This window comes from Euryarchaeota archaeon (assembly GCA_016207515.1).
Taxonomy (GTDB): Archaea; Thermoplasmatota; SW-10-69-26; order JACQPN01; family JACQPN01; genus JACQPN01.
Window position 1 is genome coordinate 57,672 of record JACQPN010000021.1, and the last position, 57,671, is coordinate 115,342.

General features: G+C 62.6%; 48 protein-coding genes (2 of these 48 cut by a window edge). 29 read left to right on the forward strand and 19 right to left on the reverse strand.

Features of this window, described 5'->3' with window-relative positions; translation table 11 throughout:
- Positions 1-405 carry the final stretch of a glycosyltransferase family 4 protein gene (locus HY556_08795; GenBank protein ID MBI4393875.1) on the forward strand. Its footprint begins 744 nt before the window's first position, so only the last 405 of its 1,149 coding nucleotides appear in the window; the start codon falls outside the window, past its left edge; its stop codon occupies positions 403-405.
- 70 nt (positions 406-475) lie between these two features.
- Here the strand turns inward: HY556_08795 and HY556_08800 are convergent, their stop codons facing one another.
- Both HY556_08800 and HY556_08805 read right to left on the reverse strand, forming a co-directional pair.
- A complete protein-coding gene (locus HY556_08800; protein ID MBI4393876.1) occupies positions 476-1,210 on the reverse strand; it encodes an ABC transporter ATP-binding protein in 735 nt (244 codons plus the stop codon).
- 2 nt (positions 1,211-1,212) lie between these two features.
- Positions 1,213-1,977: an ABC transporter permease gene (locus tag HY556_08805; protein MBI4393877.1), complete on the reverse strand. Its 765-nt coding sequence runs from the start codon at positions 1,975-1,977 to the stop codon at positions 1,213-1,215.
- Positions 1,978-2,056: 79 nt separating this feature from the next.
- Between HY556_08805 and HY556_08810 the strand changes: the two genes are divergently transcribed.
- Both HY556_08810 and HY556_08815 read left to right on the forward strand, forming a co-directional pair.
- Complete coding sequence (locus HY556_08810) at positions 2,057-3,028, forward strand: flippase-like domain-containing protein (GenBank protein MBI4393878.1); 972 nt, start codon at positions 2,057-2,059, stop codon at positions 3,026-3,028.
- 213 nt (positions 3,029-3,241) lie between these two features.
- Positions 3,242-4,579 carry a class I SAM-dependent methyltransferase gene (locus HY556_08815; GenBank protein ID MBI4393879.1) on the forward strand — a complete coding sequence of 446 codons (1,338 nt, stop codon included), beginning with the start codon at positions 3,242-3,244 and terminating at the stop codon, positions 4,577-4,579.
- Here HY556_08815 and HY556_08820 read toward each other — a convergent pair.
- Positions 4,576-5,742 carry an acyltransferase gene (locus tag HY556_08820; GenBank protein MBI4393880.1) on the reverse strand — a complete coding sequence of 389 codons (1,167 nt, stop codon included), beginning with the start codon at positions 5,740-5,742 and terminating at the stop codon, positions 4,576-4,578. The genes HY556_08815 and HY556_08820 overlap by 4 nt on opposite strands.
- A 107-nt stretch (positions 5,743-5,849) precedes the next feature.
- Between HY556_08820 and HY556_08825 the strand changes: the two genes are divergently transcribed.
- Positions 5,850-6,893, forward strand: a complete 1,044-nt coding sequence (locus HY556_08825; protein MBI4393881.1) for a class I SAM-dependent methyltransferase — start codon at positions 5,850-5,852, stop codon at positions 6,891-6,893.
- 62 nt (positions 6,894-6,955) lie between these two features.
- On the opposite strand, the gene HY556_08830 is transcribed toward HY556_08825, so the two are convergent.
- Entirely contained in the window at positions 6,956-7,348 is a 393-nt protein-coding gene (locus tag HY556_08830; GenBank protein ID MBI4393882.1) for a helix-turn-helix transcriptional regulator, read from the reverse strand.
- A 353-nt stretch (positions 7,349-7,701) separates the two neighbouring features.
- Between HY556_08830 and HY556_08835 the strand changes: the two genes are divergently transcribed.
- Positions 7,702-8,265: a hypothetical protein gene (locus HY556_08835; protein ID MBI4393883.1), complete on the forward strand. Its 564-nt coding sequence runs from the start codon at positions 7,702-7,704 to the stop codon at positions 8,263-8,265.
- Here HY556_08835 and HY556_08840 read toward each other — a convergent pair whose 3' ends face one another.
- Both HY556_08840 and HY556_08845 read right to left on the reverse strand, forming a co-directional pair.
- Positions 8,266-10,716 carry a PKD domain-containing protein gene (locus HY556_08840; protein ID MBI4393884.1) on the reverse strand — a complete coding sequence of 817 codons (2,451 nt, stop codon included), beginning with the start codon at positions 10,714-10,716 and terminating at the stop codon, positions 8,266-8,268. It abuts the gene before it with no gap.
- Between the two features lie 94 nt (positions 10,717-10,810).
- Positions 10,811-12,079 (reverse strand): cysteine desulfurase, encoded by a 1,269-nt coding sequence (locus HY556_08845; protein ID MBI4393885.1) that lies wholly within the window; start codon positions 12,077-12,079, stop codon positions 10,811-10,813.
- Between the two features lie 57 nt (positions 12,080-12,136).
- On the opposite strand from HY556_08845, the gene HY556_08850 reads away from it, so the two are divergent.
- Complete coding sequence (locus tag HY556_08850; GenBank protein MBI4393886.1) at positions 12,137-12,388, forward strand: hypothetical protein; 252 nt, start codon at positions 12,137-12,139, stop codon at positions 12,386-12,388.
- A 35-nt stretch (positions 12,389-12,423) separates the two neighbouring features.
- On the opposite strand, the gene HY556_08855 is transcribed toward HY556_08850, so the two are convergent.
- Complete coding sequence (locus HY556_08855; GenBank protein MBI4393887.1) at positions 12,424-13,818, reverse strand: hypothetical protein; 1,395 nt, start codon at positions 13,816-13,818, stop codon at positions 12,424-12,426.
- Between the two features lie 141 nt (positions 13,819-13,959).
- On the opposite strand from HY556_08855, the gene HY556_08860 reads away from it, so the two are divergent.
- The 7 genes from HY556_08860 (at position 13,960) to HY556_08890 (ending at position 21,346) form a co-directional block, all read left to right on the forward strand.
- A complete protein-coding gene (locus tag HY556_08860) occupies positions 13,960-14,127 on the forward strand; it encodes a DUF1610 domain-containing protein (GenBank protein MBI4393888.1) in 168 nt (55 codons plus the stop codon).
- 4 nt (positions 14,128-14,131) lie between these two features.
- Positions 14,132-14,401, forward strand: a complete 270-nt coding sequence (locus HY556_08865) for an elongation factor 1-beta (GenBank protein MBI4393889.1) — start codon at positions 14,132-14,134, stop codon at positions 14,399-14,401.
- Between the two features lie 130 nt (positions 14,402-14,531).
- Positions 14,532-16,058, forward strand: coding sequence for a hypothetical protein (locus HY556_08870; GenBank protein ID MBI4393890.1), 1,527 nt, complete (start codon positions 14,532-14,534; stop codon positions 16,056-16,058).
- Positions 16,059-16,162: 104 nt separating this feature from the next.
- Positions 16,163-16,438, forward strand: a complete 276-nt coding sequence (locus tag HY556_08875) for a MoaD/ThiS family protein (protein MBI4393891.1) — start codon at positions 16,163-16,165, stop codon at positions 16,436-16,438.
- Between the two features lie 107 nt (positions 16,439-16,545).
- Positions 16,546-17,535: an EamA family transporter gene (locus HY556_08880; protein MBI4393892.1), complete on the forward strand. Its 990-nt coding sequence runs from the start codon at positions 16,546-16,548 to the stop codon at positions 17,533-17,535.
- Positions 17,536-17,680: 145 nt separating this feature from the next.
- Entirely contained in the window at positions 17,681-19,885 is a 2,205-nt protein-coding gene (locus HY556_08885) for a hypothetical protein (GenBank protein ID MBI4393893.1), read from the forward strand.
- A 3-nt stretch (positions 19,886-19,888) separates the two neighbouring features.
- A complete protein-coding gene (locus HY556_08890; protein MBI4393894.1) occupies positions 19,889-21,346 on the forward strand; it encodes a succinylglutamate desuccinylase/aspartoacylase family protein in 1,458 nt (485 codons plus the stop codon).
- 33 nt (positions 21,347-21,379) lie between these two features.
- Here the strand turns inward: HY556_08890 and HY556_08895 are convergent, their stop codons facing one another.
- The 4 genes from HY556_08895 to HY556_08910 form a co-directional block, all read right to left on the reverse strand.
- Positions 21,380-21,619 carry a hypothetical protein gene (locus HY556_08895; GenBank protein ID MBI4393895.1) on the reverse strand — a complete coding sequence of 80 codons (240 nt, stop codon included), beginning with the start codon at positions 21,617-21,619 and terminating at the stop codon, positions 21,380-21,382.
- Complete coding sequence (locus HY556_08900; GenBank protein MBI4393896.1) at positions 21,619-22,236, reverse strand: 4Fe-4S dicluster domain-containing protein; 618 nt, start codon at positions 22,234-22,236, stop codon at positions 21,619-21,621. The genes HY556_08895 and HY556_08900 overlap by 1 nt, the downstream gene beginning before the upstream one ends.
- 111 nt (positions 22,237-22,347) lie before the next feature.
- Positions 22,348-27,894, reverse strand: a complete 5,547-nt coding sequence (locus HY556_08905; GenBank protein ID MBI4393897.1) for a hypothetical protein — start codon at positions 27,892-27,894, stop codon at positions 22,348-22,350.
- A 132-nt stretch (positions 27,895-28,026) separates the two neighbouring features.
- Positions 28,027-29,901: an aldehyde ferredoxin oxidoreductase family protein gene (locus HY556_08910; GenBank protein ID MBI4393898.1), complete on the reverse strand. Its 1,875-nt coding sequence runs from the start codon at positions 29,899-29,901 to the stop codon at positions 28,027-28,029.
- Between the two features lie 99 nt (positions 29,902-30,000).
- Here HY556_08910 and HY556_08915 point away from each other — a divergent pair, with 99 nt between their 5' ends.
- Entirely contained in the window at positions 30,001-31,110 is a 1,110-nt protein-coding gene (locus tag HY556_08915; GenBank protein ID MBI4393899.1) for an acyl-CoA dehydrogenase family protein, read from the forward strand.
- Positions 31,111-32,420: 1,310 nt separating this feature from the next.
- Here the strand turns inward: HY556_08915 and HY556_08920 are convergent.
- Positions 32,421-32,624: a hypothetical protein gene (locus HY556_08920; protein MBI4393900.1), complete on the reverse strand. Its 204-nt coding sequence runs from the start codon at positions 32,622-32,624 to the stop codon at positions 32,421-32,423.
- Positions 32,625-32,780: 156 nt separating this feature from the next.
- Between HY556_08920 and HY556_08925 the strand changes: the two genes are divergently transcribed.
- Together HY556_08925 and HY556_08930 are read left to right on the forward strand one after the other, a co-directional pair.
- Entirely contained in the window at positions 32,781-33,266 is a 486-nt protein-coding gene (locus tag HY556_08925; protein MBI4393901.1) for a hypothetical protein, read from the forward strand.
- A gap of 92 nt (positions 33,267-33,358) precedes the next feature.
- On the forward strand, positions 33,359-34,876 hold the full coding sequence (locus HY556_08930) for a hypothetical protein (GenBank protein MBI4393902.1): 1,518 nt from the start codon (positions 33,359-33,361) through the stop codon (positions 34,874-34,876).
- A 146-nt stretch (positions 34,877-35,022) separates the two neighbouring features.
- On the opposite strand, the gene HY556_08935 is transcribed toward HY556_08930, so the two are convergent.
- Positions 35,023-35,739 (reverse strand): hypothetical protein, encoded by a 717-nt coding sequence (locus HY556_08935; protein ID MBI4393903.1) that lies wholly within the window; start codon positions 35,737-35,739, stop codon positions 35,023-35,025.
- A 131-nt stretch (positions 35,740-35,870) separates the two neighbouring features.
- Here HY556_08935 and HY556_08940 point away from each other — a divergent pair, with 131 nt between their 5' ends.
- From HY556_08940 to HY556_08955, 4 genes are all read left to right on the forward strand, one after another.
- Entirely contained in the window at positions 35,871-36,299 is a 429-nt protein-coding gene (locus tag HY556_08940; protein ID MBI4393904.1) for a 30S ribosomal protein S12, read from the forward strand.
- Between the two features lie 4 nt (positions 36,300-36,303).
- On the forward strand, positions 36,304-36,957 hold the full coding sequence (locus HY556_08945; protein ID MBI4393905.1) for a 30S ribosomal protein S7: 654 nt from the start codon (positions 36,304-36,306) through the stop codon (positions 36,955-36,957).
- A gap of 59 nt (positions 36,958-37,016) precedes the next feature.
- On the forward strand, positions 37,017-39,212 hold the full coding sequence (locus HY556_08950) for an elongation factor EF-2 (GenBank protein MBI4393906.1): 2,196 nt from the start codon (positions 37,017-37,019) through the stop codon (positions 39,210-39,212).
- A 214-nt stretch (positions 39,213-39,426) separates the two neighbouring features.
- Positions 39,427-41,229, forward strand: a complete 1,803-nt coding sequence (locus HY556_08955; protein ID MBI4393907.1) for a thioredoxin domain-containing protein — start codon at positions 39,427-39,429, stop codon at positions 41,227-41,229.
- 265 nt (positions 41,230-41,494) lie between these two features.
- Here the strand turns inward: HY556_08955 and HY556_08960 are convergent, their stop codons facing one another.
- A complete protein-coding gene (locus tag HY556_08960; protein MBI4393908.1) occupies positions 41,495-42,142 on the reverse strand; it encodes a glutathione S-transferase family protein in 648 nt (215 codons plus the stop codon).
- Between the two features lie 202 nt (positions 42,143-42,344).
- Between HY556_08960 and HY556_08965 the strand changes: the two genes are divergently transcribed.
- From HY556_08965 to HY556_08980, 4 genes are all read left to right on the forward strand, one after another.
- On the forward strand, positions 42,345-43,688 hold the full coding sequence (locus HY556_08965) for a hypothetical protein (GenBank protein MBI4393909.1): 1,344 nt from the start codon (positions 42,345-42,347) through the stop codon (positions 43,686-43,688).
- 100 nt (positions 43,689-43,788) lie between these two features.
- Positions 43,789-45,063, forward strand: a complete 1,275-nt coding sequence (gene tuf / locus HY556_08970) for a translation elongation factor EF-1 subunit alpha (GenBank protein MBI4393910.1) — start codon at positions 43,789-43,791, stop codon at positions 45,061-45,063.
- 310 nt (positions 45,064-45,373) lie between these two features.
- Positions 45,374-46,669, forward strand: a complete 1,296-nt coding sequence (locus tag HY556_08975) for a hypothetical protein (GenBank protein ID MBI4393911.1) — start codon at positions 45,374-45,376, stop codon at positions 46,667-46,669.
- Between the two features lie 319 nt (positions 46,670-46,988).
- Positions 46,989-47,300, forward strand: coding sequence for a 30S ribosomal protein S10 (locus HY556_08980; protein MBI4393912.1), 312 nt, complete (start codon positions 46,989-46,991; stop codon positions 47,298-47,300).
- Positions 47,301-47,335: 35 nt separating this feature from the next.
- Here the strand turns inward: HY556_08980 and HY556_08985 are convergent, their stop codons facing one another.
- Positions 47,336-48,544, reverse strand: coding sequence for a hypothetical protein (locus HY556_08985; protein ID MBI4393913.1), 1,209 nt, complete (start codon positions 48,542-48,544; stop codon positions 47,336-47,338).
- A gap of 108 nt (positions 48,545-48,652) precedes the next feature.
- A complete protein-coding gene (locus HY556_08990) occupies positions 48,653-49,894 on the reverse strand; it encodes an MFS transporter (protein ID MBI4393914.1) in 1,242 nt (413 codons plus the stop codon).
- Positions 49,895-50,068: 174 nt separating this feature from the next.
- Here HY556_08990 and HY556_08995 point away from each other — a divergent pair, with 174 nt between their 5' ends.
- From HY556_08995 to HY556_09015, 5 genes are all read left to right on the forward strand, one after another.
- Positions 50,069-50,812 (forward strand): hypothetical protein, encoded by a 744-nt coding sequence (locus tag HY556_08995; protein ID MBI4393915.1) that lies wholly within the window; start codon positions 50,069-50,071, stop codon positions 50,810-50,812.
- Positions 50,813-52,102, forward strand: coding sequence for an amidohydrolase (locus HY556_09000; GenBank protein ID MBI4393916.1), 1,290 nt, complete (start codon positions 50,813-50,815; stop codon positions 52,100-52,102).
- A gap of 553 nt (positions 52,103-52,655) precedes the next feature.
- A complete protein-coding gene (locus HY556_09005; GenBank protein MBI4393917.1) occupies positions 52,656-52,964 on the forward strand; it encodes a transposase in 309 nt (102 codons plus the stop codon).
- Positions 52,961-53,803: an IS3 family transposase gene (locus HY556_09010; GenBank protein ID MBI4393918.1), complete on the forward strand. Its 843-nt coding sequence runs from the start codon at positions 52,961-52,963 to the stop codon at positions 53,801-53,803. The genes HY556_09005 and HY556_09010 overlap by 4 nt, the downstream gene beginning before the upstream one ends.
- A gap of 6 nt (positions 53,804-53,809) precedes the next feature.
- Entirely contained in the window at positions 53,810-54,766 is a 957-nt protein-coding gene (locus tag HY556_09015) for a hypothetical protein (GenBank protein ID MBI4393919.1), read from the forward strand.
- A 184-nt stretch (positions 54,767-54,950) separates the two neighbouring features.
- On the opposite strand, the gene HY556_09020 is transcribed toward HY556_09015, so the two are convergent.
- From HY556_09020 to HY556_09030, 3 genes are all read right to left on the reverse strand, one after another.
- Entirely contained in the window at positions 54,951-55,832 is an 882-nt protein-coding gene (locus HY556_09020; protein MBI4393920.1) for a sugar kinase, read from the reverse strand.
- Positions 55,833-56,008: 176 nt separating this feature from the next.
- Positions 56,009-56,737, reverse strand: coding sequence for a hypothetical protein (locus tag HY556_09025; protein ID MBI4393921.1), 729 nt, complete (start codon positions 56,735-56,737; stop codon positions 56,009-56,011).
- 100 nt (positions 56,738-56,837) lie between these two features.
- Positions 56,838-57,671: the 3' portion of an ABC transporter permease gene (locus HY556_09030; protein MBI4393922.1), read on the reverse strand. 420 nt of this gene lie beyond the right edge of the window; the window shows 834 of its 1,254 coding nt (coding positions 421-1,254); the start codon falls outside the window, past its right edge; the stop codon is at positions 56,838-56,840.

Below are 57,671 nucleotides of genomic sequence, written 5' to 3' on the forward strand. Positions count from 1 at the left end.
AAGTCGCTCGGCCTCATGGAGGACAAGAAGCCGCGCGTGAGCTTCCTCACGAACGTGAACAACCTCACGATGCCGAAGATATACCAATTGGGCGACATCTTCGTCTCGGGCTCGAAATGGGAGGGCTTCGGGATGCCGATGCTCGAAGCACAAGCATGCGGCCTGCCCGCCCTTGGCTACGACATCTGTTCGCACTCGGAAGTCGTCGCGGACACGTCGTGGCTCGCCCCGGAACTCGACGTCAACGGTCTTGCCGACAGGTGCATCGAACTCCTTGAGCAACGGGGCCGGTACGAGAAAGCGTCGCTCATCTCCCGCGAATTCGCCGAGGAGTATTCGTGGAAGAAGGTCGTGAAGAAGTACCTAAAGACGCTAGAATCGAACCTCGGCTACGCGCCGCAATGACGGGGGCGTCCGTTTCTTTCCCCGCGGCGTCCGCTCGTCGGGCGCGCGTGTCGCACCGACTCCTGATCTTTCAAGGCGCGATGTCAGTTATCGCGTACTGGCGTAATACCGTCGTGGCGTCGCCAAGCGCCACCGGGGCGCCGTCGCGTAGGTAGAGCGCCTTGTTGCAGTACTTCTCGACCGCCTGCCAATCGTGGGAGACGAAGACCATGGTCCCGCCGCCCGCCCTGAACTCGTCGAAGAACTGGAGGCACTTCTCCCGGAACTGGGCATCGCCCACGGCCAGGACCTCGTCGACGAGTATTATCTCGTTCCTGCTCTGCGCCGCGACGGCGAACGCCAGGCGCATCGTCATCCCGGCGCTAAGGTTCTTGAGCTTCGCCCGCCTGAAGCGGTGCAACTCCGCGAAATCGAAGATGTCGTCCAGGTGGTCTTTGACCTCGCGCCGACGAAGCCCGATTATCGTGCCGTAGAGTATCGCGTTGTCCTCCGCCGTGAGATCGGGCTGGAACCCGACGCCGAGCGCGAGAAGCGGCGTCATCCGGCCCTCCACTTTGATGCGCCCCGATGTCGGGCGGAGTATCCCCGCGATGAGGCGAAGGAGTGTCGACTTCCCGCCACCGTTACGCCCCACGACACCCAACGAGTCGCCAGATCGGAGGTCGAACGAGACGTCGCGTAACGCCCACACCTGGTCGGCGGTCGCATCGCCCTTGCGCTGCGCCAACGACTCGAAGAACGTCGTCTTCTTCTCACGAGGGATAAGGAAACGCTTCGAGACGTTCTCGGCGACGATTCGTGCCATCTTCACACCTCCTCCGCCATGCGCGGCTCGAATTCCCTGAATAGCGCGTAACCGATCACGAGCGTACCGATTGCGATGAACATCATAAGAGCGACCTCCAACACCGCCGGCACCGTGCCATGAAGGATCACGTCCCGTAGCGCCGTGAAGAGATGGGTCAGGGGATTGAGCTCCAAGACCCACCGGACGGACACGGGCACGAATTCGAGGGGGTACAGAATGGGGGTCGCAAAGAACCCTGCTTGCAAGACGACGCGCCAGATATGCTGGATGTCGCGGAAATAGACGTTCAACGCCGCGACCATCAGGCTCACGCCGAGCGTGAACGCGAAGAGGAACAAGACGAACAAAGGCGCAAGAGCGCTCACGAGTCCCCCGGCCCCGAGAGCGAACACGAACACGAAGAGTATCCCGAGTTCCAGAAGCGCCGTCACGAGGGCGGAAAGGCAGGTCGCCGCCACGATGTACTGGCGGGGGACGTAGACGTGCTGCACGAGCCACGGCCTACCGGTGAGGCTCACGACCGAAAGCGATGTCCCGATCTCGAAGAGTCGCCAAAGGATGATCCCGAGGAGAAGATAGAGTTGGTAGAAGCGCTCGGTCTCCTCGAGGCCCCGCATTATCTGGCTGAAGACCACGTACAGTATCGTGAAGACCAACAAGGGCTCGAGAAGCGACCAGACGAACCCCAACGCCGAGTTCTTGTACCTTATCCGAAGCTCTGCCATGGTGAGCTCGTAGATGAGGTCCAAGTGCTGCCCGTTCACGGCGGGAAATCCCCTCTCCCCTTCTTGAGCGTAATGGAATAGAAGTTATAGGCAGAGCCCATAGTGCAAACGAAGGCGTGTGAAAAGGAAGCTCGCGATCGCCCTCCTCATTGCAGTCGTCGTCTATTCGTTCGCGGTCGCGCTCTCCGGAGTGCCCTCGGCCGGGCTTCCGACCCCGCGCCCGGAGACGATCGGCCTTTGCATCGCCATCGTCGCGATCTCCTACGAGGCGCGGGCCCTTCGCTGGGCGGCGCTACTACGCATCCTGGGAGTCCAGGTGTCCATGCTCGCGGCCCATCGCTCGTACCTTGCCGGCCTCTCGATGGCCGTGACGCCGGGAAAGGCCGGTGAACTCCTGAAACCGCATCTACTCGCCGAGAAGGAAGGCGTCAGGATCGAGAAGAGCCTCGCGTGCCTTCTCCTTGAAAGATCCACGGATCTCTTGTCGGCCTTCGTGATCCTTGCATTGGTTGCGACGACGTTCAACCTAGGCCTATCGGCCATCGCGGCCCTGGCCGCCACCTTCACGTTCGTCCTTTTCACGAGCTCGGGGAAGTTGCGTATGCTCTTCGGGTTTACTTCGCGCGTCAAGGCGCTTCGAACAGTCTCGGAGGCCGCCTCATCGTCGCTTTCGGAGTTCGAGATCCTGTGCCGCCCCCGCCCATTCATCCTAGCGCTGCTCATAGCCTCCGTGTCGTGGCTCCTTGAAGCGTCCGTGCTCTACGTATTGCTCCGTGAATTAGGCGCGGCCCCGACGCTTGCGATCGCGGTCGCCGCCTATTGCCTAGGCTCCATCGCCGGCGCCGTGGCGTTCCTCCCAGGCGGCATAGGACTAGCGGAAGGCGGGATAGCAGGCACTCTCGTGGTACTCGGCGTCGGCGCGGCCCCAGCGGTTGCCGGCGTCATCCTCGTCCGGCTGTTCACGCTGTGGCTGCCGTTGGCCGTGGGGACGTTTGCATTGATGCATTGGGTACGACGGGACATCTATGGAAAACTGGGCCTCCGGCGGGATTCAGCGACGCCACGTCCTGAAGAACAGGTCGACAAGTGACCTGTGACGCCTCACCCGTTTCGCGCCAAGAATCTATAAATACGCGTCGTCGGGTCGAGTAGGGTCAAGATGCGCCGGCCCACTTCCAAGGAGATAAGCGGTTTCTACAACGAGCTCTACTCGCACCTTGACAACGCGCACGGCGACCCGACGCTTTCCGATCGCGAGTTCGACGAGGCGCTGGCATCGAAGACAAACTATGCGCTTCTCAAGATGACGTGGTGGGAGAAGAAGGCCGTGCGTCGCATCCTCAAGCGGATAGGCGCCAAAGACAAGCGGGTGGTAGACGCGGGCTGCGGTCCCGGGATTTTGTGGCGGCGTTTCATCAAGGACGCCCGCCCCCGTGAACTTTTCGGCCTCGACATCTCCTTGACTTCGATGAAGGCGTTCGGGGCGGCCGGAGGCCAAGGCGTCGCCGGCGACATCCAAGCGCCGCCCTTCAAGCCCGCATCCTTCGACGTCGTCATGTGCCTTGACATCGTCGAGCACGTCGTCGGGAACCGCGCGAAATCAAAGATCCTCCTCGAGATGGGAAGACTCGTTCGCCCGGGCGGAGTGCTCATGGTCTCGGTGCCGCACATCATGCCCATGCCGAGGGCCTTCCGGTTCCTTCGACGAAAAAGCGGCCCCATCCGCGAAGAGTTCGCGAACCGGCTCCGTTCGCGCGGGCATCGCTTCGACGCCTTGTTTGCCCCGCTCTTGACCCGCGTGTTCTGCGTCACCGACGACCTGCAGCGGTTGGGGCTCGTGAAGGCGCGCACGGCATTCTTCGACGACGTCGGCAAAGAAATCGAGATGAGATGGCGCATCCCCATCCACGACGAGCTCGAACACGACCAGTGGATCTCGCTCTTCGAGGAAGCGGGGTTTCGCACGCGTGCAGTGGAACCTGCGGGCCTGCTCGTCCCCGACATCGAAGCCGTGGAAGGATCGCGATGGACGATGTACATCTGGCAGATCGCGCATGCCGTGTTCTCGACGCTCTCGCGCGACGCCCGCTACTCGTTCCAACTCATCGCACTGCTCGAACCGACGCCCGCGTTGAGAGAGGTCGAAGACGCGGTCGTCCCGTTCCCCCGCGAGCCGACGCTTCAATCCAGGACGGACTTCGAACTCCTTTCTGGGTTTCCGACCGAAGACCACGCGTGGGTGAGCGCCTACGACGCGGCCGTGGCGGCCGGCGCGCAGATCGAAGTGGTCGCCGCGCCTTCGGAGTTCAAGGCGTTGCTCCGTTGGGCGGTGGAGCCAAGTGCGCTTGAGATAGGAGGAACGGCGCTTCTTGACAAGAAGAGCCGGGCACGCGTCACGATGGCGATCATCCACAAGGGACGCCTTCCTGACTACCCGGGCCCCGTTCTTGACGAGATACGACGCTCCTTCCGCCTGGTATATGCAAACGAGGTCTTCGCGATCCTCTCGGCCGACCCCACCGCCCCGACGTTCACGCCAGCGGAGAGCGATCACGCGCGTTCCTTCGAGATCTTGGCGCAGCGGTCGATGGACGCCGCGACGGGAACGCAGAAAGCGGTCGCGCCGGTCGCCCAAGTCTAGCTGAGCGCGGGCCGCGCCGCACGTAGTCCGACCCTTAGCCTGTTCACGGGCGACTCTACGAACGTATAGAAAACGGCCGAGACGCTTGCGCTCGCCAGGAACTGGACCAAGAGGAACCCCAGTAGCCCGAAGGCGGTCGCGCCGGGGACCGAGTGCACGAGGAACAGGCCCATCGGGAAATGGAGCAGGTACGTCCCATAACTCGTCTTGCCGGCCGCTGTCGCAAGCCTTGATCCCAAATGGGGCCCGACGTGTCTTTCGCCGACGGCCAGGGCAAGGACGGTCCCCGAGAAGAACAAGGCCAGAAGCGGCCTCAAGAACGGATCCGCCTCGAGCCCTTCCGTCCAAACCGGTGAGAGCGTCGAGCGCGAATCGATGAACAGGAGCGTCGCGGCCGCGCCCGCAAGGCTGCCAAGGAAAAGCCTCGTCGGGGAGAGACCGAATGGCGTGCGTGACTCGTGCGCGAGCCGGGCCGCCGCCGCACCCAACGCGAAATGGGCGAGAAAGCCGGGCACCGTGCCCGCGAGGACGAACGAACGCACCGGATCCAAGGGATCGTTGGTCGCCGCCCTCCAGCCCACCGTCGAGACGACGCCCGCCAAGACGAAGATCACCCAACTTTTTTTCCTCACCTGCGCCACGATGAAAGGCAGGATCAAACACGCTTGGAACTCGACGGCAAGGGTCCAGTACACTGGATTGACGGAGAAGAATGTGGCCGCGTCGAGGTTATGGATGAAAAGCAGGTGAAGAAGGAGGTCGGTGGCCGGGACCCAGGCTCCGGATACACTGGGGGCGAGTATCAGGGCAAGGGGGATGGAAAGTGCGAAGGCGGGGAATATGCGAAGCCACCGGCTGACCATGAAACGACCCAATAGCCCCCGGCCGCCTGTGCGCTGCCCTTCGTAGAGCAACGCACTGCCCAGCAGGAATGCGCTTAGGACGAAGAACAGGTCCACGCCGATCCAGCCTCGCGCCAAAATTCCCTCTAGAAACCCCGGTCGCCAACTCGGATCCGTGAGGGAGAAAAGGTAGACGCCGTGGAAGGCCAAGACGGCCGCGGCCGCTACCCCGCGAAGACCGGAAAGCGCTGGATACATTGGTCGCGATCGAAGCGGGGACCCTGATGAGGCGACGACCGGCTCGCGAGTCCCGGAGTCCACCCCCCCGCAACCCGTGGTCCTCCCATAAAGGCGTGGCCCCGTCGACTCGCGTTCACGGCGCCCGCCGTGAACCTATAAATACGGTGCCCTTCGTAACGGAGGCCATCGTGTCAGAGACGTCGATGGTCGCGGCGCAAAAGGAGGTCGCCGCCCGCCGGACCGCTGCCCTCTCCGTCGAGGCCGTCATCGAGTACGCGGCAAGTTATGGGCACTTGAAGGGCCGCACGGTCCTTGACGTGGGTTGCGGGCCCGGGATCGGTGCCATCCACTTCCGTTGCCTCGGCTATTCGGTCGTGGGACTAGATATCGATCCGTCCATGTTGAAGGCGGCGCGGGACCTCGGCGTGGAATGTGTGCGCGGGGACGCGCAGGCGCTTCCGTTCAAGACGGCATCGTTCGACAACGTGCTGAGCTTCCACGTGATCGAGCACGTGTCGGCGCCCGACACGATGGTCTCCGAGATGCGGCGCACGGCGCGTGGAACGATCGCGATAGTGACTCCGAACCGCGACGGGCCGCATCGCGACTCCGATTCGCACGTGCACGAGTTCGGCCTCGAGGACCTCGCCGCGGTCTTGAGGGACGAGTTCGGCGACGGTTGCTACACGATCTCGCCCCTTCGCAGCTACTTCTACGTCTCGAACGACGACGCGTTCGTCCCGAAAACGCTCCAATCGGCCGCGAGGGCGCTTTTCGAGCGAAACGGTCCGGCCGGGTTGTTCGCGGCAGGTTTCAGCGACGTGTCGGCGGACCTGGCGCTACGGGACCCGTTCTGGCGTGCGGCGCTACGCCGTGTCATGCGGGAGCGCTCGCCCGGCGAAGGCGTCACGGGAAACGTCGTGATACGCAACTACATCGCCGACTATTCCTGGCCATTCCGAGTGGACGACGAAGTCGTTTGGGTCCTTGTCCACAAGGGCCACTTGGAGCGGCTCACGCGTTCCCACGTGGAGGCGATCTTCTCGGCATTCGAACCCGTGCTCGCCAACGAGGTCTTCGTCCTCTTCGCGCGCCCCGGGAGAAGCGAGACCATCGTGCCCGGAGACGAGCATTACCGTTCGCTCGTCCATAAACTGGTGGAACGCGGTTTCACCGTGGAATCGCCGCCTCTTTACGGGGTCGAAGGCGAAGAGATCGCGAAGCCCGCCTGAGGACGGCGAGGGGAGCGGCCGCGCCACGCGCGTCCTTGGACCACACTTTTCCGGGAATACCGCTAGCGGAGGCGGGTCAGCGGCGCTTCCAAGACGCGGGCGTTCGGCGCCTTTTCTCCGCAGACGTCCCACTTCTCGCCCCAAGAGCGCATCGCGTGGAAGAGTTGTTCCAGCTCCTGGCCCTTCACCGTGAGGTTGTACTCGACGCGGATGGGTGACTCGCTGTGGACGGTCCTGACGACGAGTTCCTTGGTCTCAAGGTCGGAGAGGCTTTCGGACAGGACCTTGGCTGATATCCCTTGTACGCTGCGCTTCAACTCGTTGAAGCCCTTGCCGCCTTTTGTGAGTTCGTGGAGGATGATGAGGTACCACTTCTTGCCGATGATCTTGATGGTCTCAGTGACGGGGCACGCGTCGTTTTTCGGTTGGCTCGTGATCAGTTCCACCTTCACCATGGTGACCCGGTTACGGTAACCTCACCGGCCATATTTAAAATATGGTTTGGAAATCAGGTTACGCTGCGAAACCGAAACTCGTCGTGGTCGTGGGACTGGCGGCGGAGGCAGCGTTTCGCATGGGCGCAATCACTCGTACGACCGCGTGGCCGCAGAATCCACTGCCGCCTGGTGCCTCGCCAACGCCAAATATGTCGCTATTGATTCAAAAGTAAATTTTGTAATTTTTGAACCAAGGAACGTACCGCATATGACCTCGCTATTTGACCAGTAATGGTTAGCGGCCCACATCCACCGATTGGAATAATGACAAATCTTCTTATACACTGCCGGTGTTAGGAACACGATAACAGATGGAAAACGTCGCAGATCCCTCCACCCAAGTCAAACCGCAGTATAAAAGCGGGAAGGAGGTCATGGACGCCCAGTACGAGCGCGGGAAACGCGTGATCGAGAAGAACCCGTGGGCGAAGGAAGCCTTCAATCAGATCCTCGAGCGCTGCCCCCACGTCGTCGAGTTCGACGTCGTGCGCCTTTTCGACGGCAAGAGCCAATCGCACGAGGAGTTCATCATCGGCGCGGCCCTGTTCAAGGAATACAACGCGTTGAACCCGGTGAGCCTTCCCCGGGCAAAGCGGGTCATCCCCGTGTACCGACCTCCCCCGAAGGAGGTCCCGCAGGAACTGCCGCCACGCCCCGCACTCAAAGCCGGGCGCCAACCGCAGCCCCAGGTCAAGGTCAAAGCGATTGTCCAGAAGAAGGCCAAAGCCACCGTAAAACCGGCACGCTCCGCAGCCAAGGCCAAGAAGGCGAAGGCACACGCGCGAAAGGCGAAAGCGGTGCGTCCCAGGGCGCGCCCGGCCAAAGCCAAGGCGCCCGCAAAGGGCGCGAAGAAGGCCAAGGGAAAGCGCCGCTGATCAAGACTTCGAAAGGCCGGCGTAGGACTCCAGAGGACTTGCGTCGTCGAGGATCGAACCCCCTTGGTTCTTGATCCCCCTTGAGACCAGCCGGAACTCCGCTTCCTGGATGTTCCAGATGAAGACTGCCTGCTCGGCCGCTCTCGCCTCGACGAGGCGCCACTTCTCGTGGGCCGATTCTTGATCCCGAGCGGCGAGCGCCTCTTCGATCAATCGACCCATGGTGGGGTCATCGTAGCGGGCCGGTCCACCGTATGCCCCGTCCGCCGTGAACAGGGTGCTTGCGTAGGCGGCCGGGTGCGCATGCCCCGGATTCACCCCCATGAACGCAACCGCTACCTCGCCGCCGGCGATCATCGGCGCCAACAATTCGCTCGACACCTCCACCAGCGTCACCCGTATGCGTGGGTCGAGCGCTTCAAGCGATGCTTCCAGGATCGAAGCGCTCGCTTTCCTCGTGTCGCTTCCACCCGCATAATGGATCTTCACCTCGAATCCGGACGGGTGGCGCGAAGCGCGAAAGTGCGAGCGCGCCGCCTCCACATCCGTGGGCGTCGGCGCCAATGCCGCGTCATGCCCCAAGGCCCCCGTGGGGAAGGGGCCCGCAAGCCGAAGAACGCCGCCGCCGAGCACATCGGACACCACGCGAGAGTAGTCGAACGCCTGCGACCACGCGGTCCTCATCTCGACGTCGTCAAAGAAGGCGCAATCGGGGTCTCCGGTCACCGCGTCCCTTGGACACGCGTCCGTCTTTTCGATGTCGTGGCTCCACCAGACGAGCCCCACGGAAGGCCGCGGCCCGGAAACGAGCGCCGATCGGGCGAGGGTGGTCGCGCGAAGCCCCTTCGCCTCCGCCGGCGTGATCGCGGCGATGTCCGCATCGCCACTTTCGACGCGAAGGACCTTCGCGCCGGTCTCGGCCGCGATTTCGAACAGGATGTGGTCTACCCCTACGCCGCCTGCGCCGCGGTAGCCGGGGCTCTTCTCAAGGAGGATGTAGTCGCCAGGACTCCAGGTTTTGAGGGCGAACGGTCCGCTTCCGGCCCCGTTGACGTCGGCCCACGGGTCGCGCGTCTTCGGTGGGATGTCCCCGATGGCGGGCGGCGGCAAGCCGCCCGGCGTTGACGCGGCGCCCCAGAAACCCTCGCGTTCCGCGTGGGCGGCCTTGAAGGCCTGCAGGTCCACGATCGAGGCGACGGGCGTCGACAATTTGGAGAGGAACGCGGGATCGGCCTCGTCAAGGTTGAAACGGACGGTGTGATCGTCCACGACCTCGACGCCGCGCTCGGACAAGTAGGCCTGCCGGTCCTCCGCACGGTATCGCGAGGCAGAGAACACGTCGTAGCCGCGTATCGCGGAAAGGAGGTCCCGGTCCGAGACCGGGTCCCCCATGAGCACCGCGCGGTCGATGCTGAACTTCACGGCGCTCGCATTCAACGGGGACCCGTCGGAGAACCTTGCGTCGCGGCGAATGGCGACGGTGTAGGTGCGTCCGTCTTCGCTCACCGTGCCCTGCGTTTTCGACGGCACGGAGGCGGCAAGTTGCGAACGTACGAAGCCCGGCCGCGCGGGGTCGGGCGAAAAAAGCCGCTCATACGTCTGGCCGAGGATCGACGCTGCAGCCGATCCCGTGGCGAAGCCCGGGTCGATGGAAGCCGGTTCATGATCGGGGATCGCCACGACGACGCGTGGGTCGGTACGAGGCGGGCGCGGCGACCCTTTCTCCACGACGAGGATGCTAGCGCCCGCCACGTCGCTTCGGCCGTTCTCGGAAAACGCGGTCAAGAAGACGGTGTAGAGGCCTGGTTGCGAGAACGTCTTGTTGAAAAGGCCGCCGCTCGCCGCGTCGACGCTTATGCCATCGCGGATGACGAGCCAGTCGTGTCTCACGATGTCGGCGCGCGAACGCGCGTAGGGACTGTTCGTCGGTGTCAGGGGGCCGTTTTCTGTGAAGAAGGCGTTACGCACGTATCCGAAGGAATCGAGGCCGTTGAAGCGGACCGTCGAACCGGCCTCCACGACGTAGTCGGAGGCGGCGAGGCGCGCCCGAGGCGGCGAACCTTCGTTGAGGCCTGTCACGACCATCGGCGCCGGAAGGACACGGACAAGCAGCGGCGCCTCCGCCGTCGAATCGCCTTTCCCCGAGGCGTCGACGACGCGGAGGATCGTCATGAACGAACCGTGGGCCGGATACGCGTGCGTGACACGCGGCTCGAATGCGACGCCGCCGTCGCCGAACTCCCAAGTGTGGTTCGCGATCGGCCCTGCGGCGCCCACCGATACCGATGCATCGAATGTCACGCTCTCTCGCGCGGTCACGAGCGTTCTCGACGCGGAGGCCGACGCCTTCGGTGGGTCGGTCTCGACGGGCCCTGGCCCCGACGTGCACCCGGCGAGTGCGAGAGCCACGAGCATCGCGGCGGAAACGAATGGGAAAAGACGCGGTCGCATCCGTGGGCCTCGGTCGCGCTAGCGCGCGAGGCGCATTAAAGGTTGCTTCCCAGCGTTGCGCCTCCGTGCGGGGCCACATGTCCGTCGTCCCCGCTCACGCCTTCGAAAGCGTCGCAAGGACGTCGAGCAGGCGGTCGATGTCGGCTCGCGAGTTGTAATAGTGTGTGCTCGCGCGGACCTCGCCCCCGAATTTTCTCAACGCCCCGAGCTTCCTAGCGAGGGGAAGCGCACAGTGGTGACCGGCGCGTACACAGATGCCGGAGCCGTCGAGGACGCTCGCCACCTCCTGGCACGTGTACCCGTCCACGTTGAAGCTTGCAAGACCCGCGTGGTCCGCGCCGTCTCCGTACAGGGTGAGCCCTTCGATTTCTGATAGGCCCGCCGTGAGGCGGCTCGTGAGCTGTTTCCCATGGGCGCTGATCCGGTCGAGGCCGATGTCTTTGACCACGTACCGGGCGGCGCGGCCGAGTCCGATGAGTCCAGGGATGTTCGGGGTCCCCGCGTCGAAGCGTCGGCTCGCCATGTCGCCGCGTAGCCTGTGCGTCGTGGCCGTCACGTCGCGGATGATGCCGCCCCCGAGAAGCAGCGGCTCCATCTTCTCGAGAGTCTTTGCGACAGCGTAGAGGCCGCCGGTGCCCTTGGGGCCCATGGGGCCCTTGTGCCCGGAGAAGGCGTAGAAGTCGCAGTCGATGGACTTCACGTCGACCTCCATGTGGCCCGGGGCCTGGGAGCCGTCGACGAAGACGAGACATTCAGGGTTTCGCGATTTCACAAACCTGGTCATCCCGCGTACATCGTTGATGGCGCCGGTGACGTTCCCGACATGCTGCAAGACGACAAGACGCGTCCTCCTGGACACGGACGTGAGATCGGCGGCAACGAGGCCACGCACCGGCGCATCGACCTGCCGATAACGGGCGCCGACCTCCAGGGCGAGCCGCTGCCACGGTAGGATGTTGCTGTGATGGTCGAGGACCGTGCCGAGGACCTCGTCGCCGCGGCGCCACCTCATGATCGGTGGACCGGCGACAAGGCGCGTCCCGGAGCGCCGCGAACGAGGATGCCCCAACGCATAAGCGACGATGTTCGCGCCCTCCGTCATGTTCCTCGTGAAGACGAGTTCTTCCGGCGGGCAGTTGAGAAGAAGGCGCCCGGTGTCCTCCCGCGCCGCTTCGAACACGTCCGTCGCTCGACGCGAAAGAGCGTACGAACCCCGTTCGACGTTCACTCCGAACTCGTCGTAATACTCGCCCATCGCCTCGAGGACGGGTCGGGGAGCGAGGCTCGTCGCAGCGCTGTCGAGGTACGTCACCTTCGAGGCGAGCGGGACGTGGCGCCGGGCCTGCGACGGCGTAAGGGGCACATGGGGCCAAACGTCTCGCACGATAATATTTTCCGCCCGGACACGTTGGCGGGCTTCGTGGGCGTCTTGGCGACGACTCGCGACGCATTGGTCGCGATCGCGAACATACTGATCGTGAGCCTCGCGGTGGTGGCGCTACTCGGCACCGAAGGCCTGCGGGCCCTTCCATGGGACAGGCCGCTTCTCGACGCGTCGGTCCAACTCCTTGGCGGTACGTCGATATTCTTCTACTTGTGCGCGGTGGGCCTCTGGGCGTGGGAACGGAAGCTCAGAAAGGCCAGGAAAGAGGAACAACCCCCGAAGACTTGAACGGGCTTTGGCCACCCTGGGCCATAGGGGCGTCTCTAGACGGTCGCGAGCGTCGGCAGTCTCGGCCCATCCTTCTGGATCCAGACGCTCAAAGGCGTGCTCCCCGCGTACTCGGCGGGCGTCGTCGAAGTGTCCTTGAAGTTCATGAAGTACGCCCGGCCGTCGGGTCCTGCGGCCGCGCCCATCACGTGGGCGGAAGAGTGCGGGCCCTTGGCGACGGCGAGCGTCACGTCCACGAGGACCGGTCGCCCGTCGGGGCCAGCGAACACGTGACCCACGTACCAGTCACTCGTCGCGTTGTCATCCGCGTTCACCTGCGACCACGCGAGGAGTGCGCCGGCACCGGCCATGTTGCCGTCGACGTAGATGGACCGGACGGCCGTGCCGACGGGGAAGGTCGCGTTCTTGAAAGTCTGGCCCGCATCGAGGCTCACGGCCACGACGAAGTTGCCTTGTATGGGCTTGTCCCCGTCGGCCCTCGTGTTGTTACGCGCCGCGACGAAGAGCGTTCCGTCTTTGTCGAACGCCGTCCGGCCCCCGTTGGTCGTCCCGGCTCCCGCCGAGGTCACGGGGAAGACCTTCACGGTCTCGACATCGAAGATGTTGTCCTTGCTGCCGATGACGACGGTCAAGACCTGTTCTTCGCCGGACGCGACCATCTGCGGGACTGCGAAGCGTCCGTCCGCACGCATCGTCGGGACACCGGGGATCGAACCGCCCGTCGAGGCGCATGTGTTCCAGGTGGGCCCGTTCACGTCGAAGACCCCCACGGGTTGGGCGGGCGGAACGGCCATGACCCCGATCTGCATCGGGCCGCCGCCGGGGTTGTTCACGAGAAGGAGGCTCCCGGAAGCATAGGCCGCCCATGGCCGGTCGTTGAGGCTCGCCGGCTTGCAGCCCAGAGTGGAGGCGGCACGATCATAGGCGTACCGGTTGTCGTAGCATTGGCTGGCGCCGTTGTCGCACCAGCCCGTGACGGTGAAGCCGGCCGCGTAGATGTCGGCCATCCACGCCTGGCCATTGGCACCGGCGACGATGACGCCCTCGTCACCCGGCGGCGGTTGAGCGCCCTGGATGGGGGACTCCACGTTTGCGACGAAGGGAAGCTGCTTCCACGTCGCGCCGTTGTCATTGCTGAAGTACGCGGGCGTGCCCGTGGTCGCCGCCTCGATCACGTGCCCCGCGACGTAGATCGTCCCGGAGTCCGAGACCTCCATCGTAGGCTCGTAGAGGTCGTCGATGACGGCCTTCGCTGGCACGACGACCGATTGGGTGAAGGTCATCGCGTTCTCGATCGTGATGCTCGGAAGCGTCGGCAGTCCCGCGACGAGACTTGCGGCCGCGTCGACCTCCGCCTCCGACGGGGTGGTCTGGACGCAGCCCGCAAGAACCAGCATGGCCATCGCAAGAAGCGCGCTTCGGGCCTTCATGGGTAAAGAAGCGTTTTCTTCACCTGATAAGGTTTTGCGCACTGGCGTCGACCAACGGGGCCCGTTTAAGGCCCTCGCACGTCCGCCGTCACCTTTATATCAGAAAAGCGCTTCCCCGGCCTTACGTCCGGTGTTTTGCAGATGAAGGTCACAGAAACCTGCTCCTCGTGCGGAGTGCGCCTCATTGGCCAGGCTACGACGAGCTTCCTCTGCCCAAGCTGCGGCGACGGCAAGATCGGCCGCTGCGCCCAGTGCCGCGACCAATCGGTCGAATTCACTTGCGCCCACTGCGGCTTCGTGGGGCCGTGAACGCGTGGGCACCGTCATAGCGAACATCCGCATCATGCCCGCTGAAGCGGGGATGGACCTCGCCCCGATCAAGGCCGAGATCAAGAAAGTGATTCCCGCGGGCGTCGACCTAAAACGCATCGACGAGAAGCCCATCGCTTACGGCCTTGTTGCGTTGAACGTCATCGTCACGATGCCGGACGGACTACAGGGCGGCACCGACGCCATCGAGGCGGCGTTCTCGAAGATCTCGGACGTGCAGAGCGTCGAGACGACGGACGTAGGGCTCGTTTAGAGGGCGCCCTGCTTCCCGCGCACCCCGCGCGATTGGTGTTTTGTCCGTGTTTGTTCCGTTTCTGGCGGGAATGCGCCATTTTCGCCCAGCAAACTATTTAAGAATCCAGGCGGACTCGACGCCGAAGGCAATGGGAAAGCGCGCCCGGGTGTCATTCTCGATACTGACTCTCACGCTTGCGACGTTCGCCGGGTGCGTCGGGAACTCGACGCCGGTCACGACTCAAGGCGATCTCGGCGGTCTCGTCTCCGACATCGTGTCCCTCATCGGCGAGCCCATCCCCCAAGACCACGACCACGCGGATGACGCGCTTCACTCCGCGTCGTTCGGTCTGAGTCTCGCCGCCTACAATTCCGGCTATGGTTCAGGCGCTGTCGGCGACATGCAGGCCGGCGCGGGTGTGAACGAGCTTGCGATCCGCGGCGATTACCTTTTCCTCGTGCGCGGCGGCGGGTTGCCCGGCGTCGATCCGCGGACGAACCTCACGCGTGGCTTCGTCGGTGTCGACGAACTAGGGGGATTTTCAATCATCGACATCTCCGACCCGTTGGCGCCTCGCGTCATCGGCGAGTACAAGGCCACAAGCGGCGACGACATCGAAGTCTCCGCGGACGGCAACTGGGTGTTCCTCTCGACGCAGCGGAATCCATTGCAACGCCCGCAGACCTACACGGAGGATTCGGAAGGCAGCAAACCCCGGGGCATCTACATCGTGAACGTCACGGACAAGATGCATCCGACGTACGAGAACTTCATCCCGCAGCCATTGAACGGGCCCCACACGGTCACCTACTACGTGCAGGACGGCCGCCAACTCTTGATCAGCTGCACCTACGACCTCACGGGAAGCACCCTCAACTACGTCGGCGGCGAAGGGCTCCCCGGTATCCCTGCCGGAGAACAGATCCCAGAGAGTTACCCAGTGACGCAACGCGTCACCATCTACGAGTTCACCGAGCGCGCAGGCGAGAAGACGTTGGATGTGCTTTCCGTCTATCAGCGCACCGACTTGCAGCCCGACGGAAAATGGTACAGGCCGCACGACGCCGTCGTCGAACGGCATCCGTTGACGGGCCAGGACATCATGTACGTCGCCTACTGGGACCTTGGCGTCGTGCTCGTCGACATCAGCGACCCGCGCGCTCCGACGACCATCTCCAACTACGGCGACTTCGGCCCTTCGAAGATCGCCCAGATGCACCGCGCGGCTCCGTTCCCGGCCCTCATCAACGGCAAGCACGTGACCGTGGGGGAGCCGGAGATCGTGACCGCCGACGAGGCGGGCCAGATAACCCTCATCGACACGACGGACCCTGCGAATCCAAAGAAACTCGGGTTCTGGTCGATCCCCGGTGGCCTCGTCATCGACAGGCCGTTCATCTTCAGCCCCCACAACTTCGACCTCACGGCGGATGGAAAGATCGCGCTCGCCTACAACCACGGAGGAACGTGGCTCATCGACGCCTCGGGGGAGAACCTCACTAGTCCGAAGGCCATCGGATTCTACGTGCCTCACGTGCACCGGGAGAAGACCGGCTACTCGGCCGTGTGGGGCCAGTTCTTCAAGGGCGAATACCTCTACGTGAGCGATGGGAGGACGGGGCTACATGTCCTCAAGTACGGCGAGGCGTCCTGGGTCGGGGCACCGGCGGCCTGAGCCGGAGCCCGAAAAAAACCGATGGCTCGCGGAAGCCGGCCGTCAAGTCGCCCGGGCCTTGCGCCCGCGAACCCTTTAAGCCTCTGGCTTGCCCATGTCTTTTCGTGAAAGTGAAGGTCACGCTGGTCCGGCCTTTCCGCGACGCGGTCGGGAAGCCTGAGGTGACGCTCGAACTTGCCCAGGGCGGGCTCGTCCCGGCCCTTCGGAAACTCGCCGATGAGTATCCGGGCCTCGAAGAGCAGCTTTTCGAGAACGGTGCCCTGTCGCCGTACGTGAACATCTACCGCAACAACGTGGCCGTCGACGAGAGCCAGGCCGCGGCGTTGGTCCTCAAAGACGGCGACGAGCTCCTGTTCCTCCTCCCGCTCACCGGCGGCTAAACCGACAGAAGTCAAGTGTCCTTTCTTTTGCCCGTCGCGCTATGCAAGCGTATCTTCTTGCCAGCGATACTTTAATCTCCGTAGCATAATCTCCTGTGAAATCGAACATGCCAGAATCCGCGTCGCCGCCGGTTCCCGCCCTTGGAGCGTGGAAAGTCCCACTCGCGTTCCTTGCCGTGTACGTCATCTGGGGGTCCACGTACCTCGGGATCAAGGTCGCGATCGAGACGATCCCCCCGATGCTCATGGCGGGAGCGCGTTTCCTGGCGGCAGGCGCGATCCTCTACGCCTGGGCCCGGTCGCGCGGAGCCGCCAGACCCGTGCCCGCCCACTGGCTGAGCGCGTCGATCGTCGGCGGTCTCCTGCTCCTCGGCGGGAACGGCGCTCTCACGTGGGCCGAGCAGACCGTGCCGTCCGCGCTCGCCGCTCTCCTCGTCGCGGCCGTGCCGATCTGGATGGCGCTACTCAACTGGTGGTGGCCCGGGGCGCAGCGCCCGGGGAAAGCGACCATCGTGGGACTTCTCGTCGGCTTTCTCGGCGTCGCTCTCTTGATCGACTTCACCGGAGCGTCGACCGTCGGTCAAGCGCCGCTATTTGGCGCGCTCGTGATCCTTGGAGGAACGCTCGCGTGGGCCATGGGCTCGCTCTACTCGCGCTCCGCTAGACTTCCCTCGGACCCGATCCTCGCGATAGGGATGGAGATGCTCGCCGGCGGGGCGCTCCTCACGATGGCCGGAGCGGGGATGGGCGAGTTCTCCAGGGTGGATGTGGCCGCGATATCGTCGCGCTCGCTCTTGGCGTTCCTCTACCTCACGACGTTCGGTTCCATAATCGCGTTCACTTGCTACGTGTGGCTGCTTCGCGTGTCGACGCCGGCAAAGGTCTCGACGTACGCGTACGTCAACCCCGTGATCGCGCTCTTCCTCGGCTGGGCTTTGGCAAGCGAGGGGATAACGCCGCGCACCCTCGCCGCGGCGGCCGTCATCATCGTGGCGGTGGCGATAATCACGACGGGCGGCCGCACGGGCGGCGCCAAGGCCGTATGGCGCCGTTTCACGACGCGTAGTCAAAACGATCCGATGGCGGGCGGCAAATAGGCCTCCTGCGACCTGCCCGCTAGTGCGATGCCCTGGAAGCATCGCTTCGGGGACACGGCGGGGCACGGCGTCGGGAGAAGATAGGGTGGTTTCCCCGCGTCAAACAAGGCTTATATACTCTCAAGCGGAGTGGGAGCCGAGCACATTGAAGAGGGTCTTCGGAGGCGTCACGGTCGCGTTCTTGCTAGTCGTCGGTCCTCTTGCAATCGCGTTGCCGACTCCTGGCGTCAACGGCTCAAGCTTCGAGGCCGTGAGCGGCCGCATCTTCCCCGAGGCGTTGGCCACCAACGATTACATCGGCTACGAGGAGGCGGTCTCCGGCCTCAAGGAGCTCGAATCGCGTAGGCCCGATCTCATCGAGTTCAAAGTCCTCGGGAAATCCGTCGGTTGGGACAACGCGGTCACCGGGGCCCACGACACGTTCGACGTGTTCGCCGTCGAGGTGACCAACGAGAAGAGCCCTATCCCCCGCGAGAACAAGCTCGTGAACGTCTTCGTCCTCTCGATCCACGGGAACGAGAAGGGTGGGCGCGAAGGGGGACTGCGCGTCATCGAAGACCTCGCAACGGGAAAAGGCATCGCCGTCGAGGACCCGGCGCTCGTGAAGATGCTCGACTACCAACTCGACGTCTTCGTGTTCGGCAACCCCGACGGTTGGCGCCACGAGGAGGCCGATTACCGGGCGGATTGCCCTGCGTACTTCCCCATCCCGGTCGATCTCCCCAACGGAGACTGCGTCGAGGGAATGAATTTCGTCCGCGTGAACGGCAACGGCGTGGACCTGAACCGGCAATCGCCCACGTCGGGCTACATGTTCGAAGACTACAAGCCGCTGGGAGAGCCTGAGCCGCAGGCCTACCTTCCGTACCTCAAGGCGTTCCCGCGCGTGAATTTCGCGGTCGACATCCACGGGATGCTCACCGACGACCATTTCCTCCTCATTCTCTTGAAAGACGGCGAGAGGACGCCCCATGAGATGTTCGTGAACACGAAGCTCGCGCAGGCGACGAAGACGCGTCTCAACACGGACCCCACTTTCAAGGAGTGGACCGCGGTGCCAGACGACGCAGCACCGGAGGGGCTTCCCCGACCCGAGGCGCCCGTCGTCGGGCCCGTCTCGGCCGGCGCGGTCTGGGGCGGTGAATTCAGCCAATGGGCCGCGACCTACGACGGCATCGGTTACTCTGCGTCCGCGACGCTCGGCGCGTTCATCCTTCAGGACGTCGGGCTCAATGCGCCTGGTTTCCTCGTCGAGATGGCTTACAACCACATCATCGCAGACAACTATTACCCGGGCGCCGGCGCGAAGCTAAACGAGTACCACGTGCGGGCCGTGCGCGACATCGTCTGGACGTTCATGGACGAGGCCTCGAAGAAGGTCGTCTTGTCCGTCGACACGAAGGGCCAGCGTGTGGCATGGCTTGAGAGCCCGTACCTCGCGACGAGCGCCGACGATGACAAGGCCAAGTACGCGGGATGGCACAGGGAGAACGCGGCTGACGACGCCTTCGACATCGACCACCGCGACTTCGAGGCCCGGCCCGCAGACTACTTCGAGGACCTCGCTCCCTTCCTCAAGGACGGCGACAGACCAGCCGTCTTCGAGCCCCTACGGAACGCCCGCGAACTCGGCGAGAGGCTTCCCGACTTCGACTCGCTCGTCATATCCGGGTCCGCCAAGACCCAGGTGGAATCCTCGCCGGAAGCGCTCGCCGCCGTGAAGGCCTTCGTGCAAAAGGGTGGAAAACTGATCCTCACCGATGCCGCAATCGATCTCTTGGTCGATCTCGGCGTTCTTCCCGAGGGAAGCATCCTCCCCGAAGTGGGCTACGCCGGTTATACCAACATCGTGGAGAGGCAGCACCCGCTCGTCTCCAACCTACCGGGGTTCCCGAAACAGACGTATGATGCGAATCCCCTCGGTTTCGCGCCGGGCACCTCGCCCATCTGGACGATCGACCCGAACGCGACGGCGAAGGCGGGGATAACCGTCATCGGCACAAGCGAGAAGGGGACGAACCTTGGGACCGTGAAGCTCGGCGCAGGCGAGATCGATTTCATCGGAGCGCTTCTCCCTGACCCCACGGAGGACAATTATCACCCGTACGGGCTCGACAGTTACGCCGTGACGAGCGCGGGAAACCAGATCCTCTTCAACATGCTGGGCTACGAGTACATCTTCGAGGAGCCCCCGGTCGTCGCCGAGGACCTTGGTCGCACGATAGACGTGGCTGGAGAAGCGGGCCTCTCCCCCGAAGGAGGGGAGTCGCCCACGCGTGTTCCCGGTTTCGAAGCGGTCGCCGTGATCGGTGCGCTTCTTGGCGGTATCCTCATCCGGCGGAGGCGATAGGCGATGGCGCGGCGCGGCCGATTGGCGGGTGTCGCGCTCTTTGTTTCCCTGGGCCTTCTCGCCCCGCTCGTCGGCGCACAGGCGCCGGAGCCACCGTCCGTCTCGAGCGACCTCGGGGCGGCGAAGGTCTATCCCATCTATCCTTACCTCACGGCCGAGATGCAATCGCTCGCCGCCGATCACAAGGACATAGCGCGGCTCCATTCCGCCGGACAATCGGGAAAAGGCATGGAACTCTGGTACATGGAGGTCGCCGATTTCGAGGCGGCAAGTCGAGTCCCCATCCATGAACGCGAAGTCCTCTACATCGACGGAGGCACGCACGCCAACGAGTACATCGGCGTCATCTTCGTGATGCAGTGGCTTCGCACGCTTCTTGCCGGTTACGGTTCGAACGCGACGGCCACCTGGGTAGTCGAGAACCGCCACACGATAATCCTCCCGCTCGTCAACCCCGAGGGCTCGATGAACGGCGTTGGCCGCCTAAACGACAACCGCGTCAACATCAACCGCAATTACCCGATAGGATGGGGCGATGTGGTCGAGGATCCGGCCCTGAACTACGGCGGGCCGTATCCGGCGAGCGAGCCGGAGACGCGCGCCGTCATCGGTGTCTGGGAGCGCTTCGACCCCGATTTCATCCTCAGCATCCACTGCTGCGGCAACCTCTGGCTCTACCCGTACGGCATCGAGGGCCGAGAACCCCATCCGGACGACAAGGCGGTCTTCGAGAAGATTTGCAACGACGTCTTGTACGACGTGCGCAAAGACTGCGGCCCCACGTGGTCCACCATCTATCCGGCAAGCGGCATCACGAGCGACTCGGGTTACGCACTGGTTGGCGCGAACTCCTGGAGTTACGAGATGAAGTCCACGACGTTCGACGGGGAGCCGTCCGAGGTTCCGCAGGGCGTTTGGGGTCCGCCCGCATACACCGCTCCGATCGAAGAACTCCAGAAGGAGAGTTGGCGCGCGGTGGAGCATGCGTTCCTCAACGTCCACCTCTACGGAGGCCACGCGGAGGCGTCGATCGTCTCGGTCGCCACCGACGCGGTGACGCTTGAGGTGAGGAACACGGGCTTTGGAAACCTAACGAACGCGAAGATCACGGTGGGGGACGCCCTGGGGAATCTCCGCTCGAACCTCATCCCACGCCTTGGGGCCGGTGAGAGCGCGACGATAGTCGTGGCCGGTGCCTTCCGCGCGGGCGCGTTCCCGGTCACCCTCTCCTACCAGAAGCGCCCAATCGACACGAAGATGGGCGCCTCGAAGCTACAGCTCGGCGTGACGGGCGGTGGAGACGCCCTCGTCGGAGTGCTCGATCACGGATCGCCGATCGCTGTCACCGGCGCGGCGGCCCTGGAGATCGGCTCCCAAACGCCGTCGAGGGTGCCGGGGTTCGAGGCGTGGATAGTGGTCGGGGCGTTGGCGGCGGTCTCGTTTTCACGCCGGAAGCGCTGATACCAGGTCGGGCGCATGTGAGCGCCCTTCTCTTCACTTGAGGAAGAACTTCCTTGCGTCTCCTTCTCCCACTTGCACGATTACGCCCTTCTTCAAAAGCGACTCCAGTATGAACGCGATGATGTTTCGCGTCATGTGTGTGGGTTTGCGGAGCTCGTCGACCGTTTTCGCCGCCGCCTCGCTCGTGGCACCCAGCTTCTTCATCGTGTCGAAGACCTGCGTTTCGACGTCGGAAAGGTCGGCCTCGCTTCCTCCGGTCCCCGGGCCCATCACTACCTCATCCCCTTCCTGGCCTTCACTTCATGCGGGGTCGGGAACTTGATGCCCTTCGCGTTCGACCTTGCGACGATGTCCTTGAGTTTTGGAGGCGTAAGATGGAGAGCGGGTGCCACGTCGGCGATGTACTCTTTGCCTTGGCGTTCGCGCTCGATCTCTTTTTGCGGGTTCGATGATTCGAACATTATCGCCTCCGTTGGGCATACCTTGACGCACGCCGGGTCGCCGCCGCAGAGGTTGCACTTCACGACCTCCCTGTCCTCGAACGCGATCGCGTCGTACGCGCACTTCACCACGCAGAGGCCGCACCCGATGCAGTCGTCCTTGTGGAGCTCGACGTATCCTTTCTCCTTGTCCCAGAAAAGCGCATCCGTCGGGCAGACCTTCATACAGGTCTTGTCCTCGCATTGGATGCAATAGTTCGGGAACTCCCACGCGCCGTCCTTCTTGACGATCCGGATGGCGGTCTTCGTCTTCGAGAGTATGCCGAACTTGTTGAGAGAGCACGCGTAACTGCAAAGGTGGCAGCCGACGCACTTGTCGGGATAGACGAAGAGCTGTTTCGGCGAGTCTCCGATCTCGATGGCGAAATTCTCCATCGACTTGAGGGTCACAAGGGCGGTGAACCGCTCAGCGACTAATAAAGTGTGGGCAGTCGATCGGGCGGGCTCCCTGGTGCGGCCCCTTCCTCATCCGAAATGTCGGCTCCCCGCGTGGCCATCCGTTCAAGATGCCGGACGGTACGAGACAACGATGTCGTCGACCCATGCTTGGACCGCGCTCTCCATCGTGCCGCTCCACCCGTCCGACGTTACGCCGAGTTTCCCGAGTTGGAAGCCGTCGCCTGGTTGCGCACCGGTCGTGTACGATGCGGAAAGAAGCTCTTCGCCGGCCGCGGAGAGGATCCGCATCGTCAGGAGGCGCGTCACGTTGTCGTAATCGAACGCGAACCGGTACTCGGTGTCCGCCTCGCCGACGAACTTCGCGTTGAGCCGCAGAGTGCCACTCGAGTCCCGGTACTTGAGGTAGTATTCCGGTTTCTGTCCAAGGTTCCAGTCGCGGCTCTGGTAGTGGACGGCGAGGGAGTTCCTGCCGTTCACGGCATCGGCGAGGCCCGACTCCCCGATGAAAAGCGGCACCGCGCCCTGCCAATTCCCCTGGCTGCTCGTGGCCCAGCGCGCGGAGACGTTGAAGCTTCCAGAAGATTGGTTCCATGTGCCGTTCAAAGGGTGCACGAACCGCTCGTCGCTTGGGTCCTGGCGGTCGCTTTTGAGGCCGATCCGGCCGCCTAGGATCTCCCACCCGACGTCGCTCCAAAGGCCGTTGTTCTCCCTCACGAAACCCTCGCTGGAATCGCCGAAGGAATACGACTCCGTGGTGGCGGGACCGGATCCGTTCCCCGTCCCGTTGCCGCCCGTGCTGTTGCCTTGCGTGCCGTTGCCTTGTGTGCCGTTCCCGCCGGTGCCGTTTCCCGTCTCGTTCGACGGCGGCTCGGCGAGGATCGTTCCCACGGGGGGCGGGCGCACGAGACCGTTCTGCTCGAAATAGTTCTCGCGGATGTCGAGCGTCACGTTGTAAGCGCCCGCGCCGGAGGAGCGCATCACTCGCAGCATGTAGCTGTCGCTTGAGGCGATGAGAAGCGTCGCGGGCGCTAGCACCCAGCATCCCGCGGAGAAGCTTTCGCCCGTTATCGTGGCGGCGCCGACGCCCGCGTGGACCTGGTAAAGGAGCGGGTCGAGAGAGAGTCCTGGCGTCGGACAGACGGAGACCGAGAACCAGTCGCCGTACGCTACGCTGTTTATGAAATAGTAATCCAACGTGTCGGACGCGTTGACGCTTCCCCAACATGCGGGACCCTCCTCGAGCGCGGGTCTTTGGCCGCTCAAGTGGCGGCCTGCTTGCCATGGATTCGAGTTCGGAGCCTCGCCTGCCCCGCAATCGTCCGTCCGGAAGACGGTCACGTTTCGCGTAAGCTCCCCAAGGGCGGCGCCGTCTCGCGTGACGCCGGTGGCCTTGATCGAATAGTTTCCGGCGGCCGTGTAGGCGTGGGTGGGCGATAGCGGGCTCCCCGACGGTGAATAACCGGCCGCGGGGACGCGTTGCACGACGCCGTCGCCCCAGTCGACGCTCAGGTTGACGTCCTCGTAATCGAGGTCGACCGCTGTGAAGGTGACGGGCATCGCCGCCGGGACAGGCCAGAAGGCGGGGAAGGAACCGGTGATGACGCCCGTGGGGGCGGGGGCGTTGGTCGCGTTCACGCTTACGTTGTAGATGAAATCGCCCGATGCGTTGGTCGGCGCAACGCGGATCGTCCACGTGCCGGCGCTCGAAGCGTAATCGTGCGCGACGTTCGATATGACGGCTGGATGCGATCCGTCGGGCGCCGTCACTTCGAAGGTGGCGTTCGTCAAGTTGAATCGCAGGTGAGTCCCCGAGGGCGCGGCGTACAGGAGAAGGTCCTCCGTGTCCTCGTGGCCGACGTAGCCCTTGCAAGATGTCGTGAAGCTGCGGCCCTCGGCGGGCGCGTCCCCCGGTCCTTGGCAATCCGGAAGCGCCACCACGTCGACGGTGCGGAGGCTCCCCGTTAGCGTCCGTCCGAGGCGCGACGTCCCGTTCGCGGTGATGCTATACGTCCCGGTCCCCGAGTAGGTGTGGTTACGCGTGTAGTTCGTCGCCCACCCCGCCCTGAACGCCGTCGGCGCCGTTCCATCGCCCCAATCGATCGTGACATCGACGTCTTCCGTGTCGAGGTCGTCGGTCCGGACAACGTACGAGACGCTCTGCCCTCTTGTCGCGGACGAGGGCCCGACGAGCGACACCGCGCCCGTCGGCTTCACGGCCACGATCGAGCCCATCGTGATCGTGTAATCGCGCGAATACCCGCCCGCGGGGTCGACGTTGATGATGTACATGCCGCCGCTTTGTGAATAATCGCGGAATACGCCGGCTAGAGGCGACCGGGTCACGTCCTCGGGGGACGTGATGTTGAAGCCCACGCCCGAAGAGACGCTAGCGGTGACGCGCGTTCCCGGGGCGGTCTCGAAAAGGAGCTTGTCGGCGAGGTCGCCTTGGGTGCCGAGCCAGGCGTTACAGGTCCCCGTGAAGGCCTGGCCGTCCGCGGGGGCATCGCCAAGGCCGTCGTAGCAATCGCCACGGTAGGACGATACCCATGTGTTACCTGGCGATGACAGCGCCGGCACATCGTGGGAGTCGAAGGCGTTGATCCTCAAGGACCAGGAACCCCAGTATGAGTGGCCGCTCGGCGTCGTCTGGAAGTGGAACGTCGTCCCCGATGGGCCCTGTTGCGGTGTGGGCATGAGTTGGTACCCGTACGGGAAGTTGTAGTCTCCGTCGTCGCCGAACAAGACGTAGGGCCTCACCGTGTCGTTGTCGGCGTCCGTGACGGTCACGTCGAAGGATATCGGGTCACCGTCCTGGACGAACGTCGTCAGGTTCGAAAGCGCGAGCACCGGACGGGCGTTCGCGGTGACGCTCGCCTTCACCCAATAATCGAACGGGGCGGTCGACTGGGTGTCCCACCACTCGGATGGGTAGGTGTAGCAGCTTCCGTCCCAACAGAACGTCTCGTACGCCTTGACGTCAGGTTGGCTGGGCGTCACATCGATTTTCAAGGGGCCCGCGCCCGTCATCTGGAAAGTCGTGTCGAGCACACTCGGTCCAGAGGGGCGAAGACCGAAGTCGGGGCCGGGGTTCGTGCTCATCGAATAACTGTGCCCCTGGATTGAGGCCTCGAGGCGCACGATGTCCGCATCGTCGGCGGCGATCTGGTAACCGTCTTTCCCATCACCTAGGCCCCGGGTCCAGCCGTCGACGAAATGGGACGTGCAGGTCACGCCCGACGTAAGAGTCGCACGTGAGGTCGTCGAGGAGTCCGTCGAAGTCCCGCAATCCCCGCCCGTCGGCGCGGGACCGCGTGTGACTGTCAACGTGTACCTCAAAGGCCCGGGCGCCGAGACGAGTTCGATGCGGTCGATCTCGGTGGCCCCGTCGTCGTCGTAATCGAAGAACGGGACGAGCTTGTTGGTCAAGACGACCGTGCCCGAGCCTTCCTTGCGCTGGACCTCGGTGAAGTCGACCGTCCTCACGACCCTCACCGTGCCGGGATCGTGAAGGGCGATCGTGAAGTTGAGGGGCCAATCTCGCCATACGCTCCACGAGTACGTGTCGAGTGTGTCGCCGTCCGGGTGGAGCCAGCCTACGCAAGAGACGCTAGCGTTTCCAAGCCCCGTGAACGGCAATGCGCGGGCAATGCTGCCCACGTCGCCGGAGCCGTTGCAGTCCCAGTAAGGGAACGGTCCGATCGGGCGGATGCCCGTCACGTTCAGTTCGTATTTCCCCACTTCCCCCGAGATGTGGATGGAGTAGTCTCCGGCCGGAAGCGACGGCGACTCGAGGTAGAACGTCCCCTTGTCGTTGTTCGTGACCTGGGCCTTGATCACACGCGTGGCGTTTCGTAGGACAAGCGAGGTGTTGAGGCCGTACTCGCGCTGGCTCAGAGCGAAAATGGGGCCTCCGGGGGAATGGAACTGGTAGTCGTCCGCGTCCGCGGGGTTGGAGCTTCCGACCTCGTGGATCACGCCGGGGCAAACGAAGGGGTAGGACACGTTCAACGGCTCATCGTCGCCCGTATGCACACCCGAAAACTCGCCGACGTCGCGCCCCGTGTAGCAGTCGAACTCGTCGAACGGGCTTCGCGCGATCGCGAGGTCGAAACGGCCCGCTTCTCCATTCGGCGAATGCTCGCCGACGCCGATGATCGCAAGGGTGTGGATACCCGCCGAGGGGGCCGCCGCGAAGGCGACCTTGCCCCCGTCCTGCCCCGGAGCCTCGAAGTGCTCGACGAGGCTCCCGTTCGGCGAGTAGAAATCGATGTCGACGTCCGTGATGTCGCTCGGGTCCCACGTGAGCGTGAAGTCGAGGCGGTCGCCGCGGTCGAGGTCCAACTTGAACGCGTCGACGTCGTCGCGTGCCGTCATCGTGATGTCGCACGAAAGCGTCGCGCCGTTCGCGACCGTGATGAGCGTCGCGTTGGAGCGAAGGTTCGGGCCGTCGACACCGGTGCCACAGTCGTCTTGCGTCGCGGGATCGAAGGCGTACACATCCACTTCGTAATCGCGCGACCCTTCGATGACCGCGGTCCAGTCGCCGCCCGAATCGGCGGTGAACTCGAAGCCGGAGAAACCCTGCTCCGCGACGTAGAACGCGTCCATCCGCTCGGTGGCGGTCGGGTCGAAAAGGCGCACCGAGGTCGCGCCCGATGACGCCCTCGCAACGATCTTGTCGCCTGCATCCACGCCTATGGTGTACGAATCCGAGGTCTCGTTCCCACGGATGAAACCGAAGCAGGTCGTGTCCGCTAACGTTACCCCCGTCCCGTCGCCGTCGAACCCCTCGCCCGGGCACCAGCGGTGCGCGTTGAACGCATCCGGGAACCATTCGTGGCGCATCTGGTAGTCGAAGAAGGTGCCGCTCACGTGGTCCACCTCGACCACCACCCGCGCGGCCCTTTGCGCCCGGAACCCGATGTCGCCGGTTATCCCAAAGATCAGCGGCCTTGTGACGAGAAGCGTGCCGTTCCAGTCCCAAAGGCGCATGACATACGAACCGTCCGCGCCGCCCGCAACGATGAGTTTCGGGTTGATCCACTCGAACGGCAGCATATCGATGCGGTAGAAGTCGCGCGCATCCCAAGTGTCGGTACGGCCTGTGCAGGTGCTCGAGCCGAAGGCAAGCGCGATGGGCGCCGAGCTACGAAGGAAGCTTCCCGCGTCGACACCGCCCGTGAGGCAATCCGTCTGTACCGGGTCGTTCACCGCGACATCCAAGGAATACGCGCCGGAGCCGCGAATGATCACCACTTGGTCGCCCGTCTCGCCCGCCACCGCCTCGACGCCCATCCCACCGTGCACGTCCAACGCGTCGGTCGCGTCCATCTCGGCGCCTGACGGGGAAAGGAGCGTCACGTTCGAAACACCAGTCGCACGCACCGTAACGCGCTCTCCCGCGGTCGCGCTGAATTTGTACGCGTCCGCGTCGTCGATCGGATCCATCTCGCCGCCGCACGTCGTCGGCGTCGAGATGAGCGCGGCTGTGGAGGCGTCGGGCCCGGCATCGACGCCGCCGGCACAAGCATCATCAGCGGCCGACGCAGGAAAAGGAAGCGAAGAGGCGAGGAGGAACAAGACTAGAAGGAGGGCGTCCGCCCGCCTTCCCAAGACTCCCGCTTGATGCCGTCCCGTCGCCCGCTTCATCCTGCCTGCCTCTAATACCCTTGAGTGGAGGGATTAGGGGGGTAGTGTAAGGCGTTTTCGGGAGGTCAACTGGGAGGTTGCATGTGACGACCAACATGGATGCTTGGTCGATGCCTTGGTTTGCGCGAGACTCTATGCGGGCATCAAGCGAGGAGGATTCGCGATCACGGATTCGAGTTGGCGCTGGCGCTCTGGGCTAAGCATCCCATCCCGTGTCCACCCTCGTATCTCGTAGTATTCGTTCAACATCTTCTCGAACCCCGCCCTTTCGATCCGATGCCCCTTCGCGAGCCTCGAAGGCATCGGCTCGTCGAAGTAACGCTTGGGGAGCGTGTCGTCCTTCCGCGTCACGCCTTCGCGCACGTTGAAGAGCCGTTCCATGTCGATGACGTTCCTTCCCACTTGGATCGTCTCCTCGCGTGTGAGCTTGATGCCGGTCGTGTGTTCGGTGAGTTCGCGGACGATCTCGAAGTCGACAAGATGCGGGCTGTTGAAGCCGTGGGTCACGAATTTGCAGATGCCTGCGCTGTCGACGACGGCGAACATGTCGTCGCTGAAGGCGACCGTCTGCGCCTTGCCCTCGTAGATGGTGGGGTCGCGCGTGACGCCTTTGCCGTAGATCTTCTCCTTGGTCTCGATTGGGAGGTTCATGAAGATCTCCAAGGTCGGTCGGTTGCGAAGATGGTCCGCGCCACGCGATGCGACCGCGAGGCCGAGCCCGAACGCTTTGAGGTAGCGCACGTCGTGCGGGTCGCTTTGAGGAAGGCCCTTCACCGCGATGAGGTAATCAGCGGCCATCGGCGGGACCAGGCCCATCGGAAGGGCGCGAGTCGATTCCGCCATCACGTTTCCCCAGCCTTCGCGGCGGGTGATCTTGCCGATCCATCGCTTGACCCCTTCGTAGTCCTCGTCGGCCCAAAGCAGGGGTTCGCCCGTCTGCTCTTTCGTGATGATTCCCCGCTGGTAGAGTTCCATGTGCCATGCGAGTATGGTCCCAAGGCTCGACGTGTCGAACCCGACATCGTTTGAGATATTGTTGAGTTCGATGAGTTGCTCGGTTTTCAACACACCGATGTTCGCGCCCATGATGCCGGTCGTCGAATACTCCGGCCCTTCGCCGCCGAGCGTGTTCCTGTGCGTGCAGTGCACGAAACAACTGGAACATGAGACCATCTTCTCGACCTGGCCTTCGATGTGCTCGCTGTCGAGTTCGTCGACCCATGAGTTGAGCTGGCTGTTCTTCGTACGGATCGCGCCTATTGCGTTCGACGTGTCGTAGAGGAACGCGGTGCCGACGGTGCCCAAGACCTTCGCGACCTTCGATGAGCCGACGTAATGATGGATCTCGGTTCCGCGGACCAGAAGTGTCGCAGGGTCGGCGACGGGGAGGGCTTCGGTTCCGGTCGCCACGATCGCCTTCAGGTTCTTCGATCCCATGACCGCGCCCATACCGGTGCGGGCGCTTCGCTTGTATCCCGAGCGAACGGCCGCGAACCGGACGAGTTTCTCGCCTCCGACGCCGATCACGACCATCTCGACACGGGTGTCGCCGAAGTCCTTGCGGATCATCTCCTGGACTTCCAGCGTTTCGTGGCCCCAATAGGGGGTCCCGTCACGGAACTCCACTTTTCCGTCTTTGATGTACAGGTACGTGGGCCTCTCGGCTTTTCCCTTGACAATCAGATGGTCGAACCCGGCACTACGCATCTCGGCCCCGAAGAAGCCGCCGATGTTGCCATCGCCGAGGATGAACGTCTCCGGGGACTTTCCCGTCACGTTCATGCGCGAAGACGACGGCGCCATCGTGCCTGTGAGAAGCCCCGCCCCGAAGATGACGAGGTTCTCGGGAGAGAAAGGCTCGACGCCGCGGAGGAGGTACTTGTTGAGATAATAGACGTTCAACCCCCGGCCGCCGAGGAACATCCGCCGCAATGAATCCGGGATCTCCTCGACGTGGACCGTCTTTTTCGTGAGGTCGACGATGGCGAGGTCACGCGGGTAGCTCATCCTTGGAAGATAGGGTGGCAAAGTGGTTAAAAGGCTTTGGAGGTATCGTGGGCCGTGGTCGATTTCCGCCTGAACGAACAGCATCTTGCGATCCAACGGATGGTCCGGGACTTCGCCGAAAAAGAGATCAGGCCGGTCGCAAAACGCATCGACAAGACGCGCGAGTTCCCGTGGGCGACCGTAAGACGCGCCGGCGAGCTTGGCCTCATGGGGGTCGCGATCCCGGGCGAATGGGGTGGGGCGGGAGCGGACACGATATCGTACGCGATCACGGCGGAGGAGATGACGCGCGTATGCGCGACCCACGCGACCATCCTCGGCGCGAACAACAGCCTCACGTGCGGGCCCATCCACGCCTTCGGCACCGACGACCAGAAGGAGAGGTACCTGAAACCGCTGGCTTCGGGGAGACACTTGGGCGCCTATTCGCTCTCGGAGCCCGGTTCGGGTTCCGATGCGGCGAGCCTCACCACCACGGCTCGACAGGACGGTGGCTCCTACGTGTTGAACGGCACGAAGAGTTGGGTGACGCTCGGCCCCGTGGCGGACACGATCATAGTCTTTGCGACGCTTGATCCGAGACTGGGCGCCAAGGGCATCTGCGCTTTCATCGTGGAAAAGGGGTTTGACGGCCTCAAAGCCGGCGAGCCCGAGCACAAGATGGGGTTGCGGGCGAGCCCGACGTCGAACCTGTTCTTCGAGGACTGTCGCGTGCCGAAGGAGAACCTCCTGGGCCGCGAAGGGGAAGGTTTCAAGATCGCCCTCGCCACCCTCGACAGCGGCCGGGTCCTCGCGGCCGCGGGCGCGATCGGAATCGCCCGGGCGGCGCTCGAAGACTCGGTCGCCTACGCTAAGGAACGCAGGCAGTTCGGGCGCCCGATCGGCGATTTCCAGGCGATCCAATGGATGCTGGCGGATATGGCCATGAACATCGAGACCGCCCGGATCATGTGCCACAGGGCCGCGTGGCTCAAGGACCAAAAAGTGCGCTTCACGAAGGAGGCTTCCATCGCGAAACTGTTCGCGACGGAGATGGCCACGCAAGCGTGCCTCAAGGCCGTACAGATCCACGGCGGGATGGGCTACACGACGGAGGCGAACGTCGAGCGTTACCTTCGCGACGTGAAGGTCTGGGAGATATTCGAAGGGACGAGCGAGATCCAGAGGATGGTAATAGCAAGGCAATTGGGGCTCCCGCAGGAAGCGTAAGTGAGCTTCCCCGTCTGAAAGCCTCTTTTCCGCAAAGCGCGTCCGCGCGAACCTTGATTCGCGACGTCGTATGAAATTGTCCAAGTGACGGACGACTCATATTGAATCGCCACAAAAGGTTTTGAAGCCGCGACAACTTCCGATGTTGGTCTGACCGCATTCGCGGCCAGATCTCGGATAGGCACCCAATCTCCAGCAACAGGTACGGCAACACCTTTCGACTGGGTGCCATCTTTTTCTGCGGTAGGGGCACCTTTGGGACGCGCAAGAAAGCTGGACCAAAAACGCGGCCCCCTTGGGGCCGCGGGCCCGCCTTCGCGCCTTTGGACCTATTGGGGCCAGCGCTCGGCGCGCCTTGCATCCTAGCGGGTTAGTACGTACTTATACGTATATGGAAAACTCGTGGTCCGCTGTTTTCCGGGAAGAAATGGGGCCCGGGTCGGCCCTAAAACGCAACAGGTCGGCAACACTTCGTTGGAGGCGAAGCGATCGAGGGGGAGGCAAGGCCCGACTCGACAAGAGATATTCAACGCCTCACACCTTAAGGTTTGTGGCAAATATCGCAACTTAGGTTGAGATTTAGTCGAATGGTCGGCGATCCAACTAGTGTTTAGCGAGAGAACTCATGTAGAACCGGTCGGGCGATGCAACCCCAAAGTAACCCGCGCCGGTTACATTCGAATAGAAACTCACCAAACTCCTTTTTATCCCCTAAGCGTAACTGGTATTGCCGGCCCCGGTGACTGCGGTCACCTTGGTCGCGCGGACTTCGGTCCGCTTCGACGGACGGCAACCCGTCGGAAAGAGTTATCACGGGGGGAACCCGCGACTCTCCAGCAACAGGTACGGCAACACCTAACAATCGTTTCGGGTTCCCCCCAACCTTTTTCCCGCCTAGCGGCGGCAAAAAACTTGACCAAAAATGGGTCTCGGTCGTGAAACACGCCGGCCCCCCCTGCCGATCCGCAGTTTTCCACGCTGAGGCGCCCCGTGCCGAAGGGGCGTACAAGGCGCCTTTATGAACCCCCAACCGTGGCACAGCGGATTCGAATAGAAAGTTCCCAAACTTCTTTTAATACTCCGCGAGAACCCATGATAGCGGGTCGGGAGCGGCGAAAGCCGCGACCAAGGGGACGCGAGTCCCCGACGGCAACCCCGCAAATGAGACTCGGTCGGCAACACCGCTTCTCACGAAGGCACGCAAAACAAACGGACACCCGAACTCTCCAGCAAAGACGGTCGGCAACACCTCTTCGCTTTTTTCTGGGTGTCCAAAACTTCTGGGCGAGGGGCACTTCTCCTTCGGCCAATCACGCGCGACGGTCAGCGTTTTCTCTGCCACGTTCCGGCACCCATCGGACTTTTCGAAGGGTGACGTTGCCCTGGTAGACTTCAAAATAGACGTAGTCGCCGACCGCAGCGTCCAACAATGACATGATCTCGGAGGGGAGCGCCACGCGATTCTGTCGATCGATGAGACGGGGCTTCGGTTGCGTGGCGGTCTTTCGCGACACAAGCTGGCGGCACCACCCCCGGCGCTTTGTTTTTATTTGTGGAAAGTTATTTACCACAATTCCACATTGTGGGGTTGGGTTTGGAATCGGAGGTGGGCCGGCAGGCTGGCGTCCTTTCCTGGCAACGCCACCTATTCCAATCCAGGAAGCGAAAACATGAGACACGGTTGGAAATCGGTAACGGCGTTGGCAGTGATCGTGAGCATGAGCGGAACCGGCCTGGCGGGCGTATCGGGTGCGGTCCAGAAGCTTTCGCCCGAAATGCCGGAAGGGCCCATCGAAGTTCCTGAACTCGTCGTCACCATGGGAACGAACTGCGTCCTCACTGAATGCGTGACGCTAAGCAAGAGTCACTGGGGATCATTCTGGAATTCGTGCCCTGGCTACCCCCAACTTGGTACGTGTTGGTCGCCAATAAATATCGCCGGATACGGGTTTCACAAAGGAGCGGTCGCCGGCATGGGAGAGGTGAGGAACGGTTGGGGCGCAGTGAACACTTGCACGTTCACCTCCGTATGGGGCTGCAATACCATGGCTAAGACCACATTGCCAGTGGTCGACGCAGGCGTTTGTTGGTTCGTGAGCGGCGCTACATATGGTCTAGTCATCGTTGCCGGCACGCCGGTTCAGGATTGCAGCTAGTGTTCTCGAGGGGCGGGGATAAACCCCGCCCAATCCCTATTATGTGACAAGAAACGCTATCAGACGCAAGTGCCACCTTTCATGAGAAGGAGATGGTCGCGATCCATAGAATCAAGGGCACGAAACAAAATCGTCCCTATCGTGCCCTCACATCAAGCGTCTCCGCCGCAGTCTGCGTGGTTCTGCTTCTGGGCATCGCCGGATGCATAGTTCCTTTCTCGGAACAGTCCCAGGCGCTCGATCCGCAGCCGGCTAAAGGATGGGAGTGGAAGGAACTCGATACCGGGGCCAGGGCTTCGTACAAAGTGATGGAACAAGGAAGGAGAACCGGTTCGATGAACGTGAGCATTGAACCACCGACCACCATTCATCCTCCTGACGGAGCCCCCCTTGAGGCGGTGCCGATCGTCTTCCAACATTTTGGAAACGGAACATCCTCCACCGCCGTTGTCTATGTCTCGCGAACGTCAGGGAAACTGCAAGCGTTCCTAAAACCATGTTCAGTAATGCAAACGGTCGACGGCTTGGAATGTTTCCCGCTCCGAAATCTACTCTTCGCAGGACGCGACTCTCCACCGCCGTACATGATTGGAGCGCTTGACGCCTTCGAATCCCCGCCCTCCGAAATTAAAGTTCAGGTTTTCGAGAATGGAAAACCCCGGGATCAACGGGTTCAGTTAGCGGAGGTCACTGGCCAATCCGGCTCGGGTGCATGCTGGCGCCTATCGCCATCTCAAGGATGGATTAGCGAAGATCGCTTCGGCATATTGTTCTCCGTTCCGTCCCTCGTTGATTTCTGCCCGCCAACGCCTTTTCCCCGCCGAATAGAGCACCCGATCGCGGGCCTCTTGTATGACTTGGAAGCCTTCGAACCCGGTACAGGTTCTAAGGCGTACGCATGGAGCGGTGGCCAGGTAGTCGAAGGTCGCGTGGATGGCGAATATGATAGTGTGGGCGTTCTTCCGCCGACAGGTCAGCGCTCAATCGGAAACATAACGATTGAAGAGGCGTACGATTACGCGCGTGGGAACGACCAGGCGTTTGCGGCCTTTCTCGATAGCCACCCAAAGGCACGCCTTCGTGGGTCATTGGGTAATCCGCCGGGGGGTGGTGCGGTCCTGCCAGCGCCTGCACCTATAGGGAACCAAACTCTGGAACAGGGGTTTCAAATAGGAATCGATTTTTCGGAGCCCGGAGCAAGAGAGTTCTATCACATCCAGGTGCAAAAGACCCGCAATGCTGCGAAAATGGACGTCCTCAGCGTGACGGAGTCACAAGCGAGGATGGGCGCCGTGCCGGCGCCCCGCGATTTGACCTCCTCGCACCGGACCATCGCGAACAGTTTCGAGGCCGCCGCGAACATCATTGGAACCGAATTCCAATGGCTTACGGTCCGGAGCTCCGTTGCCGTTCGTGGACAGGAAGGTAGCGAATTGCCCCTCGACGACCGCTATCATTATGAATTTTTTTTCCAGGGCTTCTCTTCCACCGGGGACGCAGCGGCCGGCATACAATTTCCCGCGAGCGTGATCGTGGATTCGCGCACAGGTGCCATCGTGCGAGTGATTGGCCCGGTTTCCAGCATCGAAAAGATGGTGCCGGTGTTTTAGCGCGAGTGATCCGGGTGCGAATCGCGCGTCGGAGAAACGGGATGGTAGTATCTTTCCGAACGGACACCCGAACTCTCCAGCAAAGACGGTCGGCAACACCTCTTCGCTTTTTTCTGGGTGTCCAAAACTTCTCCTCGAGCCTCGGCTCACGCTCGGCGCAGGGTCCGCGAGGCCGCGAGGGGCCCAAGAAGAAGTAGCGGTTCAAACCCGGGAGTCGGATTCGTTTGCGACGTCTCGTTCTTCCTTAAGTCGGGCAGTTCTTCCGTCAAGTCCATGCTCCCCGGAACCGGATCCACGCGATACCTAAGTTCCAGTTTTCCGGTGACCTTCCCGAATCCCTCCGGTCCCCCGCCCGCCGAGCCGCAACCCTCCGGCATCCCGCCGCCATAAGAGCCGGTTACGGTGAGGGTGCGCTCAAGGCTGACATTGACCGGTGGTTCGAGCACCTTCAACTTGAACCCCTTCTCAGCGTAGTACGGGGTGCCTCCGGCGATCTCGGGCCCGACGAAGGCCGGTTGAGCGGGTATCGGCAGGTCGACGAAGGTCGGGTCGGTAGTGACGTTCTCCCCATCGAGCAGGTTCGGCGTGGCGGCCGTGAGATTGATCCTCATCGACGAGGCGCTCGGGATGCATCCGAACTGAGATGCCGTGACGTTCACTTTGAGAGATTGCGTGACCATGGACTCTGCGCGCATGTCGAAGAACTTCTCGCTCGTGCCGGAGCTCCCGTCGGATTTCAGGATCTCGACCGCGTCGATGCGGATGGTCATCTGCTGCGCCGCGGCGGTGCCCGACAGGAGCAGGATAACGTCAGTGGCGGCGAGGATGCCGGCCGTCACGAGCCGTAATCCGCTGCGCCTCATTTAGCACCACCTCCTCCATGGGCGCCCGCCCCCCACTCTTAAATAGAGGAAGCCTATTACTCGCCTACCCGGCCGAGGCGCGGTTAAAGTGTCTTTCGGGGCGGGCATTCAATTCACAAGGACGTGAACTCATGGCAAAGGGCCTATACTCGGGTCGTAAACTCAAGACGGACAGGGCGAGCCTCCAGTGGAGCGACAGGTACTACAAGCGCCGCACGCTCCGTCTCAAGCAGAAGTCTGACCCGCTAGGTGGCATCCCCCAGGCCCGCGGCATCGTCATCGAAAAAGTTGGCATCGAGGCAAAGCAACCGAACTCCGCCATCAGGAAGTGCGTGAAGATCCAACTCATCCGGAATGGCCGCACGATCACGGCGTTCGCGCCCGGCAACGGTGCGATAAACTACATCGACGAACACGACGAGGTGCTTGTCGAAGGTATCGGCGGCCGCATGGGCCGTTCGTACGGCGACATCCCCGGCGTGCGTTACAAGGTCATCAAGGTCAACAACGTGTCGCTCCTTGAACTCGTTCGGGGACGCAAAGAAAAACCGATGAGGTGAATGGATGGTAGACGAGGTCCCCGTGGAATCCGCAGAAGGAGAAGCGTCGACTCCTCCCGTTGAGGAGAAGAAAGCGCCGCCGAAGAAGAAGACACAGAACTTCCTCATGTTCGGCAGGTGGGACCTCTCGGAAGTCGAGGTCAAGGACATGTCGCTACGCAAGTACGTGAACCTCGACCCCATCTACACGCCCCACACGGGAGCGCGCCACGCGAACCGGCCCTTCGCAAAGCAGAAGGTGAACATCGTCGAGCGCCTCATCAACGTCATGATGAAGAGCGAGGACTACACGGGGAAGAAAAGCAAGGCGTATAACGTCGTGAAGGACGCCTTCGAGATCATCAACACGAAGACCAAGCAGAACCCGGTCCAGGTCCTCGTCACGGGGATCGAGCGCGCGGCCCCGCGTGAGGAGGTCACCCGACTCAAGTACGGCGGCATCAGCGTGCCGAAGGCAGTGGACGTCGCGCCCTCGCGGCGACTCGACGTGGCGCTCAGAAACATCGCCATCGGTGCCACGACCGCGAGTTTCAAGAACCCGAAACCGGTCGCCCAGTGTCTTGCCGACGAGATAATCAAGGCGTCGAAGGGCGAGATGGAATCGGCAGCCGTCGCCAGAAAGGAAGAACTGGAGCGGGTCGCGAAGAGCGCGAGGTAGGCGTCAATCCGTAGACGCTGACCGCAAGACGAAAATCTCCAAACCAGCTGGTAAGCAACATGGGACGCAAAGAGGATAACATCGCAAAGGCCCGCCTATTGATGCACGCGCCCGAATACATCAGGAACATCGGGACGGCGGCGCACATCGACCATGGAAAGACGACGTTCTCCGACAACCTGATCTCGGGCGCCGGGATGATGTCGGAGGAGCTCGCCGGTAAGCAACTCGTGCTCGACTACGACGAGCAGGAGCAGGCGCGCGGCATCACGATCAACGCGGCCGCGGCGTCGATGGTCCACGTCTACGACGGCAAGGAATACCTTATCAACCTCATCGACACACCAGGTCACGTCGACTTCGGTGGCGACGTGACGCGCGCGATGCGTGCCATCGACGGTGCTTTCATCCTCGTCTGCGCGGTGGAAGGTGTCATGCCGCAGACGGAGACGGTCATCCGGCAAGCGCTTCGCGAGCGCGTCCGCCCGATCCTCGTCATCAACAAGGTCGATCGCCTCATCAACGAGCTCAAGGTGACGCCCCAACAGATGCAGGAACGGTTCCAGGCGGTCATCGCCGAGGTCGACGACCTCATGCAACGACAGCTCCCGGACGATCTCAAGAAACCGTGGCGGCTCAACGTCGAGGCGGGCACCGTGCTCTTCGCCTCGGCCTTCAACAATTGGGCCATCAGCGTGCCGTACATGAAGAAGTCCGGCGTCACTTTCAAGGACATCTACAACTACTGCCACGACGGCCAGCAGAAGGAACTCGCGAAAAAAGCCCCGATACACCAAGTGGTGCTCGACGCGTCGATCCACCACCACCCGCCGCCGCACAAGGCGCAGGCGTACCGTATCCCGCAGATCTGGAAAGGGGACCTTGCGAGCGACATCGGGAAATCGCTCCTCTCGTCGAACGAGAAGGGGCCGCTTGCCTACATGGTCACGAAGATAATCATCGACCCGCACGCGGGCGAAGTCGCCGTCGGGCGCGTCTTCTCGGGCTCCATCAAGAAGGGCCAGAAGCTCTACGTTAGCGGTTCTCCCGGCACGAACACGGTCCAATCGGTGGGTATGCTCGTCGGTGCGGACAGGATAACGACGGAGGAAGTGACGGCCGGGAACATCGCGGCCGTCGTGGGCTTGAAGGACGCGATAGCCGGAGCCACCGTCTCCGCCGAGGAGATGGAGCCGTTCGAAAAGATCGTCCACGTGTCCGAACCCGTCGTGACCGTCGCCATCGAGGCCAAGCACACGAAGGACCTCCCCCGGCTCGTCGAGGTCCTGCGCTCGGTCGCAAAGGCCGACCCGTCGATCCAGGTCGAGATCAACCAGGAGACGGGCGAGCACTTGATGAGCGGAATGGGCGAACTCCACTTGGAGATCACAGAGTACCGAATCAAGAACGAGCACAAGGTCGAGATCTCGACATCGGAGCCTATCGTCGTCTACCGCGAATCCGTCCAGGGCCGCAGCCCTCAGGCGTTCGAAGGGAAGTCGCCGAACAAGCACAACAAGTTCTACGTCACGGCGGAACCCCTCGAAGCCGCCTTCGTGGAGGCGCTACACGCCGGTGAGATCCCCGAAGGCCGCACCAAGAACATCAAGGAACTCATCCCGAAACTCGTCGAGCTCGGTTGGGAGAAGGACCTCGCGAAGGGCCTTTTCACCACGAAGGGCACGAACGTGTTCATCGACGCGACCAAAGGGATACAGTACCTCCACGAGACGAAGGAACTCATCATCGAGGCCTTCGAAGAGGCGATGGCTAAGGGGCCGCGCTCTGGCGAGCCGGTCTCGAGCACGAAGTTCCTTCTCCACGACGCGAAGCTCCACGAGGACGCGGTCCACAGGGGCCCCGCGCAAGTGATCCCTGCCGCCAGGAACGCGCTGTACGGCGCGATGGTCACGGCGAAGACGATCCTCATAGAGCCGAAGCAGAAAGTCTACATCTCGGTCCCGCAAGACGTCATGGGCGCTGCAGCACGAGAAGTCCAGCAACGCCGTGGCGTCATCGAGAACATGGATCAGGAGGGCGACCTCACGATCATCCACGCGAAAGCGCCCGTCGCCGAACTCTTCGGATTCGCCTCCGCGATCAGGAGCGCCACGCAAGGGCGCTGCCTCTGGTCGACCGAGTTCTCGGGCTTCGAGAACCTCCCGCATGAACTGCAGGAGAAGGTGACGAAGGAGATCAGGAAGAGGAAGGGACTGCCGGAGAACCCGTATGGCGCGGATTACTACGCCGGCTGATGCCGGCTACGTGATCCGCTTGTCCTCGCCTTCCTACGAGGGCTCTGACGGGGCGGACTATTATTCTGGCTGATGGCCAGCGTCGGAATCCGCTTGGTCTTTCCATCGCTTGAAGGCCCCGACGGAGTCGATCACTGCTGGGGTAGGCCCAGGCTTGAAAGGTCGGCGCCACAAACCGGCTTATACCGGACTATGCTACATCGTATCCGATAGCGTGGACAAGATAGCGTCAAAGATCAATTGGCTCGAATGGTCGCCCGAGGCGTTCGACCGTGCGCGCCGCGAGAACAAGCCGGTTCTCGCTCGGCTCTCGGCGGTCTGGTGCCATTGGTGCCACGTGCAGGACTCGACGTCAGATCAGGATGACCGTGTCATCTCTCGGGCGCACGAGAAGTTCATCCCGGTGCGAGTCGACATCGACCGGCGCCCGGACATCCGCGAGCGCTACAATTTCGGTGGCTATCCGACGAGCGTCTTCCTGACCCCTGACGCCGAGGTCATCGTCGGTGGCACGTACATGCCGCCCGACGACTACGTGAAGGCGATGGATTACGTGGAGAAGTTGTTCCGGGAAGGCGGCCACAAGAAAACGCCAGGGCATGGTCACGAACACGGTCACGAACACCATCCCGGACACGAACACGACGGTGAGCCCGAACACGACCACGAACATGCGCCGCATCGCACGGGAAAGCCGGCCCTGGCGGAGCTCGACTCCAAGTTCGTCACGGGGTACGTCATGGGCTCGATCCGTCAGGCGTACGACCCCGTCTACGGCGGTTTTGGGATGGAGCCGAAGTTCCCGATGCCGGAGACGGTAGAGTTCCTTCTTGATCGTTACGAGGAGACAAGAGAGGGACGCCTTCTCCAGATGGCCGCGGAGACGATGCGGAAGATCCGGGAGTCGGCGCTCTGGGACCCCGTCGAGGAAGGGTTCTTCCGTTACAGCGTCACCGCCGACTGGTCGGAGCCCCACTACGAGAAGATGCTTGACGTGAACGCCGGGCTACTTTTGAACAGCGCGCATCTTTTTGCGTTGACCGGAGAACAGGTATTCGCGGACACGGCGCGCGGCATGATCGATTACGCCAACCGCAATCTTTGGAACGACGATGGGGGTTTTGGCGGTTCACAGGACGCCGACGAGGATTACTATGGGCGCGATGCGACCGGCCGAAAGGGGATGGCAGCCCCCTACATCGACAAGACGATCTACGCTGACCTCGACGCAAAGATGATCAGCTCGCTCTTCGCGGCATATTCCTACTGCGGCTTCGAGGATGCGAAGATCCGCGCCGTTGAGGGGCTTTCGGGTTTTGCCAAGCTCTTCCGGTCAAACGACGGCGGTCTGCGCCATTATCACGCGCAGGGTCGTTCGGGCGTCACGGGGCTTTTTTCCGACCACGTCTTTGGCGCGAAGGCGTACCTCGACGGTTATGAAGCGACGGGCGAGCGCGAGTACCTTCTGGAAGCGGAGCGCATCGCGCGCGGTTTCCTCTCGACGTTCGCTCACCCGTCCGGCGGGTTCGGTGACAGGGTCCCCGATCCAGACGAGATCGGCCTCCTCAAGACGCCGCAACGTAACCTTTCAGAGAACGCGGCCGCCGCGAAGGTCCTGGCGAAACTGGGCGAGACAATCGGTGACGAGACGATCGTCACATCGGCGCGGCAATGCGTCATTGCGCTTTTGGGCGAATTCGAGCGGTACGGTTTCCATGCCGCGGATTACGCGCGGGCCGTGAGGCTCGTGGAAGGCCCACGGGTCACGCTCGTTGTGGTGGGTCGAAGGGGCGAGGCCGCTGTCGAGAAGCTGCGTTCGGCCGCCGTCCGTTACCGGCACCCGGCGAAGATCCTGAAGCATCTCGACTCGGACTCGGACGCGGTCGAGATCGCGCTCCGGCATTACGAAGGACCGGCCATCTACGCATGCGCCGGCAGCGCCTGCGCCGCGCCGATAACGGATTCCGCGCGGGCGATGGCCGGGATCTATGCCGCCGTGAGAACTCTCATTGAATAAGCCACGCGACGCAGGCCGGCCTAAACGGCGTTCAAGCGCAGATCGCGCGGGGGGACCTTCTATTTGAGCCTGCACCTAATTGGATCTGGTACGAGAGCGCAGGGCCCGGGAAGGGATCGACGTTCTCGTTCGCAGTTCCCATCCACGCGCCCGGAACGCGGGGCGAGCCGGGAATCGCGCTCGCGGCCCAACATCAAACGCACGCCTCGCCTTGACCATGTGGGTCGCCGGAAGAGCCGCAAGGGACGCTCGCGGGATGCCCATCTCAAGCGTCGAGCTTGGAGAGCCTGTCCTTCCATTCCCGTAGCCGCGGATAGTCCTTCGGCACTTCCTTCCCGACGAAATAGAGCGGGAAAATAGCGCCGTACGCCGCGAAGTCGGCGGCACTCGGCTCGCCGAGGATGTAATCGTGGCCTTTCAGCGACTCTTCGAGCCAACCGTAGAGGGGCTTCACCTTCTCCGGGTACGTGTTCGCGGCTTTCCAGACGATCTCCTCCCACGGGCCCCGCTGCATCTCCTTCAACCACTCGAAGACGTAGCCTTCCACGTCGTCTTTCGCTCTGAACTTCTTCGCCAGGTCCGGGATGATCGTCTTGAATACGGCCTCTTCCAACACCTCGTGCGCCCAGTTCTCGATGAGCTTCGCTTGGCCGCGGACGTCCTTCGGGTAGAGCGCCGGCAATGGCCACTTCGCCTCGACCCAGTCGATCATGTCGGTCTTGCCGTAGTAAGCCACCTTGTCTTTCCCGTCGGAAATGAACGGCACGACGTCCTGCCCGGACGCCTCGATGAGGTTCCTCTTGTCGTGGTACTTCACGTTCACGCGCTCGAAAGGGACGGCCTTGTAGTTCAACGCGAGGCGGATCTTCACGCAGTGGTGGCTGAACGGAATCTCATAGAGTTTGAGCATCATGGCGGCGAACCCAGCGGCGACTCTTTATCGTTTCTCCCATGCGCCTTCACGTCGACCACCATCACGACCCGGCAATCTGACGGCCAAGTAGTCGGCACAGCGCGCGTAGACATGGGGGGAGCGCCTGCCCGCCACAACTTAGATGGGGCGGTAAAGTCCCTGCCGGCGTATGGGACGTGGGGCTCGGCCTTTCGCGGCCGCAATGGTCGCGCTGGTAATCGCCCTCAGCGGCTGCGTGGGACCGCAGGATCCGCAGGGCCCCGGCGCCAATGGGGGCAACGTGGAGACGGCCTCCGTCGACGTCACCGGGGATCTTTCATCCGCCATGAAGGCGGGTCGACTCGATTCCAACATCGCCAAGCGGTTCGGCGCGCTTCCGCTCGTTAGCGAACCGCTTATCAACCAATGGTTCTTGGCCGTGGGTTCGTCGGGCAAGGAAAGACCCTTGACCGGGTTCTCGTGGTCGATCCCTAACCAGGCGGCGGTGCCTTACCCCTTCCTTCAGCAACTCCAGTACGCCGTGCTCGAGGTCGCGCCGATCCCCGATCCGGCCGCGAGCAAGGTCGACCGGTGGGTGCTCCTCGCGTTCGTCGAGAATGAGGGCACCGCGGTCATCAACTCTTGGACGACGGTCTCGCCGGAGCCATACGAGCTTGAAGGGCCGCCGATTCCGACGGCGACAGTCGCCATTGACCAACCCGACCCCTCGCGGCCCACGAGATTCTTTGTCGGCGCGACGAACCTCCAACCCGGAGCGCGCGTCCTCCTTGTCATCGGGGCCGAGTCGGCCGGTCCCATGGATTTCGCGGTGGCGTTCCGAGTCCTGGACCACTATCCAAAGTCGGACGAGCGGGTCGCGCGGAGCGTCGAGGATTTCCTCGCGAACGTGAGCGGCGCACCCCGTCTCCTTCCCGTCACTGGCCAAGGGAAAGGATTCCGTCATGCCCTTTACCAGGAGTTCAGCAACCTGCTCGTCTTCAGTGGATTGCGGAAAACGGACGATGCCACGGTCATCGAAGCGATCCCATTGGCGATCAACCCCGCGCAGGCACGCGACACCACCATCCATTACGACCTCCCGTCTGGCGAAGGATGGGGAACCGCGTCCGGCACGATTTTCAGCGATCAGACGATGGGTCGCTGGGAGGTATCGGCCGACCTACACGGCGAAACGCTCACCCACTCGGACGTGATTGTCCCCCGGCCGTCGTTCTTCCTGCCGGTCCCGGTGCCAGCGCCCGGCGGTTTTTCCTTCTTTACCGTGAGCGGCGGCGGATCGGGACACGGGGAAGCAACTATGAGAGTGACATTGGCCGGCGCCCCCACCTCGTTCTCGATCTATTTCCAGGCCTTGGATCTCGGCGCCTCGCTCGAACAGCTCATCGGGCTCCCGCCGGCACCTGCCGTTTCGTTCGTGTCGAAGGCACTTCCGGTCCCAGCGGTCCACGAGCGCTCGCAATCCGAGGGGCCGTTCGCAGCGCGTTTCCAGTTCCGGCCCGGCCCATTCGGTTTCGCTCCGGAAATAGGTCAGCCACGGCAAGGATGATAGGCCGGCCGAACACCCGCCCGCGCGCCCCAAGCCACCCCCCACTTTTTATATAGGGGTTGGCCTATTCCGCGACTACTTCTCCTTCTACGGAGGACTCATCATGGCAGAAAAACCGCACTTGAACCTCGTTGTCATTGGACACGTTGACCACGGCAAGTCGACGATGGTCGGCCGCCTACTCTTCGACACCGGCACCATCCCAGCCCACGTCATCGAGAAGCTCAAGCAGGAGGCCGAAGAGAAGGGCAAGGGCGGTTTCGAGTTCGCCTACGTCATGGACAACCTCAAGGAAGAGCGCGAGCGCGGCGTCACGATCGACATCGCACACAAGAGGTTCGACACCCAGAAGTACTACTTCACGATCATCGATGCACCCGGCCACCGTGACTTCGTCAAGAACATGATCACGGGAACGAGCCAGGCCGATGCGGCGATCATCGTCTGCGGCGCGCCGGAAGGCGTCCAAGCGCAGACGAAGGAGCACGTCTTCCTTTCGAGAACGCTCGGTGTCGACCAGATCATCGTGGCCGTCAACAAGATGGACATGGTCGGGTTCGACCAGAAGAAGTACGAGGCCATCAAGGCGGACATGGAGAAGCTCCTGAAGATGGTCGGGTTCAAGCCGGAGAACATCCCGTTCATCCCGACATCCGCGTACAAGGGCGACAACATCGCGAAGGCGAGCCCTAACCTCTCGTGGTGGAAGGGCGACACGCTTCTCAAGGCCCTCGATGGCCTGAATGTCCCGAAGAAGCCGACCGACCTGCCTCTTCGAGTTCCCCTCCAGGACGTCTACACCATCACCGGCATCGGGACCGTCCCCGTGGGCCGCGTCGAGACCGGGGTCTTGAAGATCAACGACAAACTCGTCTTCCAACCCTCCGGGGCGAACGGCGAAGTCAAGTCGATCGAGATGCACCACGAACAGATCCAGAAGGCGGAGCCCGGCGACAACGTCGGGTTCAACGTCCGTGGCATCGGCAAGGGCGACGTCCGCCGAGGCGACGTCGCGGGCCACCCGGAGAAGCCGCCGAAGGTCGCGAAGACCTTCACGGCGCAGATCGCCGTCTTGCAGCACCCGAGCGCCATCAGCGTCGGTTACACCCCGGTGTTCCACGCCCACACGGCCCAGGTCGCGTGCACCTTCGTCGAGCTTCAGAAGAAACTTGACCCGAAAACGGGACAAACGAAGGAAGAGAACCCGCAGTTCCTGAAGACCGGCGACGTTGCAATCGTGAAGATCCAGCCGCAGCGCCCGCTCAGTATCGAGAAGTCGAAGGAGATCCCCCACATGGCCCGTTTCGCGATACGCGACATGGGTACCACGGTGGCGGCGGGGATCTGCGTCGATATCGAGGAACGCACCGCGTAGGTGCTTTCCCAGACAACCGGGGAGACCCGAGGGGTTTCCTGGAGGTCGAGCAACGCGCCGCTCAGGCGGCGCGCGTCATTCTGTCGGGGGCGTTTGCCCCCGGCCCCGTTCTTTCTACTTACCTCCCTTTCCCCAGGCCGTACGGTCGGGGCTCATGCTGCAGAGTGTCAAGAAACCCCTGCTGGTCGTCTCCTCGTCCGTCGATTTCGGGACCGACAATGCCCCCTGTATCGTCCGACCGGATTGAACCGGCTGCATTGAGCTAGGGTCTTGCCAATCTCCTTTTCCGTCTGGAACCTCTTCGAGGGTCGTGCGCCCACCCATCGCCGTCCTCGCGGTCGTAATATTGACGGCTGGCTGCATGGCTCCGGCATCCCTCGAGAGCGGAGCGGACTCGGGGGCCTTCGCCACGCCCGATCCTTTCGAATCCATACGCGAGACCCTCTCCGGCGTCCCGTGCCGAGTCGAGACCGTCGGGCCTGCGACGAGCGCGAACCTGAAAGAGATCGGCCTCGTCACGTTCGACCCGTCGCGCCACGAGATGCTCGACGCGCGCGGCGACCACCTTCTTGCGTCTCGCGACCAACTCGGAGGCCTCGAGGTCGTCGACATCAGGGACCCAGCGCATCCAGAGATCCTTTCGACATTGGAAGACTTTGCACCAGAGGTCCTCGACGTGAAGTGGACGCCGGACGGAAAGGCCGCGCTACTTGGCAACTACACGAGCATCGGTGTGGTCGACCTCACGATGCCGGAGAATCCGAGGCTCGCGTCCGTTTGGGACTATCCGGCGCCGAAACAGAACACGAACATGCACATGTTGGCCGCAAAACGGATCAATGGGGCGGACTGGGTGTTCGTCGCTCCTAACGACGATACGGGCGTCCATATCCTGAAGCTCGAAGGGATCGGCATGAACCGCACGCTAACATGGGCCGCGAATTTCGCCCCCGCGTTGAACGGTGGTCCGCTCGGGCCGCATGACATGACCGTCTTGGACGATGACATCCTTGGAAAGCCTCTCATGTATGTCGCCAATGGTTTCGAGGGTTGGCTCGCGGCCGACGTCTCCGACCCGGCGCATCCCGTGCAGCTCGGCGGCTGGGTCAACGCGGATCCCTTCCAGAGCTACACCCATTCTATCGTCGCCGAGACCATCGGCGGCCGCCGCATCGTCGCAACGATAGCGGAGGTCGGCGTGAACGCCCTCAAAGTCTACGATGCGACCGATTTCCAAAGGCCCGTCCTCCTCGCCATGTGGCAGGCCAACAAGACCGCGCCAAACCACGCCGAACACAGCCTGCAACTTCTCCGCGGCTTCCTCTACATGGCGCACTACCATGAGGGGCTCTACGTCTTCGACCTGACGACCATCGGCGCCTCGCCACTGTTAGCGACGGCCACGATCGCCCCCATGGCGCACTACTCGCCGCCGATCCTCGCTGAGACGAACGACGAGTTCCAGCGCACGATGGGCTTCAAGAACGTGTGGGACATCGTGATCGAACGGGGAATCCTCTACGTGAACGACGTCGCGCGCGGCGTCGTCGTCATGGGGTTCGGTTGCCTCGCGCCGGGCGACGCCCAAGCGACTTCTGCGTCTTGACCCGTCCCGCGACGGTCCCCCGTGTTGGTCCCGGCCTCGGCCGAGGTATGCACCATGGCGTTCCCGTGGGAGCAGTCGGAAGACGAAAGTCCCCTGCATTGCCCGCCCATTCCGAGTTAGACGGCAAGACCACCGACGCGTGGTGTCGGCCATCAGAGGGAACCACCGTGAGGGCCACCCCGAAGTTTTCCTCGCCCGTGCGGCAAACGCTTATAAAGGATGCCGTCATCCGAGGCTCTACGCCAGTCGAGGTTGCGGCCACCCCAGAGTCCGGGGCGGCCGGTAGTTCGACGGGCTTAGGAACCCAAGAGGTAACGACATGGCTCAAACGGCGCGAATCAGTCTGGCAGGCCACGACCCGACGAAGCTCGATCTCATCTGCAGGCAGATCAAAGAGATCGCTGAACGCACGGGTGTCGCGATGGCCGGCCCGATCCCGCTTCCGACCAAGAGGCTCACGGTGCCCATCAGGAAAAGCCCCGACGGCGAAGGCACGGCCACCGTCGAACGGTGGGAGATGCGCGTCCACAAGAGGCTCATCGATATCGACGCCGACGAGCGGGCGTTGCGGGCCTTGATGAGGATCCAGGTGCCGGATTCCGTGAACATTGAGATCGTCCTACGTTCGTAGAGCGTTCTTAGAAGCTGATCGATGGCGACGCACTCCTAACCGCGTCTACGGGCCGCGCTCTTACGCATTAGGGCCACCGCGCCTCCGATCAAGGCCGCGCCTTCGAACCCGGGGACCGCATTCCCGCCGTCACCTTGCCCCGTGGCGTTCCCATCCACCCTGCCGCCTTCCTTGCCCTCGTTCGATCGGTTGCCCCCGGCGCTCGTCTGGTTTGACGACGCCGTCCAAGGCGGCGTCTCTTCGCCGGGATCGAACCGGGTTATGGTGTCAAGGTCTTGCGTAAGGCCGGGCCAGCCGCCGAAGACGTACGCGTGCCTACCGTCGAAGATCGCGGCGGAGGCGTGCGCGGGGGCCGGAAGCACCGCCGCGACCGCCGATAGCGAGTGGTTCGTCGGGTCGTACTTCGCGATGAGCGGGGTAGGGTTGCCGTAGTTCGAGGACCCGCCGAAGATGTACGCCGCACCGTCGGCGTAGACGCCGCTCGCGAACCCTCGCCCGGGAAGGAAAGTCGGTCCCATCGTCGAAACCGAGAGGCCCGCCGTATCGAAGCGCACGATCTCGGTCGACGGCCCGGGATCAGGCACGCCGCCGAACACGAAGGCGTTCGACCCGACTCGTACCGCGGCGGTCCCGGCCCGCCCGGAAGCGAATTGGCCCGGGGGCGGGAGGGTCGAAGCGACCCCGGTGGCGGGATCGTATCCCACGATCTTGTCGCTCGTAAGAAGCGCAGCGCCGGTGGTACCCCCGAAGATGAAGGCCGTTCTCCCGTCAAACACGGCACTCGTCCGTCCGACCGGCGATGGAAGGAGCGTCGGTCGCAGGGACGCCGTATCGGTCACGGGGTCGTAGACCACGATCTCGGCTATCTCCGAGATGCCTCTCGCCACACCGCCGAAGATGAACGCGTTCGAGCCATCGAAGACGGCACTCGTCGCATACCTTGCGTATGGGAGGCGTGCCGTCATCGTGAGGATGGAGTCGGTGGAAGGGTTGTACCTGAGTATGCGGTCATAGGTCGCGGATCCTTCGCTGGAGAACCCTCCGAAAAGGTACGCGCAGCCCCCGGGACACCCGGCGTCCGGGCGATCGCGGTCGTCCCAGATCGCGCTCATCTCCTGGCTCCTCGTCGGCAGTCGAGCGCCCATCGTGGTCACGGTGTCAGGAAGAGCGGAGGCCGCAGGCGCCAATGCCCCTAGGAGGGCGAGCATTGCAAGGAGGAAGCCAAGGACGGCGCGTTTGCCCATCGGTAATCGACCGCGGTCGCTTTCCCACACGGGCTCTTATATGTTGTTGTCTCAAGACTTGGAACGCCGTATAGGGCACACTTGCCTTCCGTGCGGGCCCGCGCTTCGTCAACTTTCCAGGTAGTCGAGGTCCTTGCCGTACGTCTCCTTCAGGTTCCTTAGGGCTGCCAGGGAAATCAGTATGCATGCGAGCCCGACGATGAGGGCGCTTCTCACGAGGCCGACGCTCAAGGCGAGTGTCTGGAAGGCGAGCGTGATCGGGACCACCGACCCCCGGATGAAGTTTGGCACCGTTGTCGTCACTGTGGAGCGGAGGTTCGTGCCGAACTGTTCTGAAGCCACGGTGACGAAGACCGCCCAGTACCCGACACCGAGCCCAAGGAGGAAACAGACGGCGTAGAACGCCTCCGCCGAGAGCCCGCGAGAGAAGATGAAGAGGAGGACCAGGGCCATCGTGAGGGGTTGCGACCAGAACACGACCCACCATCGGCTCTTCCACTTCTGGCTCAAGACACCGAGGCCGAACCCGCCGAGCGCGGCACCTGCATAGTTGTACATAACGGCGGTCCCCGCGGAGACCGGACCCACCACACCGATGGCTGCGGCAAGCTCCGGCGAGAACGTCACGAGGATGCCGACGCTGTACCAGATGGGGAGGCCAATGAGGATGCAGGAGACGTACTTGACCAGCCGCTCGCGTGATGAGAAGAGAAGGCGGATGTCCCCACGCCCGCTGGTCTGGGGCTTGAGGGCCTTGTACATCCCGGATTCGCGGAGTCTGAACCGCGCGAAAAGGAGGACGAGTCCGAGGCCGCCTCCGACGAGATATGCCGTCTGCCATTGGAACGCGTTCGCGACCATCACGGCAAAGACCGCCCCGAGGATGCCGACACCCGCCACGATGGCGGTGCCGTAGCCGCGGGTCTCCGTCGACATGACCTCGCTCACGAGCGTCACGGCGGCCCCGAGCTCTCCCGCAAGCCCTACCCCCGCGACAAACCGCAGTAATCCGTAGGTGGTCACGTCGGTCACGTAGGCGTTCGCGATCGTCGCTACGGAGTAGAGGAAGATCGACCCGAAAAGCACCGAGATGCGGCCCCGCTTGTCGCCCAAGATCCCCCAAAGGATGCCGCCGACGAGTAGGCCGGCCATCTGCATGTTGAGGAGGAAGACGCCGGCGGAGAGCATTCCCGTCGCCGGGACCCCGAGAGTCTGGAGACTCGGCACGCGCACGATGCTGAAGAGGAGGAGGTCGTAGATGTCGACGAAGTAGCCAAGCGCCGAGACGATGACCGTGCGGTTCAGGATGGCGCCGATCGTCGATGGCGCCCCGGGCGCGGTGGTCGGCATCGCTTCTCGGTCCTTCGTCATCCGGCCTCGCGAGGTTGCGACGCCTAGCACCAGGAAAGCGATGATGCGGACGCTATTCAAAGCTAGCGCATACCCTCGGCGAGACTTGCGCAAACGCTCGGGGAGATACGTTTCGCGATATTTTTATACTCGGCCTCCGAATTAAATCCTGGGATGCAAATGCCAGTGGACATACTCCAGATCCTCCTAGGATTCGTCACCGGTGTCGCGGCCACCGCGATAGCCGTCGAAGCCTCGATGCGGAGATTCAAGAACCCAGAGCGCTCGTCTTTCACCGGAACTTGGGACCTCCACGAGATGGGGCCCCCGGGAACGGTCTGCATCTCCGCCGAAAGGATCACGCGCGCGGCCATACCCCGCGGATCCAAGATCATGGTCAAGGAAAAGGGCGCGTTCGTGACACCTCAACTCCTCCAAAGCGCCGAGTGCCGCGTCAACCCGAAAGTGGCCGCGAACTTCGCGGTGGGAAACGACCGCGCGTTCGTCTTCTCCTCCCACATCCATGAAGGGGCCCGCGGGATCGAGACCGTGGACCAGGCTTTGGTCACCTCGCTCCAGAACGAGTTCGCTAGACTCTGGCGCGAAGCCGAGCTTTGCGTCGAAGAACTCTCCATCGCGGAACTTTCGCGTTGGGACAACATCAGCGTGAGGACGAGCGGCATCGCCCGCGACGTTGTACGAGGCGCGGACGGGCTCTGCCTCATGCATGTCGCCGATGGGGGAGACGTCATCGAGGTCGTTGCAAACGACGATTGCATGCTCTTCAAGGGCGCGCCCGTGAAGGTCACGGGCAGGCTCATTAAGGGAAAAGGCCATTCCACGATCCGGGCGGAACGCGTCGAGCGGTTGATGCCGAGCGAGCAGATCCACCGCGCGCTTCTCCAGCAGGTCAACTAGTTGGGACTACTCGTCAAGGATGCGCTGATAGTCACCCAGGATGCCCGCCGCAGCGTGCTCAGGGCCGACATCCTGACCGATGGGAACCGCATCAAGGCGGTCGGCAAGGGCCTCAAGCGCCCGCGCGGCACTACGGTCATCGACGGGACCGGAAAGATCGCGTTGCCCGGCCTCATCAATTCACACACGCACTCTCCGATGACGCTATTTCGGGGCCTCGCGGACGACATGCCCCTGGAGAAATGGCTGAAAGACAGGATCTGGCCGGCGGAAGCGCGTCTTAAGGCACCTCTCGTCCGGGCCGGCGCCGACCTTGCGATGCTTGAGATGATATCGAGCGGTACTACCTCCTTCAATGACATGTATTTCTTTTCCGACGAGACGGCGAAGGCCTGCGAGAAGGCGGGGCTGCGCGGTTGGGTTGGGTTCCCCGTCCTCGACGCCGGGACACCGGAGATGAAGTACGATGCGATGCAACCCGCCGCCCGGAAATTCGTTTCCCGGTGGAACGGCGGCGGGCTCGTGACCCCCACCATCGCCCCCCACGCCGCTTACACGTGCAGCGCGAAGACCCTCGACTGGTGCGGGAAACTGGCCGAAGAGCTCGGCGTGATGCTCCACACCCACTGCGCCGAGACCCGCACCGAGACGCACGACGTCGAAGCGAAGTATAGCCGCCGTCCCTTGCGACAACTCATGGACCACGGTTGCGTGACTTCGAGGACGGTCCTTGCGCATTGCGGCTGGATCACCAAGGAAGAGATCCGCCTCATCGCCGGGGCGAAAGCAAAGGTCGCCCATTGCCCCGTTAGCAACATGAAACTAGGCACGGGCGGCTCGATGCCGCTTCCCGAACTCTTGGAGGCCGGCGTCACGGTGGGCCTCGGAACCGATGGTCCGGCAAGCAACAACACGCTCGACATGTTCGAGACGATGAAATTCGCGGCCCTTGTCCACAAACAGAACCGTTGGGACCCGAGCATCGTCCCGGCGCAAGCCGCGCTCGACATGGCGACGAGAGGCGGTGCGGCGACGGTTGGAAGGTCGGCGGATCTTGGGTCCATCGAGGCGGGGAAACTCGCCGACATCGTCCTCGTCCGCACGGATGTCGCGCGCATGCAGCCGCTCCACGACCCTGTGAGCCAAATCGTTTACGCGGCGCGGGGAACCGACGTTTCGGACGTGATAGTGGACGGTCGGGTCCTCATGCGGGACAACCAGGTCACGACGCTGAACGCGGATCGCGTGATCAAGGCTGCGGCAAGGGCGGCGCGCAGGATAGCGGGCTAGGGGATTGCGGCAACTACCCGTCACGCGATACGCCTCGCGGATACTTCGCACGGCAGGCCTAAACACCACCCCCTCGCCCGCCTGCGGGCGCCAACGCTTGACGCAATCAGGGGTCTGGCGCGATTCGGAGTACCATGATCTTCGTGCGACTCAAGCCGGCAGCTGTAACATGCGAGACAGCACGGTCCCGGTCTCAGCTGTCAAATGTAACCCGTTTGAGCGCCCTCGTCGCTCCGCACGGACAAGACCAGCAGCCACCAAGCGGTCCACATGCCACTTCACGGTCGATTCGCGCCGCTCCAACAACCTGGAATGGAGCCGCTGATCGATGCCCGGCCGCAAGTAGATGTATCGGATTATCTCGCGGACACGCTCTCCGCGCGCTAGGGCATGCAATCTCTGCTCCAATTCGCCGAATCGGCCTCCGTTCAGGAAGAAACACTTCTCACGACCGAACGGCCTCAACGTTATGAGCCCTGGTGCGCGCCCCGTTTCCACTGCACAGGGGCAAGCGTGAAGAACGATCGATGGTTTCACGGGCCGGGTGTGGCGCGTGAAGCAATCGAAATTTTCCCCGGAACAGCGTAGCGAGATCGTCGTTTCCCTTCTTGGCGGCCGTGTTTCGGCCGCCGAATTGCGCCGGGAACACCAGATCACGACCACGACCCTGTACCGATGGCGCGAGATCTTCCTTGAGGCCGCCTTGCGCGGCCTCCAAGGCGAGGGACCGAGTCAACGCGAGGCCGAGCTCGAACGCGAGACGACGCGTTTGAAGGAGACGATCGGGGAGCTCGCGATGGCGAATTACGCGTTAAAAAAGGGGGCGTCGCTCTCGACCGGAAGGAAGGGGGGGCGTGTGTGACGTTCCTCGTCGAGAGGGGTGTGACGGTGAGTAGAGCCTGTTGGCTGGTGGGTCTGCCACGTCGCTCGTACTACTGCGAGCCGAAGGCCAGACCGCTTCGCGCGACGGACCCGGAGGTCCATCGCGCGGTTCTGGACCTCGCCGCAGAGCGGATCAGTTTCGGGTACCGCCGCATCACGGCGATGGTCAGGCGCCTTCTTGGGAGGCGCGTGAACGAGAAGGCCGTTCGGCGGATTATGAAACTCGAGAAGCTCACCCTGCGGCCGTGCGTACAACCTCGTTCGAGGATTCCGAAGCAGCGCGGCAGGTTGTTGACGGACCGTCCCGACGAGGCGTACCAGATGGATCTCAAGTACATCTGGTGCGGGCGAGACGGCTGGGCCTACCTGCAAAACGTCGTCGATACTTGCACGAACGAGTGGCTCGGGTACGTCTTCGACAAGCGATGCGGGTCCCGGGAAGCCATCCGGCTCCTCGAACAAGTCGTGATGAATCGCTTCCCCAGGACGTGTCGCGTCCAAGCGACGCGACTCCGCGTCGATAACGGTCCCTGCTATCGGGCCGACGCATTTGTGAATCACGCGAAGGCCGTCGGATTCGAGGTCGAGCACATCCAGGTCCGTACACCGGAAGACAACGGCATGATCGAGAGCCTGCACGCCAACCTAGACCGGGATTACCTCCGCCATGCCTCCTTCGACTCGTTCCGGGAGGCCGAAGCCTTCTTGGCTTCGGCCCACATCGACTACAACGAGGTCAAGCCGCAAAAGAGGCTCGGCTGGCGGACACCGAAAGAGTATTACGCGGAATTGATGACGAATGGACGCACAAACCTATAACGGGATGTGCAGAGAAACAGGTCGCACACCAAGGTCAGGGCCCCCCAGATATGGAACGATTGGATAGTGTGGCACGCGCAAAGCGACCATCCAACGCCGCCCGGTTCGGATGAAACCGACGTGTTCGCATATCGAATATCGACGGGCGAGAAACGAGCTCTAGCTACAGGACCGTCCGTACAGAGCGTACCCATCATCTACGGCACGACCGTCGTGTGGCGCGATTTTCTCAAATCAGAAGGACGAATCCAACTCTGGACAGCTGACCTCGATACGGACCACTCGTCAATTCTCCCGATTCCCTTCAAGACTGAGCTTGGAACAAGGGGGCTTTACGAAGACCTAGTGCTTTTCGAATCCCAGACTGAGGACGTGAATATTCGAGGTCTTTACGTCCTAAACACCACGAGCGGCAACCTCACGCGACTGACGGACTACATCGTTGGTTTGAGCGAGATCTGGAAAGATAAGGTCGTCTGGATTGCCGAACCCGACGAAAATCCGAGTAACCACACCCAGCTCATACTTCATAATCTTTCCACTGGAACCAATCAAGTCCTAGCGGAATCGCCACCTGGTCTCAACGAGATGGACGTATACGAGAATCTCGTAGCCTACATGGTTGCGTCCGGACCCACGCCCCGCGACGACTGGGACATACACCTTCTTAACTTATCTGATGGGTCGTCCTCGGTCGTAGCATTTAATGAAACCGGACCCGCGCACCAGGACCGCCCACGTGTAGCTGGCGACTGGATCGTGTACCAAGAGTACGTGCAAGGAATCCGCCGTAGTGACACCGTGAAAGCCTATCATGTCCCGACGGCCACACGTGTCACCGTCGCCGAAGGCAATTTCCAAGTGGGCATCGATGTCTGGGAGAACCGGGTCGTCTACACAGAGCTAAACTTGAAGGGTGACCGGGACCACGTCTACCTACGGTGCCTGGAAACGCCACCGTGAGCACTGCAATTTTCGGAGAAAGACGCGCACATGCAACAAGCCAAATTCGATTTCCCACCCCTTCTTAGGTCCCGTCCCACGGCGCCCTCTGCAGGCTCAACTTAGGATCGTTGGCAGTTTGACTATAGCGTGACAGGGGTCTTGGCAAGGGCGCAGCAGAAGTGATTCGTCCGGTGATCTCGCGTCACCAGATGGAGAGCTCGCGGAAGGCTTGCATCCTCGCAGCGACGTCCTCTGAAGTCCGGTCCCGCAGCCCATCCACGCTGAACTTCTCGACGCAGAAGCTCGCCGCCGCGGAGCCCGCGATGACGGCCCGCCTCATCGAGTCCTCCGTCACCGTCCCATCGCGGGCAAGGCTTCCGATGAAGCCGCCTGCGAACGAGTCCCCGGCTCCTGTGGGGTCGAACACCTCCTCAAGTGGCAGCGCAGGTGCGCTGAAAACACGGCTTCCGTTGAAGAGGAGAGCTCCATGTTCCCCCTTCTTCACGACGACGGTCGATGGGCCCATCTTCCGCACGAGTCCTGCGGCCTTCACGAGATTGTGCGTGCCGGAGAGTTCCCGGGCTTCCGAGTCGTTGATTATGAGGCAATCGACGCGGGCGATGACCTTGTCCAGGTCCTTGCGCGCCGTCTCCATCCAGAAGTTCATCGTGTCCATCACGACGAGCTTCGGGCGCTTCTCCAACGAATCAAGGACCTTTGACTGTATCGCGGGCACGAGGTTGCCGAGGAAAAGGAACTCGCTCTGGCGGTAGGATTGGGGAAGTTTTGGGTCGAAGGTCCCAAGCGTGTTCAACTCCGTGAGCAACGTGTCGCGAGTGTTCAGGTCGAAATGGTAGCGTCCCGACCATCGGAACGTCTTCCCGCCTTTCACGGTCTCGAGTCCGGAGAGATCGACCCCTCGTTTCTCAAGGAACCCGAACGATCCTTTCTCAAGGTCGTCTCCGGCGACCCCTACGAAACGGACAGGCGCGAAAAGTGACGCCGCCGCGCTTGCGTAGACGGCGCTTCCGCCGAGGACACGCTCCGCTTTTCCAAACGGCGTTTCAATGTCGTCGATGCCGATGGAGCCGACTATGAGGACCGGGGTTGGCACGAGGGCGACGAAGAGCGAGAAAGGATTAACACTTTGCCCCCCCGCGAAATGCTGTCAAACGGGTTCGCGAAGGCGTTCTCTGAACGAAAGTGGCTCCTTCGGCGCCTTCTCTTCCTTTGCTTCTTCCCGGCGCCCCAGGATCGACTTCAAGCGGGGCCGCCTCCAAGCCATCTAACGACAAAGCGGGGCGGGTAGTAGGCAAGGAGGCTCGCGGCCGCAGCACCCATGCCGAACACGACGAGGACGACGAATTTCAACGTGTCGTCGGTGCCCAGAAACGCGACCAGACCGCTTCCGATGTAGCCGAGGATCGTGCCCGCAACGAGGACTATGCGGTATCGTTGGAGCGGCTCCGTGACCTGGGTGAGAAGCGAGAGGTACGCGATGCTGGAAAGGATAGGCGGAAGGCCCACCATCACGTAGACGACGCGTTGGAGGTCGCCGCCAGGGTCGAGGCCGACGATCCATGGATCGACCCGGAGCGTCCTACCCGACTCGAAGGTCGATATGAAAAAGATCCCAAGGACCGTCGCGTACAAGGCGCCTAGCGCAATGGCCGCCTTCTTGGACCCGGTGAACAGGTGAACGAGGTAATACGTGATACCCCAGACGGAGATGCAAAGAAGAGGGTTCGCGACGACCCTGGAGAGGAGGAACATCTCAAGCGTCAGGGCGTCTTGTGCCGCCACTACCGTGACGCTTCCTTGCAACACGAGATAGGCGCCGAGGGCCCACCACCAGGCGGCGGCGCCGAATCGGGCAAGGCGACTCTCGTCGCTCACAGGCCTTGCGTGGACCGCGCGGCCGACCATCACGAACGCGACGCCGGTGACGATGCTCAAAGCGCCCGCGAAGGCAAGGGTCAGGACAACCATGCTGGAAATGGGTTCTGATGCCACTCATATATTCATGTTGGCATGGGTCGGACCGGAAACGGCGCCGGGTCGGGCGCGATGGATGGTCGTCGACGCCGTCCTACTCGTAGCGTAACGCTTCCACGGGATCGACCCTCGCTGCCCGCCATGCCGGGAGTATCCCCGCGACGACCCCGACGCCGACCCCCAAGAGGACCGCTATCGCGTACCATTGCGGAAGGAAGACGAATGGCAACGCAGTCGAACCGGGGGCAAAACTCTGGACGAGCTGTCCCAATCCTATCCCCATGAGGCTCCCAAGGAGGATCCCGGCAACCGCCCCCACGACGCAGATGGCGACGCTTTCGACCAGGAAGACCAGTAGGACGTCGCCGCGGCTTGCCCCGGTCGCTTTCATCACGCCGATCTCCCTTGTCCGCTCCTGCACCGAGACGAGCATGATGTTCGCGATTCCCACGAGCCCAACAAGTAGCGATATGGCCCCGATCGCTCCGATGAAGGCGGTGAACTGGCCGACGCCCGTCGAGATGAACCCCGCCGCCTCGTCTTGAGTGAGGTACTGGAAGGCGAGACGGTCGCCTTTGAGGTCCTTGGCGTCGCTTTCCGTCTCCATGAACGCCTTGACCCTCTCCCGCAGGGCCCCCACCTCGGCGGCCTCCTTCGCGCGTATCGACAGCATCTGCCAGCCATGCGTGAGGGTGCCGTTCATGGGCGTGAGCCGCGCGAAGGAGCTTCCGACCACCAACGTCTCGCCGCCGCCGAAAGTCTGGGCCTTGAGCACGCCCACGATCGTCACATTGGCGCTCGTGAACCCGCCGCCTTCGGCCGGATAATTGAGGACGAGTTCCACGCCCCGCAGGTCGCTTCTGTTGGTCAGGGCCATGAGTCGTAACGCGGTCTGATTGCTCACGACGGCATCATGGACGTCCACTAT

Excerpts from the sequence above, each read along its gene's own strand:
- HY556_08800 (MBI4393876.1), bottom strand. The coding sequence starts at position 1,210 with ATGGCACGAATCGTCGCCGAGAACGTCTCGAAGCGTTTCCTTATCCCT.
- HY556_08815 (MBI4393879.1), top strand. The coding sequence starts at position 3,242 with ATGACGTGGTGGGAGAAGAAGGCCGTGCGTCGCATCCTCAAGCGGATA.
- HY556_08830 (MBI4393882.1), bottom strand. The coding sequence starts at position 7,348 with ATGGTGAAGGTGGAACTGATCACGAGCCAACCGAAAAACGACGCGTGC.
- HY556_08835 (MBI4393883.1), top strand. The coding sequence starts at position 7,702 with ATGGAAAACGTCGCAGATCCCTCCACCCAAGTCAAACCGCAGTATAAA.
- HY556_08840 (MBI4393884.1), bottom strand. The coding sequence starts at position 10,716 with ATGCGACCGCGTCTTTTCCCATTCGTTTCCGCCGCGATGCTCGTGGCT.
- HY556_08855 (MBI4393887.1), bottom strand. The coding sequence starts at position 13,818 with ATGAAGGCCCGAAGCGCGCTTCTTGCGATGGCCATGCTGGTTCTTGCG.
- HY556_08860 (MBI4393888.1), top strand. The coding sequence starts at position 13,960 with ATGAAGGTCACAGAAACCTGCTCCTCGTGCGGAGTGCGCCTCATTGGC.
- HY556_08870 (MBI4393890.1), top strand. The coding sequence starts at position 14,532 with ATGGGAAAGCGCGCCCGGGTGTCATTCTCGATACTGACTCTCACGCTT.
- HY556_08880 (MBI4393892.1), top strand. The coding sequence starts at position 16,546 with ATGCCAGAATCCGCGTCGCCGCCGGTTCCCGCCCTTGGAGCGTGGAAA.
- HY556_08890 (MBI4393894.1), top strand. The coding sequence starts at position 19,889 with ATGGCGCGGCGCGGCCGATTGGCGGGTGTCGCGCTCTTTGTTTCCCTG.
- HY556_08905 (MBI4393897.1), bottom strand. The coding sequence starts at position 27,894 with ATGAAGCGGGCGACGGGACGGCATCAAGCGGGAGTCTTGGGAAGGCGG.
- HY556_08910 (MBI4393898.1), bottom strand. The coding sequence starts at position 29,901 with ATGAGCTACCCGCGTGACCTCGCCATCGTCGACCTCACGAAAAAGACG.
- HY556_08915 (MBI4393899.1), top strand. The coding sequence starts at position 30,001 with ATGGTCCGGGACTTCGCCGAAAAAGAGATCAGGCCGGTCGCAAAACGC.
- HY556_08925 (MBI4393901.1), top strand. The coding sequence starts at position 32,781 with ATGAGACACGGTTGGAAATCGGTAACGGCGTTGGCAGTGATCGTGAGC.
- HY556_08930 (MBI4393902.1), top strand. The coding sequence starts at position 33,359 with ATGGTCGCGATCCATAGAATCAAGGGCACGAAACAAAATCGTCCCTAT.
- HY556_08935 (MBI4393903.1), bottom strand. The coding sequence starts at position 35,739 with ATGAGGCGCAGCGGATTACGGCTCGTGACGGCCGGCATCCTCGCCGCC.
- HY556_08940 (MBI4393904.1), top strand. The coding sequence starts at position 35,871 with ATGGCAAAGGGCCTATACTCGGGTCGTAAACTCAAGACGGACAGGGCG.
- HY556_08945 (MBI4393905.1), top strand. The coding sequence starts at position 36,304 with ATGGTAGACGAGGTCCCCGTGGAATCCGCAGAAGGAGAAGCGTCGACT.
- HY556_08950 (MBI4393906.1), top strand. The coding sequence starts at position 37,017 with ATGGGACGCAAAGAGGATAACATCGCAAAGGCCCGCCTATTGATGCAC.
- HY556_08960 (MBI4393908.1), bottom strand. The coding sequence starts at position 42,142 with ATGATGCTCAAACTCTATGAGATTCCGTTCAGCCACCACTGCGTGAAG.
- HY556_08965 (MBI4393909.1), top strand. The coding sequence starts at position 42,345 with ATGGTCGCGCTGGTAATCGCCCTCAGCGGCTGCGTGGGACCGCAGGAT.
- HY556_08980 (MBI4393912.1), top strand. The coding sequence starts at position 46,989 with ATGGCTCAAACGGCGCGAATCAGTCTGGCAGGCCACGACCCGACGAAG.
- HY556_08985 (MBI4393913.1), bottom strand. The coding sequence starts at position 48,544 with ATGGGCAAACGCGCCGTCCTTGGCTTCCTCCTTGCAATGCTCGCCCTC.
- HY556_08990 (MBI4393914.1), bottom strand. The coding sequence starts at position 49,894 with ATGCCGACCACCGCGCCCGGGGCGCCATCGACGATCGGCGCCATCCTG.
- HY556_08995 (MBI4393915.1), top strand. The coding sequence starts at position 50,069 with ATGCAAATGCCAGTGGACATACTCCAGATCCTCCTAGGATTCGTCACC.
- HY556_09025 (MBI4393921.1), bottom strand. The coding sequence starts at position 56,737 with ATGGTTGTCCTGACCCTTGCCTTCGCGGGCGCTTTGAGCATCGTCACC.